The organism is Mediterraneibacter sp. NSJ-151 (genome assembly GCF_022487435.1).
In the GTDB taxonomy this organism is placed as follows: domain Bacteria; phylum Bacillota; class Clostridia; order Lachnospirales; family Lachnospiraceae; genus Schaedlerella; species Schaedlerella hominis.
Map to the genome: position 1 here is coordinate 1 of NZ_JAKVPP010000009.1, position 57,671 is coordinate 57,671.

Consider the following 57,671-nt stretch of genomic DNA (forward strand, 5'->3'; position numbering starts at 1 on the left):
CGGGGTTTAGTGGCTTTTTGCAAGCAAAAAAGCCACTAAACCCCGTCCCCAACTGGCTCTCCCGTCCCCAACCGGCTCTCGGCTCTAAATTACCATTCCAATCACATGTATGATCCATGCAGCAACCCAGGCAATTACACACTGCCAGATTACAACGCCGACTGCCCATCTGCTGCCAAGTTCTCTTTTAACAGAAGCAATTGCGGCTACACATGGTGTATACAACAGACTGAATACAAGGATGGAGGCAGCAGTTGCTGACGATAATACTGTGCTAATACTTCCTCCGAACAATACACCTAATGTTGATACAACACTTTCTTTGGCCATAAATCCGCTGATTAATGCAGTACAAATGCGCCAATCTCCCATGCCGAGCGGTTTGAATAATGGTACAAGCCATCCAGCGATAATCGCCAGCATACTGTCTGCAGAATCATTTACAAGATTCAAGTGAACGTTAAAGCTTTGCAGGAACCATACAACAATTGTTGCCAACAAGATTACAGTAAATGCGCGCTGTAGGAAATCTTTTGCTTTTTCCCATAATAATTGCATTACATTTTTTGCTCCTGGTAAGCGGTAATTTGGCAGCTCCATTACAAACGGAACCGGTTCTCCTTTAAATAATGTTCCATTGTATAAAAGTGCTATCAGGATTCCGACTACAATGCCTAACAGATATAAGCCGGCCATGATAAATCCCCCTTTTCCAGGGAAAAATACGCTTACAAAAAAGGAATAAATTGGCAATTTTGCAGTACAGCTCATGAAAGGGGTCAGCAAAATCGTCATTTTACGATCACGCTCACTTGTTAATGTACGAGTTGCCATAACTGCCGGAACTGTACAGCCAAAGCCGATAAGCATTGGTACAATGCTTCGTCCAGAAAGTCCGATTTTACGCAATAATTTGTCCATTACAAATGCAACACGTGCTATATAGCCACTGTCTTCCATTAAAGAAAGGAAGAAGAACAAGGTTACAATGATCGGAAGGAAACTTAGTACGCTTCCAACACCTGTAAAGATTCCATTGATTACAAGGCTGTGGATTGCATTATTGACATGGCCTGCAGTTAATGCTGCATCTACAAGAGCTGAAATTTTGTTAATACCAAGCTCCAATATCCCTTGCAGCCATGCACCGATTACGTTAAATGTCAAGTAAAATACAAGTACCATGATTCCGATAAAACAAGGAATCGCTGTATATTTTCCAGTTAGGATACGGTCAATTTTTTCACTTCGGATACGTTCCTTGCTTTCTTTAGGTTTTATAACAGTCTGTTCGCACAAACGCTCAATAAAGTCAAATCGCATATCAGCAATCGCTGCACATCTGTCTACTTCACGCTCAGTTTCCATTTGTTGAACGATATGTTCCAACATTTCAGTTTCATTCTGGTCTAATTTTAACTTTTCCAAAATCAGTGGATCGCCCTCGATTGCTTTTGTTGCCGCAAAACGTACAGGAATATTTGCGGCTTCGGCATGATCTTCAATCAAATGAATGACTGCATGAATACATCGATGCACAGAGCCATCATGGTCTGTCTTATCACAAAAATCCTGCCTGAGCGGATGCTCCTGATATTTTGCAATATGAATCGCATGCATTATCAACTCATTTACACCTTCATTTTTAGCGGCTGAAATAGGAACTACAGGGACACCTAATAAGGCTTCCATTCCATTGACATCGATCGCACCTTGATTTCCGATTACTTCATCCATCATATTTAATGCGACAACCATAGGAATGTCCATTTCAAGCAACTGCATTGTTAGATATAAATTTCGTTCAATATTTGTGGCATCCAAAATATTAATAATTGCCTTCGGTTTTTCATCCAATACAAAATTACGGGAAACAATTTCTTCACTGCTGTATGGGGACATGGAATAAATTCCAGGTAAATCGGTAACTTCTGTATTTGGATATCCTTTTATTGAACCGGACTTTCGATCTACTGTTACCCCTGGGAAGTTTCCTACATGCTGGTTAGAACCGGTCAGTTGATTAAACAGTGTTGTCTTTCCACAATTCTGATTTCCAACTAATGCATAAGTCAGCATTGTGCCGTCGGGCAATGGATTTTCATCTTCTTTGGAATGGTATTTTCCTTCTTCGCCAAGTCCGGGGTGTGCTGAATCTTTAACACTTTCAATTCGTTTATGCTTCTGACTTCTTTCTTTGATTTCTTCAATTTCTATTTGAGCCGCCTCTGCAAGTCGAAGTGTCAGCTCATAGCCATGAATCTGAAGTTCCATCGGGTCTCCCATCGGAGCCAGCTTTACTACGGTTACTTCAGCTCCAGGAATCATTCCCATATCGAGGAAATGCTGACGAAGCGCACCCTCGCCGCCGACATTTTTAATGACTGCGCTCTTACCAATTTCTAGTTCTTTTAATGTCATGTCTTATGTTCATCCTTTTATTTTAGTTAGTTGTTGTTAACTTTTTCTCAATTATATCATCTTTTTTTTAAAAGTGAACTGATTTTTGATAATTTTTCTCATTTATATTCTTATATTTTATTTTTTACTTATTAGAACGACCTTGTTTTAAATCATATTTATGGTAAAATTTTTTATAAATAAAAATTTTACAGGAGGCATAAAGATGTCTTTTATCAGCGTGTTTGATGTTATGGGGCCAAATATGATCGGACCTTCCAGTTCACATACAGCAGGTGCTGCACGTATTGCATTTCTTGCTCAAAAAATGATAACAGGTCCCTTAAAGCGTATTGAATTTATCCTTTATGGATCATTTGCAAAAACTTATCAAGGACATGGTACGGATCGTGCACTTCTCGGAGGGATTATGGGATTTTCTACAGATGATATGCGTATCCGCAATTCGTTTGAAATAGCAACAGAAAAAGGGTTGGAATATGTATTTACACCTAACGAAGAAGAAACCGATATTTACCCAAATACAGTGGATATCATTATGTTGAATCAGGCAGGTCAGCAAATGACAATCCGAGGCGAATCACTCGGCGGCGGGAAAGTCCGCATTTCCCAAATTAATCAAGTCGATGTAGATTTCACAGGTGAGTACAGTGCAGCTATTGTTATCCAGAAGGATGTTCCGGGAGTAGTTGCTTATATTACAAAATGTCTCAGTGACAGACAGGTGAATATTGCTTTTATGAGACTTTTCCGTGAGTCTAAAGGTCATACCGCATATACGATTGTGGAATCAGACGGTATACTTCCGGAAGATATTGCAGATACGATCCGGCAGAATAAACATGTACAAGACGTTATGGTTGTACAGATGTAATATAAATCAAGGAGAATAAAAGTATGGACTTTAAAAATGCAAAAGAGCTTCTTAGATTATGCGAAGAACAAAATTTACCAATCTCCGAGATTATGCGTCAAAGAGAAATTCAGGTTGGAGAACGTGATGCTGCGGAAACAGATAAAAAAATGGCTCGTGTCCTTGAGATTATGAAGGAGGCAGCATGTTCTCCTATACAACACCCAATCAGATCAATGGGAGGTCTTATCGGAGGAGAATCAAAAAAACTCTCAGAACACTTTGCAAGTGGGAGAGGCCTTTGTGGAGAACTATTGGAAAAAGCGATGATCTATGCCATGGCAACATTAGAGACAAATGCGTCTATGGGCCTGATCGTTGCATCCCCTACTGCCGGATCCGCAGGTATTGTTCCGGGACTTCTTCTGGCATTTCAAAAAGTATATGAAATATCAGACGAAGCAATTCGTCAGGTTTTGTTTAATGCAGGTGCCGTCGGTTATCTTGCCATGCGAAATGCAACGGTTGCAGGTGCTGTCGGCGGCTGTCAGGCAGAGGTCGGGATCGCATCAGCTATGGCTGCTTCAGCAGCAGTTGAATTAATGGATGGGACACCAAAACAATGTCTGGACGCAGCATCTACTGTTCTTATGAATATGTTAGGTCTGGTCTGTGATCCTGTCGGAGGACTTGTAGAATATCCGTGCCAGAATCGTAATGCAGCAGGAGTTGCCAATGCACTTATTGCTACAGAAATGACCCTTGCAGGTGTACCACAGCTCATTCCCTTCGATGAGATGCTCGAGGCAATGTATAAGGTTGGGAAACGGCTCCCGGCAGAACTAAGGGAAACGGCTTTGGGTGGTTGTGCTGCAACACCATCAGCATGCGAAGCATGTCATTTATGCCATTAATTATTCAAATACAAGGAGGAATTAACATGAAAACAATAACTTTGAACAACACAAACTTAAGCATTCCTGAAATAGGCATGGGATGTATGCGAATTGTAGAATTAGAAAATGCAGATGCAGTGAAAGGCTGGGTAGATACTGCATTAGAACATGGGATAAACTTTTTTGATCATGCAGATATTTATGGGAAAGGAAGATGTGAAGAATTATTTGGACAGGTACTGACATCATCGTTGAGAGAAAAAATAATCCTTCAGTCAAAATGTTCTATCCGACCGGGAATAGCATTTGATTTTTCGAAAGAACATATTTTAAATTCCGTAGATGGCATTTTAAAACGTTTAAATACGGAGTATCTTGATATCTTATTATTACATCGTCCGGATGCTTTGATGGAACCAGAAGAAGTTGCAGATGCATTTCGTATATTAAAAGAAAGTGGAAAAGTACGTCATTTCGGAGTGAGCAATCAGACACCAATGCAGATGGAGCTTCTTAGTAAATATTGTGATGAGCCGTTACTTATCAACCAGCTGCAGCTTAGTATCGCACACTGTCCGATGATTAATTCCGGGATCAATGCAAATATGTATAATGATAGTGGAATCAATCGTGATGGAGGAGTTTTAGAATATTGCCGTTTAAAAGATATTACGATCCAGGCCTGGTCTCCGTTCCAATATGGTATGTTTGAAGGAATCTTTTTAGAAAATGAAAAATTTGCAGAATTAAACAAGGTAATTGATAATCTTGCAGAGAAGTATAATGTGACAAACAGTGCAATCGCTGTTGCATGGATATTGCGTCATCCGGCAGGAATCCAGACAATTGTCGGGACTACAAACAAAGACAGAATCGCACAGATCAGTAAAGCTTCAGAGATACGTCTGACAAGAGAAGAGTGGTATGCATTGTACATGGCAGCAGGAAATAAATTGCCGTAAATCTAAAAGAGAGAATTTTGCGCGTTCATGATTGAAAAATATAGTAAAATCCTATGACTTATGTTAGACTTTCGTTATAAGAATTTACATTATAAAAAATAGAAAAAAGAAATAACAGGAAGGCGGAGTAAAGAGATGAAATGTCCATATTGTGGTCATCCGGATACAAAGGTAATAGATTCCAGACCTGCAGAAGAGAATAATGCAATTCGAAGAAGGAGAGCCTGCGATGTCTGTGGAAAAAGATTTACAACTTATGAGAAAGTAGAGACGATTCCATTAATTGTAATCAAAAAAGATAATAACCGTGAACAGTATAATCGTACTAAAATTGAAAATGGTATACTTCATGCATGCTATAAACGTCCGGTGCCGGCAGAACGAATTAAAGAGACGGTAGATACAATCGAACTGGCAATCTTCAAACGAGAAGAAAAAGAAATACCAAGTCAGGAGATTGGTGAGATCGTAATGGAAAAATTAAAAGATCTCGATCCGGTTGCATATGTAAGATTCGCATCTGTGTATCGTCAGTTTAAAGATGTTAATACATTTATGGATGAGCTTAAGACGTTCTTAGAGTAATTCAATTGAGACGGACACATCAGGAAGGAGCAGTGATATTATGGGTGAAGTAAGAAAACATATTGTATTTCAAGGCAGGGTACAAGGTGTTGGATTTCGATATACCGCAAAGTATATGGCCCAGTCTCTTGGCTTAGTCGGATGGGTACAGAATGAATGGGACGGAACTGTTACAATGGAAGTACAGGGACGAGAAAATCTTATCAATAAATTGCTGGTCGGATTAAATCATGGGCGCTATATTGAAATCGAATGGATGGATGCGAAAGAGATTCCATTGGAAAAAGAATCTGGTTTTCGTGTGAGGTAGAAAGATATGCGTCAAAATGAAGCATTAGAGAAAAAAACACTTGGTCAAAAAACAGAAGACAGGCTGATGAAATATATCTTGGATCGTCCAATTCAAATCGGTGAGAAGATTCCGAATGAGTATGCACTTACAGAGTTGTTTGATGTAGGGCGAAGCACGATCAGAGAAGCCGTGAAAGGGCTGGTGTCAAGAGGGGTTTTGGAAGTCCGGCGAGGAGACGGAACTTATGTGATCAGTACCAGTTATATGGAAAATGATGTGCTGGGATTTGGCAGAATCCGAGATAAATATCAGCTTGCTTTGGATTTGCTTGAGGTTCGATTGATGATTGAACCAGAGGTTGTGACATGGGCATGCAAAAGAGCAACAGAGGAGCAGATTGATAAGGCAGAACAACTCTGTGACGAGATAGAAAAACTTTATAACCAGGGTGTGGATCATATTTATAAAGATATTGAATTTCATTGTTTTCTTGCCAAGTTAAGTGGAAATGTAGTAGTAGAACGATTATTGCCGGTTATAAATACAGCAGTAGTGACATTTGCAAACATCACATATCGTAGTTTGAAAAATGAAACACTCACAACACACAGGGCAATTGTGAAAGCATTGCGTACAAGAGATGCAGTAGGAGCAAGATGTGCAATGATCATGCATCTTACTTATAACAGACAGGTGATTATAGAATTGTTAGAAGAACGAAACAAAAATACATCTGATGTTTAAAAGAAAAGAAAAACGTATTATAAAGATTAATGGTGAAAATATACAAAAATAGTGCTGTTATTATTGTGAACAGCATTATTTTTTTGCACTTTTTGTGAAAAATAAAGTATATACATCATATGTATTGAAAGAAAAACAAGGGTTGTTATAATGAAGTCAAGTTCAGATAAGACGTCAGATTTGAAAAGCTGAAAAGGATATTTACAGAAGAAATTGATTGATGAAAATTAGAGGAGGAAGATGAAATGAGCGAATTTGTAGCATCACCGGAACGTTTGATCATAGGAGCGTTGCTTGGATTTGCAGTATTATTGTTTTTAATTATTAAAGTGAAGATTCAGCCATTTATAGCAATTATGTCATCAGCATTGATTATTGGACTGGCGGTTGGAATGCCATTTAACATGATAACAGATACGATTGCTGAGGGCGTGGGGACAACACTTCAGACAATAGCTATTTTGATTGGTTTAGGGTCCATGTTTGGAGCCATTTTACAGGTATCAGGCGGTGTAGAGGTTATTGCAGATACCTTGCTTAAAGTATTTGGTGAGAAAAAAGCACCGTGGGCACTTGGAATCACAGGATTAATTGTAGGAATGCCAGTGTTTTTTGAATCAGGATTATTGATTTTAATCCCTGTTGCATTTGGAATTGCAAGAAAAACAAAAAAATCGGTGTTCTGTTACTCAATTCCATTATTGGCAGGTCTGGCAATCGGACATGCATTTGTACCACCGACACCGGGACCTGTTCTTGTAGCGGAAATGTTAAATGTAGAACTTAGTTATGTAATCATGCTTGGAATTATTATTGGGATTCCTGCAATGATTTTAGCCGGACCAGTCTTTGGTAAATTTGCCGGAAATAAATTCCATTGTGAAGTACCGACATCTTATCTTGAAAACGAAAAAGAAGCACATGAGAAAGAAAATGGAAAAAGACCAAACTTCTTCTTGATTGTCAGTATTATTTTGTTACCACTGTTTTTGATTATTTTAAATACATTATCATCTGTGATTCCATTTATGAAACCGGTACAGCCTGTACTTGAGTTCTTAGGAACACCGGTAATCGCATTACTCTTATCTACAATTTGCGCAATGCTGTTTTTAGGATTACCTGGAGGATTCGGAATCACAGAAATTACAACAGTAATGACAAATTCATTACATTCTTGCGGAAATATCATTTTGTTAATTTCAGGTGGCGGAATGTTGAGATTTATTCTTCAGAATTCCGGCATTGGAGAAGTATTTGGAAATTTCGTAGGTTCTTTGCCATTACCAATGGTGTTGGTAGCATTCCTTGTAGCAGCGGTTGTAAGAATTTCTGTCGGTTCAGCAACAGTTTCAATGACGATGGCAGCAGGAATTATCGCATCTATGCCTATGGTAGCAAATTTAACACAGCTTCAGCTTGCTACACTTACAATCGCTATCGCAGCAGGAGGAACAGCGTTCAGTCATGTAAACGATTCTGGATTTTGGCTTTCAAAGTCATTATTTGAGGTAGATGAAAAAACAAATTTAAAAACTTGGACAGTAATGGAAACAATTGTTGGATTAGTTGGAATCGTAGGAGCTACAATTGTATGGTTTATTGTTTCATAGAAATCTTGTCGAAAAATTGTAACAGTTGATAATAGGAAAAATGGGTAGCAGAACAGAAATACCCAGGATAGGAGAATATATCATGGAATTAAAGAGTCAGGAAATGCGTAAATTAGCACCAGAGTTAGATCCTCTTCGTATTGGTACAGGTTGGAAAAAAGAGGATTTAGATAAAGTACAGGTAATGGTAGAAAGCACATATGGAGACAGCCATCCTGGAAGTGGTCATTTAAATATTTTAGTAGAAGAAGTAAGAGCGGGTGTTGCTGAAGAAGGTGGATTTGGAGCAAGATATTTCTGTACAGATATTTGTGATGGGGAAAGTCAGGGAACTGACGGAATCAATTATAGTCTGGCAAGCCGAGAGATGATTGCAAATATGATCGAGATCCATGCAAATGCAACACCATTTGATGCAGGTGTATATCTTTCAAGCTGTGATAAAGGAGTACCGGGAAATCTGATGGGCCTTGCACGCGTGAACATTCCGTCTGTTGTTGTTTTGGGAGGAACAATGAACGCAGGACCAGAGATGCTTACATTAGAGCAGCTTGGAATGTACAGTGCAAAATATGAACGTGGAGAGATTGATCAGGAAAAACTGGACTGGGCGAAATGTAATGCATGTCCAAGCTGCGGTGCATGTTCATTTATCGGAACTGCATCTACAATGCAGATTATGGCTGAGGCACTTGGACTGGCTTTGCCGGGAAGCGCATTGATGCCTGCAACCAGTCCGGATCTGCTTGCATTTGCAAGAGAGGCAGGACGTCAGGCTGTGAGACTGGCAACAATGGAACATATGCTTCCATCTGATATTGTGACGATGGATAGTTTTGAAAATGCAATTCTGGTTCACGCAGCAATTTCAGGAAGTACAAACTGCTTGTTGCATATTCCGGCAATCGCACATGAATTTGGAATTGAAATCACAGGAGATACATTTGACAGATTACATAGAAATGCAAGATATCTGTTAGATATCCGTCCGGCAGGAAAATGGCCGGCAGAGTGCTTCTATTATGCCGGTGGTGTGCCTGCAATCATGGAAGAAATCAAAGAACATCTGCATCTGGACGTTATGACTGTAACAGGCAAAACACTTGGAGAAAACCTTGAGAAATTAAAGAAGAATGGCTTTTACGAAAAATGTGATAAATGGTTGCAGGAATTTAACAAGCGTTACAATGTAAATGTAACAAAAGAGGACATTATCCGACCATATGATAAAGCAATCGGAACAGATGGAAGTATCGCCGTTCTTCGAGGAAACCTTGCACCGGAAGGCGCTGTAATTAAACACACAGCATGTCCAAAAGAAATGTTTAAATCCGTGCTTAGAGCAAGACCATTTGACAGCGAAGAAGAATGTCTGGATGCAGTATTAAAACACAAAGTACAAAAAGGAGACGCTGTATTTATCCGATATGAAGGACCAAAAGGAAGCGGAATGCCGGAAATGTTCTACACATCAGAAGCAATCAGCAGTGATGCAGAGCTTGGAAGAAGCATTGCATTGATTACAGATGGTAGATTTTCAGGTGCTTCTACAGGACCAGTAATCGGACATTGTAGTCCGGAAGCGGTTGAAGGCGGTCCGATTGCGCTTGTTGAAGAAGGCGACCTGATTGAAATTGATGTGATGGAGAGAAAACTTAACATTATCGGCGTCGCAGGGGAAAGAAAGACGATGGAAGAAATTGATGAGATTCTGAAAGAACGTCGCAAGAACTGGAAACCGAAAGAAATGAAATATAAAACAGGCGTCTTAAGAATGTTCAGCCAGCATGCAACAAGCCCTATGAAAGGTGCATACCTTGATTTTTAAATAAGAATTGTTTCTGAAGAAGATACTTTTGTGGATAAAAGAAAGGAAACGAATGAAATAGGTGGAGTCTATGAAAAAAATAAAAAAACATCGATTTATTACGATGGGGGAAATCTTACTTAGATTGACTCCCCCTGATTATGAGGAAATAAGACAGGCAAGCAGTTTTGATGTCAGATACGGAGGGAGTGAGGCGAATGTTGCCTTATCCCTCGCAAATTTAGGTGCTGATGCATCTTTCTTTACAATCGTTCCGGACAACAGTCTGGGTAAAAGTGCAATTCAAATGTTGAAAATGAATAATGTAAATTGTGAATCTGTGATTTATTCAACAGTAGAGGAAACACCGACGCATCGACTGGGAACATATTATTTGGAAGCCGGATATGGAATTCGTCCAAGTAAAGTCATTTATGACAGAAAAAACAGTGCAATCACAGAGTATGATTTTGGAAAAATTGATTTTGAAAACTTATTAGATGGTTACACTTGGTTTCATTTAAGTGGAATTACGCCTGCACTTGGAGAAAAATGTCAGGGCATCATTTTAAAATGCATGGAAATTGCAAAAGAAAAAGATATGGTAGTCAGCTTTGATGGAAACTTTAGAAGTACACTTTGGAGTTGGGAAGAGGCAAGAGCATTTTGTACGAAATGTCTTCCATATATAGATGTTTTGTTTGGGATTGAGCCATATCATTTATGGAAAGATGTGAATAACCATGAGCTGGGAGATGAAAAAGATGGATTATCTTTGCAGCCGAATCTGGAAGAACAAGATGAGGTGTTTCAGAAATTCTGTCAGCAGTATCCAAATTTAAAATGTATTGCAAGACATGTAAGATACGCGCATAGTTGCAGTGAAAACAGTCTGAAAGCATATTTATGGTTAGCTGGAAAGACTTACGAAAGCAATCAATTGCGTTTTCAGATTTTAGACCGTGTCGGCGGTGGGGATGCCTTTGTAAGTGGAATCATATATGCACTTATGAATGGATATTCGCCGGAAGATACAGCAAATTTTGGTGTCGCAGCAAGTGCTATAAAACATACAATCCATGGTGATGGTAATATTACAGATGATGTTTCGTTAATTAAACATGTGATGCAGATGAATTTCGATATTAAAAGATAATGTGAGAAAGGAAAAGTGAGAAATGAAAGAGTTATATGAGCAGTTTCATAAATTGGGTGTTGTGCCGGTAGTTGTGATAGATGAGGTAAAAGATGCAGCTCCACTTGCAAAAGCACTGGTAGAAGGCGGACTTCCTTGTGCAGAAGTTACGTTCCGTACAGAGGCGGCAGCAGAGTCCATTAAAGTAATGACACAGGCTTATCCGGAAATGTTAGTCGGAGCCGGTACAGTATTGACTACAGAACAGGTAGATGAAGCAGTAGCAGCTGGTGCAAAATTTATTGTAAGTCCAGGCTTTGATCCAGAAGTTGTAGATTACTGTCTTGCGAAAAACATCCCTATCCTTCCGGGATGTGTAACTCCGTCAGAAGTTGCGCAGGCAGTAAAACGTGGTTTAAAAGTTGTGAAATTCTTCCCGGCAGAACAAGCCGGCGGACTTGCTATGATCAAAGCAATGGCAGCTCCATATCATCAGTTAAAATTTATGCCGACAGGTGGAATCAATCCAAATAATTTAAAAGAATATCTTGCATTTGATAAGATACTCTGCTGTGGCGGAAGCTGGATGGTAAAAGGAGAACTTGTAAAATCAGGTAACTTTGAGAAAATCAAAGAGCTTACAAGAGAAGCGAAGGAGTTGGCCGGAGTTTATATTTAGTTCATTAGATAGCTATACGTTCCTTACAAAAAATTGATATAAGAATTTTTGCTCAGATTCCATGAGCTGGAGACACATAAGAGCGTAAATTTTTGCTAAAAGCAAATGAATTTGAACTCAAACTTGCTGCTACGCAGCTTCAAACATGTTTGTTCAAATTCATTAACACAAAAATTTACGCTCTTATGTGTCTCCAATGCTCACTCCATATTCGCTCGAATTTCTTATATCAATTTTTTGTAGACAATATATTGGCTCAAGTTGTGAAGTAAATAGCAACTTAAAGGATATTGGGAGGAGGAGTGCATAGTCTTTTTCTTGCTTGGGGCTGTCGTGAAATAAATAGCAACTTACTTCTTAATCGCCTGCTCCACCTGCTCAACTGGCATCTTCAAAAGAGAGGCAATTTTTTCGACATCCTTGATAGTATCATATAAATTTTTAATAATCTGTGTTGTAATTTGCTCGGTTACTTGCTCGGTTACTTGCTCGGTTACTTGCTCGGTCACTTGTTCAGTTACTTGCTTAGTTACTCGTTCTTCCTGTTCTTTAAATTCATCGGCCATCAATTCTCTTAATGCTTCGCACATACTTTCCTTTACCTCCTTTACTGCATTCCAATTAGCTCTTGTTATTACATTCATTGCAGCTTGATATAATTTTGAAGATTTATTCTTTTCATATTCTTTTAAAAGCGTTGTGATTTCTTCAGGTTTACTTACATCATTACGTAAACTTTGGAGCCAGCGGTTTTCATTTGGATTTAATTCTTTGGTTACTAACAATTGAATGGGAAATGGATCGCCTGTTATATAGTAGATGCCGGGTTCTATGCGAACTGTATCTAATTTACGAAAGTCTTTTAAATGTTGAATCATCTTTCTGGGATAATGGTTGCAAATAAATGTGATTGTTAATTCCTCAGGCGGAATTTTATACACTTCTTCTGTATCAGATTGGTAAAAGCAGCAATAACCATATACTTTGTAAAAATCATTGATAGTCAAATAATCATCCGGACTTTTGTATTCAACAATGTTATAGCGCCTGAAAATCCTTCCAATATTCTTATGGATAACTTCGTTTCCTGTTACTTTAATAATTAGCTCATCCATTTGCATTGGCTTTTTTGACAGTAGATGTTCGGAATCAAAAGTCAGTTTTTCTGCTTCATCTTTAAATTCAATTTGAATAGATGCATGAAATGCAGGGTGCCATTGGATGATATCTTTCGTACTTCCTTTCATTTAAGTCTCCTTTCATTATAGAGTTTTCAATTAACTAATGCAATGACAAAGAGACAATAAAAATAATTTGAAATTTTAGCAAGATTACTTTTTGTACTTCGTGTGACTGGCAACGATTAAGATGTCATTATAACATTAGTTTTTCAAATCGGATTATGTTTCGGAAATTGAAACCCGAGATGAGAGCCTATTGGCTTAGAAATATCCAGAGAAAAGAAATTCTCTGAAGATGTGCATTTACTATACCATGAATGAAAAGGAGTGTAAAGAAGAAATATAAAATTTGACAAACCATTTGCAGAATGCGTATAGTAGATATATTGAGATGTGAAATTATAAGAAAAATTACAATTAAAAGGAGTAAAAATCAAATGATACGATTCAACAATGACTACAATCAGGGAGCGCATCCTGCAATTTTATCAGCGCTTCAACGGACAAATGAGATTTCCTATGCCGGTTATGGTGAAGATGAGTGGTGTGAAGCGGCAAGAAAAGAAATCCGTAAATATCTAGGAGAAACAGACAATGAAATTTATTTCATGATTGGCGGAACACAGGTAAATTATACTGTTATTACAGCAGCACTTCGTCCGTACCAGAGTGTGATCAGTGCAGATTGCGGACATATAAATAACCATGAGGCAGGTTCGATTGAGCATACAGGACACAAAGTGCTTATTGTTCCGGCTGAAAATGGAAAATTAACAGCAAAATCAATCGCAGATGAGGCGGCAAAATACTATGAGCATGGAGAGGCTGAATATTTGACTCAGCCGAAGATGGTATTTCTTTCATCCCCATCAGAGTTTGGAACTACATATAAGAAAGAAGAATTGATGGAAATCCGTAAAGTGTGCGATAAATACGGAATGTATATGTATGTTGACGGAGCAAGAATGGGATATTGGCTTACTTCTGATGAATGTGATGTGACACTTGCCGATTTGGCCGATTTGGCAGACTTGTTTTACATAGGAGGAACAAAATGTGGTGCTTTGTTAGGAGAGGCACTTGTAATTATAAATCCTAAATTGAGAGATCACTTTAAGACATATATGAAGCAAAGCGGTGGAGTTTTAGCAAAAGGATGGCTTTTAGGTCTTCAGTTTTATGAATTATTTAAAGATGGTTTATATTTTGAAATTACAAAGAAGGCAAATAAATTTGCAATGATGATGAAAGCGGCTTTTGAAAAGGCTGGAATGTCATTTTATATTGAGAGTGGTACAAATCAGCAGTTTGCGATTTTGACAAAGGCACAGGCGGAGAAGCTGGCTGAAAAATTTGTGTTTGAATTCAGTCATAATGTGGATGAAGAACATGTGTGTGTGCGTTTCTGCACAAGCTGGAGTACGACAGAGGAGGATATAAAAACATTAGTAGATGAGTTAAATACAATGATTTAGCTTTATCTCAGTCGAGAAGACTCCTACCTCTTTCAGGTGGTGAGTAACAGCAAATTTGTTTCAGTGGGAGTCCAATCTCCGACTGAGATAAACGCTCCGCGAGGATGCGCAGTGATTCTGTAAAGAATGTGTCAGCTTACGCTGACCAGAATCACGCGCCAAGTCTCGCGGCTGCTCGACTTAAATCTTATCATTCGGAAAATTTTGTGTTATACTTTTTAAAGAAATTATGTTTGGGGTGTCCCAGCATCTTTTACGAATTAAGAAATGGAGAAAAGATTATGTCATTAGAGAAAAATTTAGCATATATTGGAGAGCAGCTAAAATCACTTACAGCAATTGCCAGTCCGACAGGATTTACAAAAAAAGCAACAGAATATCTTTGCGAACAGTTTCAGAAGATGGGGTATGAGCCAGAATTATCTAATAAAGGAAATATAAATGTAGTACTTGGAGGCGAAGGAAGTCCTCTGGTTTTGACAGCACACTTAGATACGCTTGGAGCAATGGTTCGTTCAATCAAGGAGAACGGTCGTCTCCGTCCAACTACACTTGGAGGACATCAGTGGAACACAGCAGACGGTGAAAACTGTATGGTATTTACGCGTGATGGGAAAATGTACACAGGTGTTGTTTTAAATACAGAACCATCAGCACATGTTGCAGATGAAAATATCGAAAGAAAAGAAGAAAACATGGAAATTCTTCTGGATGAAAATGTAAATGATAAAGCAGGGGTGAAAGCTCTTGGAATCCAGGTTGGGGATATTATTGCAATGGATCCACGTACAGTTATTACAGAAAGTGGTTATATTAAAAGCCGTTTCCTGGATGATAAGCTTTCCGTGGCAATACTTCTTGGAATTGCACGTGCAATAAAAGAAGAGGGGTGGAAATTAAACCGCAAGGTTTCATTGCTTTTTACAGTATATGAAGAAGTAGGACATGGCGGAAGCTTTATTCCGGCTGACACAGAAGAGATGATTTCTGTAGATATGGGATGTGTTGGGGCAGACCTTGAATGTACAGAGCGTATGGTATCAATCTGTGCAAAAGATTCACGTGGTCCTTATAACTACGATCTGGTCACTACATTATCAGAAATTGCAAAAGAAGAAGGACTGGATTATGCAATCGATGTTTATCCACACTATGGTTCAGATGTAGAGGCTGCACTTGCAGGAGGATATGATATCCGTCATGGTCTTATCGGACCGGGGGTATATGCTTCGCATAATTATGAGCGTTCTCATATGGATGGAGTTATGAATTCCTACAAGTTGCTTGAAAAATATTTGACGAGATAGAGGGAGTGCTATTTAGTTTACTGGGGGGATACATTCCTCACAAAAAATTGATATAAGAATTCTTGCTCAGATTCCATGAGCGGGAGACACATAAGAGCGTAAATTTTTGCTAAAAGCAAATGAATTTGAACTCAAACTTGCTGCTGCGCAGCTTCAAACACGTTCATTCAAATTCATTAACGCAAGAATTTACGCTCTAAGTGTCACCAACGCTCATTTCATATTCGCTCGAATTTCTTATATCAATTTTTTTGTAAGTCATGTATCGGCTCAGTTCATGAAGTAAAAAGAATGCAAAGGGTATTTAGAAAAGGTGTCTGCGCTAAAGAATTTTCGGGGATTGAAGATGCAAAATTTTGATGGGGAGTATCCGCAAGTTTTAGAAAAAGCAAGATGTAGATGCAATTGTACATGACAGGCAGGATTAAAAGTATCTGCAAGTTCGAAGAAAAGCAAGTTGCAGATGTATTGATTCCCAAAAGAGCATCTGCAACAATGAATATCAAGGCAGTGCAGATACATCAGTTGTCAAAAAAGCATCTGCGACAGTAAATAAACTCAGGATGTAGATACATCAGATCCCAGAAAAGTAAATCCTTCATCATTCCACCTATTTCAATCACGGTACACCTCCAAGCAAGAAAAGACTATGCAATCCAGCGAATTGGAGTCGGGCTTGCCCGATGAAGCTGAGCAGGAGTGCATAGTCTTTTTCTTGCTTAGAGGCCGTCGTGAATTAAATAGCAATTAAGCAAGAATTTCCTCTGCCAGTTTTTCCATTGCTTCAACATCAGCATCTTTCATAGTAGATTTAATTGTAACAGTCTGCTCGCAGATAGCTACATTTTTAAATGTCTCAACAATACCTTTCATTGTTTTGGCAGCAGATGGTGCCCAAGAACCGTTCTCAATGATTCCGACCTTACGATTCTGATATGTTTTGTGTGACAGGCGATTTAAGAAGTCTTCCATAGGAGGGAAAACACCTGCATCATAAGATGAAGCAGCAAGAATCAGCTTGTCATAACGGAATGCATCTTCAATTGCTTCAGCCATATCGTCTCTTGTTAAATCAGTAAAAGCAACTTTTTTAGCACCTTTTGCTTTTAAAATCTCAACCATTTTTTCAGCAGCTTTTTTTGTATTGCCATGGATAGAAGCACATGCTACAAGTACTCCGTCATCTTCAGCTTTATAACTGCTCCATGTATTATATTTATCCAGATAGTAACCGAGATCTTCTTTAAGAATTGGTCCATGCAATGGACAGATTGTCTCGATATCAAGTGTTGCAGCTTTTTTAAGTAAAGTCTGAACAGGTGCTCCGTATTTTCCAACGATATTAAAGTAATATCTTCTTGCCTCACATGTCCAGTCTTCATCAGTTGAAAGAGCACCAAATTTACCAAATGCATCAGCAGAGAAGAGAACTTTCTCAGTAGCTTCATATCCTACCATAACTTCAGGCCAGTGAACCATTGGTGCCATAAAGAACTGTAATTTGTGAGCACCTAGTTCTAATGTCTCACCTTCTTTTACAACAACACAGCGCTCATCTAATTTTGCAATGTCAAAGAACTGAGGAAGCATAGCTTTAGCTTTGGCACTGAGAACCAGTTTAGCTGCTGGATATTTTTCAGTAAACAACTGAATATTGGCAGAGTGGTCAGGCTCCAGATGAGAAATTACAAGATAATCTGGTGTGCGTCCAGCAAGCTCTCTATCGAGATTTTCAAACCATTCTGTTGTTTTTCTTGCATCGACAGTATCCATAACTGCAATTTTATCATCAAGGATGATATAAGAATTATAAGAAACGCCATTTGGGATGATGTACTGACTTTCAAATAAGTCAAGAGTTGTATCATCTACTCCGATATATTTAATAGAATCTGAAATTGTAACATTACTCATGATTGATTTCCTCCTAAAATGAATTCTTAAATACTACATCAGTATAACATATTAGGTAGCAAGGGTAAACCATAAGTAAGAATTGTAAGAATGAGAGTCTAGCTTCATATGCAGATTCGAAAAATCAAGTCGTTCACGATTGAAAATGACCTGAAAATATGATAAAATCGAAGAGAATTTTATCTTAGTCGAGAAGACTCCCACCTTTTAAAGTGGCGAGTAATAGTAAATTTGTCTCAGTGGGAGTCCAATCTCCGACTGAGATAAACGCTCCGCGAGGATGCGTAGTGATTCTGATAGAAATAAAAAATATAATAACGTATGTATAAAACGAGGAGGAAAATAAAAATGGAAGCATATAAGAGCGAATTTATTAATTTTATGGTAGAAAGTGATGTATTAAAATTTGGTGATTTCACATTAAAAAGCGGAAGAAAATCACCATTTTTCATGAATGCGGGAGCATATGTGACAGGTTCACAGTTAAAGAGACTTGGAGAGTATTATGCAAAAGCAATCCATGACAAATATGGAGATGATTTTGATGTATTATTCGGACCTGCTTATAAAGGAATTCCGCTTGGAGTAGTAACAGCAATCGCTTACAGTGAATTATACGGAAAAGAAGTGCGTTATTGTTCTGACCGTAAAGAAGAAAAGAATCATGGCGCAGATAAGGGAAGCTTTCTGGGAAGCAAGCTGAAAGACGGAGACCGTGTTATTATGATCGAAGATGTTACAACATCAGGTAAGTCTATGGAAGAGACTGTACCAAAGGTAAAAGGTGCAGCTGATGTTACAATCGTTGGACTGATTGTGTCTTTGAACCGTATGGAAGTTGGAAAAGGCGGAGAAAAATGTGCGTTAGATGAAATTAAAGACTTATACGGATTTGAGACAGCTGCAATTGTAGATATGGCTGAAGTCGTTGAGTGTTTATATAATAAAGAAGTAAACGGAAAAGTTGTGATCGATGATACAATAAAAGCAGCAATCGACGCATATTATGAACAGTATGGTGTAAAATAATTGTTACTGTTCACTCCCATGTCAATCACTACGCTGATCGGCACGGAGGATGCACGTTTTATGGATATATGTGGATAACTGTTTTGGAGGATTTTCATGGAGAGAATATATAAGACTATGACAACAACAGGAGCAGGAAGTGTTGCTCTTGGTATTGTTGTATTGGTAACAGGGATTGCAACAGGAGTTGTGGCAATCGTGAATGGAGCAAGATTGCTTAAAGACAGAAAACGGATTATATTCTAAGCAAGATTTTATATGGGTGAGTGGAGAGAAGCGGATTGTATAATCCGCTTTTTTCCGAAAAATAATAAAGTAAGGGTGCAGTATTTTGAAAAAAAGAAAGGCAACAAGAATCCGTGCTTTAGGAAAAGTTTTATTTATATTGTATGTTTTATTTCTGATATATTTTTTGCTTTTCTCAGATTGGTATGGAAGGACTGGTATCGCAGATGAATACCAGTATAATTTTCAATTATTTAAAGAGATAAAACGATTTTGGGAGTATCGAAAAGAATTAGGATTTTTTGCAGTATTTACAAATTTATGTGGAAATGTGTTGATATTTGTTCCATATGGTTTTTTTATTGCAGTGGCAAGCAGATTTCGAGGCTTTTTTAAGACAGTTTGTTCAGGATGTCTGCTGAGTCTGGGCGTTGAAGTATTCCAGCTTTTTACAAAAGTCGGCAGCTTCGATGTGGATGATCTGTTTTTGAATACTGTAGGATGTGCGGTGGGATATATTTTGTTTGTGATATGTAATGGAATTAGGAGAAAGCACGATGGGCAGTAATAAAAAACAACAAAAGCGCAAGATGGAAAAAGAATTGAAGAATTATGGAAAATATGGACAAATGCAGATTAAACATTCTCATATGGGGATTGGGTCCTGTGCATACGCACTGGGGGCAACAATTGTAATTTTCGTAGCAATACTGCTTGCTTATTTAAAGCACGGAGAGTCAGCAGGCTATGTAGGAGGAATAGGGATTCTGGCAGTTGGATTATCTATTTTTGGAATACAGGCAGGTTCGAAAGGTCTTAAGGAAAGAGAACGTAAGTACATTACTTGCAGAGTTGGAATTGTATGTAATATTTTAATCTTAATTTTTTTAATTGTGATATTTGTAGGAGGAATACGATAGATGGCAGAGATGATGTGGCAGACAGAAAGAAATGAGATGTGTGCAGAACGCCATGAACTTTCTGTAGAACGTTTAAATCAGATAATGATAGAAGAAGGCATTACCAAGCCATATGTGGCATATTTTCAGGAGATGGCAGCATTTCTTTTAGAATTAGAAGCAGTGAGGATAAAGATTGCGGATGGTTCATGGGATAATCTGGAATTGCAGGAGATGAAGGAACTGAATACACTTTTGTATTCGGACGTATTGCCTGTAAAATATGAGAAAAGTTATGCAAATCCGACCTTTGCAGTACAGGAGTTAGGAGAGACATTCGGACAGTTGCTTAGTATGTTATATGCAGAGCTTAGAAGTGGAATTGCATATGCATTTGAAAACAGAAAAGATTATCTTACAATACTGAATGAACTTCTGATAGAAGTATATACTTGCTTTGAAGAGGAAGTGCCGGAGTTTAAAACAGTAAAAGAAATAATATACTGGTATGCAAGTGATTATTGTGATGTATTTCTTGCTGACCGTATTGAGGAACAGCTTATTCCGGAACTTTCTATTGCAACAGAATGGATTATGGAAGCAGACCTTGATGACGAGAGATATCTCTATCGTTTTGGAGAATATATTACGGAAAATGAGATTGGAACAGCAAGACATTTGGCGAATCTTTCAGATGAAGTGCTTCAAAAGATGGCGGATGTTTACACAGAAGGATATCGCATTGGTTTTATAAATACTGGAAAAGATTTATCTAAGAAGGCAGTGGTAGATCTTCGTTATTGTCTTGGTTTTGAACGTGTAGTTAAAATTGCAATAGAGAATTTTAGAAAAATGGGATTAGAGCCGGCAATATATCGTGCAGCTTCCAGTGTTATCACAAGAAAAGAGCAATTTAAGATTGGCTACTATGGAGCAATCGCAAATCCGCAGTATGATTATGATCATCGTTCAGATCAGGCTTTGTTTATGGATAAGCGTTATGTTGAAAGAAAACTTGATATATTGAAAAACACTTATGAGAAAAATAAGGATCAGGCAGCTTTGATGGGTGGTCCGGCTGTGATGGAGATATTTGGAGAAAAACCATTTTCACCGGATAGTAAACAGGAAAACCTGACATATGATGAGGCACAAAGAGAGCTTACTTTATTATATACAAGTAAGTCAGGCCAGTTGACAAATCAGTATATTAAGGGCGAAGAAAGAAGCTTTACAATTGTTGCATATCCAATTCCGGAGATTGGAGAACAGTACAAAGAAATTTTTGATGAAGTGATCAAGATCAATACATTGGATGCAAACTTATACGAGAAAGTACAGCAGACAATGATCGATGCACTGGATCAGGGAGAAGCTGTGCGTATTCTTGGAAAAGGTGAGAATAAGACAGATTTGACAGTACAATTGTATAAATTAAACAATCCTGAGAAAGAAACTATTTTTGAAAATTGTGTTGCAGATGTCAATATTCCGGTAGGAGAAGTGTTTACTTCGCCGGTTTTGGAAGGAACAAATGGAACTTTGCATGTAAGCAAAGTATTTTTAGAAGGACTTCAGTATTGTAATCTGGAGATACAGTTTAAAGATGGAATGATTGAATCTTATACTTGCAGTAATTTTGAAAACGAAGAAGAAAATAAAAAATATATTTACGATAATATTTTACACAATCATCCAACGCTGCCAATCGGTGAATTTGCAATCGGGACGAATACGACAGCATATGTAGCAGGTAAAAAATATAACATTGAGGACAAGATGCCAATTTTGATCGCAGAGAAAACAGGACCTCATTTCGCAGTGGGAGATACCTGCTATAGTTGGAGTGAAGATATTAAAGTATATAATCCAAACGGAAAAGAAATTGTTGCAAGAGACAATTCCGTATCCATATTAAGAAAGGAAGATATAGAGAAAGCATATTATCAATGTCATACAGATATAACCATACCTTATGAAGAGTTAGAAGAAATTAGTGTATTAACAAAAGATGGGAAAAATATTATACTATTGAAGGACGGAAGGTTTGTATTACCGGGTACGGAAGTACTTAATAAGCCTTTGGACGAGTATGATGGACAATAAAAATAAGTAAAGTTGTCCAAGCAAACAAAAAAATTGTACAAAATGGATACAATACTTTAAATAAGGAAGGTGGATGTAACATGCCAAAAGTAGGAATCGTAATGGGTAGTGACTCGGATCTTAAAGTGATGAGCAAAGCTGCAAAAACATTAGAGAAATTTGGAATTGATTATGAGATGACGATCATCTCTGCACACAGAGAGCCAGATGTATTTTTTGAGTGGGCAAAAGGCGCAGAAGACAGGGGCGTGAAAGTAATCATTGCAGGAGCAGGCATGGCAGCACATCTACCAGGAATGTGCGCAGCATTATTCCCGATGCCGGTTGTCGGAGTACCTCTCTCAGGCAGCAAGCTTGACGGAATGGATGCTGTGTTTTCTATTATGCAGATGCCACCGGGAGTACCGGTTGCGACAGTTGCAATTGATGGTGGAATGAATGCTGCAATCATGGCAGCAAAGATTCTGGCAGTTTCAGATGCAGAATTACTTGAAAAATTAAAAGCATATACAGTTGAGATGAAAGAGGCAGTACAGGCAAAAGCAGCAAGACTGGATGAAGTTGGATACGAAGCATATTAAAAAGGAGAATGGTTATGGATTACAAGAAGGCAGGCGTAGATATCGAAGCAGGTTATAAATCAGTAGAGTTGATGAAAGAGCATGTAAAGAGAACAATGAGAGAAGAAGTTCTCGGCGGACTCGGTGGTTTTTCAGGAGCATTTTCATTGAAAAAGATTAAAGAAATGGAAGATCCTGTTTTATTGTCAGGAACTGACGGATGTGGAACAAAAGTAAAACTTGCCATGATCATGGATAAGCATGATACAATCGGAATTGATGCAGTTGCTATGTGTGTCAATGATATTGCGTGTGCAGGAGGAGAACCATTATTCTTCCTGGATTACATTGCATGTGGAAAAAACTATCCGGAAAAGATTGCAGCAATCGTAAGCGGCGTTGCAGAAGGATGTGTACAGTCAGACGCAGCATTAATCGGTGGAGAGACAGCGGAACATCCAGGACTTATGCCGGAAGATGAGTATGATCTTGCAGGATTTTCTGTAGGTGTCTGTGACCGTAAGGATATGATCACAGGAGAAAATTTAAAAGACGGAGATGTCCTGATTGGTATGGCTTCATCAGGTGTACACAGCAATGGATTTTCACTTGTTCGTAAAGTATTTGATATGACAAAAGAATCACTTGATACATATTATGACGAGCTTGGAAAAACTCTTGGCGAGGCACTTCTTGCTCCAACAAGAATTTATGTACAGGCATTAAAGAGCATTAAAAAAGCAGGTGTAACAGTAAAAGCATGCAGCCACATCACAGGAGGCGGTTTCTATGAAAACATTCCTCGTATGCTGATCGATGGAGTTCATGCAGTAGTTGAGAAAAATAGTTATCCAGTACCTCCGATCTTTGGCTTGATGGCAAAAGAGGGAGAGATTGATGAGCAGATGATGTATAACACATTTAATATGGGACTTGGAATGATCGTAGCTGTAGATCCGGCTGATGTTGATAAGACAATGGAAGCAATCAAAGCTGCAGGAGATCAGCCATATGTAGTTGGCCATATTGAAGCAGGCGAAAAAGGAGTAACATTATGCTAAGAGTATTAGTATGTGTTTCCGGTGGCGGCACTAATCTGCAGGCAATTATAGATGGAGTGGAAGCAGGAACAATTACAAATACAGAAATTGTAGGCGTGATCAGCAATAATAAAAATGCATTTGCACTTGAACGTGCTAAAAAGCATGGAATTTCGGCAGAATGTATTTCGCCGAAAGATTATGAAAGCAGAGATATATTTAATAAACAATTTTTGGAGCGTGTAAATGCATACAAACCGGATTTGATCGTGCTTGCAGGTTTTCTTGTGGTAATCCCACCAGAGATGATCGCAGAATACCGCAATCGTATGATTAATATTCACCCATCTTTGATCCCGGCATTTTGCGGAACAGGATATTATGGATTGAAAGTACATGAGGCTGCATTGAAACGAGGAGTGAAGGTGGTTGGTGCGACAGTTCATTTTGTAGATGAGGGAACAGATACAGGTCCGATTATTTTACAAAAAGCGGTTGAAGTGCAAAACGGCGATACTCCGGAGATATTGCAGAAGCGTGTGATGGAACAGGCGGAATGGAAGATTATGCCAGAGGCAATTGACCTTATTGCAAATGGAAAAGTCACAGTAGAAGATGGAAGAACTGTGATTTGTGATTAGGAGGAAACAATGAAAGTATTAATAGTAGGAAGCGGCGGAAGAGAACATGCAATTGCTATGAGCGCTGCAAAGAGCTCAAAAGTAGATAAAATGTATTGTGCACCGGGAAATGCAGGTATTGCAGAATATGCAGAGTGCGTTGCAATCGGTGCGATGGAATTTGATAAATTAGTTGCATTTGCAAAAGAAAAAGAAATCGATCTGGTAATCGTCGGAATGGATGATCCATTGGTTGGAGGTCTTGTAGACGAGTTAGAAGCAGCTGGAATTCGTACATTCGGACCTCGTAAGAATGCAGCAATTTTGGAAGGATCAAAAGCATTTTCAAAAGATCTTATGAAGAAATATGATATCCCTACAGCAGGATATGAAAATTTTACAGATCCAGAAGCTGCAATTGCTTATCTGGAAACAGCAAAATTTCCAATCGTATTGAAAGCAGATGGGCTTGCACTTGGTAAAGGTGTTTTGATCTGTCAGAATCTTGAAGAGGCAAAAGAAGGCGTGAAGACCATTATGCTGGACAAAAAATTTGGTACAGCGGGAAATGAGATGGTTATCGAGGAATTTATGACAGGTCGTGAAGTATCTGTACTTTCATTTGTCGATGGTAAAACAATTAAGACAATGACTTCAGCACAGGATCACAAACGTGCCGGAGACGGAGATACAGGATTAAATACAGGTGGAATGGGAACATTCTCGCCAAGTCCGTTCTATACAAAAGAGGTAGAAGAATTCTGTAATAAATATATTTATCAGAAGACAGTAGATGCGATGGCGGCAGAAGGAAGAGAATTTAAAGGAATTATTTTCTTTGGATTGATGCTGACAGAGGACGGTCCAAAGGTGCTGGAATATAATGCACGTTTTGGAGACCCGGAAGCACAGGTTGTACTGCCAAGAATGAAAAATGATTTGATTGAAGTGGCAGAAGCTTGTATTGATGGAACTTTAGATCAGGTAGATCTACAGTTTGAAGATAATGCTGCTGTCTGTGTAGTGCTTGCATCAGAAGGCTATCCTGTTTCATATGAAAAAGGATTCCCAATCAGTGGTCTGGATGAATTCAACAAACATGAAGGATATTATTGCTTCCATGCCGGAACAAAATTTGATGGGGATCATATTGTCACAAATGGAGGTCGTGTCCTTGGTGTGACAGCAAAAGGAAAAGATCTCAAAGAGGCAAGAGCAAATGCTTATGCTGCAACAGAATGGGTGCAGTTTAAGAATAAGTATATGCGGCATGATATTGGAAAGGCAATTGATGAGGCGTGATTGCGGTTTAATTCATTAAGTAGCGATAAGCGTTCCTGAGAGAAAATATTGGATATGAATTTCTGCTCAGACTCCGTCAGCGGGAAATACATAAAGGTCAGAATTATTACTAAAAACAGAGCTTAGAAACTAGCAACTCGGGCTGTGCCCTCAAACAGCAAGTTTCTAAGCTCTAACGTAAAATTCTGGCCTTTTAGTATTTCCAATCGCTTCCTTTGTATTCGCAGAAATTCATATCCAATATTTTTTCTCAGTACGTTATCGTATGCTTAATGAATGAAAGAGTAGAACTTTGCTGGGAAAGCGTTGTGGATATAATTTTTGTGGGGAGGTATCTGCAACAGTATATGAACCTAGGATATAGATACATCAGACACCAGAAAAGTAAATCTTCTCATCGTTCCACATCTTTCAATCACGATACATCACAAAGCAAGAAAAAGACTATGCAATCCAGCGAATTGGAGTCGGGCTTGCCCGACGAAGCTGAGCAGGAGTGCATAGTCTTTCTTTTCTTGCTTGGGGCTGTCATGAACTAAATAGTAATTGTGCAATATGATTATTTCAAAAGTATAAACTTTATAAATTTTATATAAAACGCTTCTTGACTCTACCGAGGTAAATCGGTAAAATAAACACTATTAAAAATAGAATTTAGATAGGAAGAAGGAGAGATTATGAATGGAATTATAATGATGGTTATCGCCATCGTTGTATTAGGAGGAGGATATCTTTTCTATGGAAAGTACCTCGAGAAAAAATGGGGAATTGACCCGAATGCGAAAACTCCTGCTTATGAGATGGAAGATGGAGTAGATTATGTGCCAGCAGATACAAATATTGTATTTGGTCATCAATTCGCTTCAATCGCAGGTGCAGGTCCAATCAACGGACCAATTCAGGCAGCAATGTTTGGATGGCTTCCAGTACTTTTATGGGTACTGATCGGTGGTGTATTTTTTGGTGCAGTACAGGATTTTGCATCAATGTATGCATCTGTAAAGAATAAAGGACGTACAATTGGTTTTATTATTGAAGAATACATTGGTAAAACAGGAAAGAAACTGTTCTTATTATTCTGCTGGTTATTCTGTATCCTTGTAGTTGCAGCTTTTGCAGATGTAGTTGCAGGAACATTTAATGGGTTTGTAGCAGACGAAGCAGGCACTATAACTAAAGTTGCAGCAAATGGTGCAGTAGCAACAACATCCATGATTTTTATTTTAGAAGCAGTTGCTCTTGGATTCATTTTGAAATATGGTAAATTGAATAAATGGGTTAATACAGCAATAGCAATTATTATGCTTGTCGCAGCAGTTGCTCTTGGACTGAATTTCCCAATGTATCTGACAAGAGAGACTTGGCATATTTTGATTTTCATTTACATTTTGATTGCCAGCGTTGCCCCTGTAACAATGTTGCTTCAGCCACGTGATTACTTGAACAGTTATTTGTTGATATTCATGATTCTGGCAGCAATTGTAGGTGTATTCGTAGCAAATCCATCATGTAACTTGAAAGCTTTCACAAGCTTCAATGTAGATGGAAGCTATATGTTCCCAATTTTATTTGTAACAATTGCATGTGGAGCTGTATCTGGATTCCATTCACTGGTATCTTCAGGAACTGCTTCAAAACAGATTAAAAATGAGAAAAATATGCTTCCTGTATCTTATGGTGCTATGCTTATGGAAAGTATGCTGGCTGTAATCGCATTGATCGCAGTTGCATCTTTCGCAGATGGAGAGGCAGCAGCACAGGGACTTACAACACAGCCACAGATTTTTGCAGGTGCGATTGCAAACTTCCTTGATGTGATTGGATTACCACATAGTCTGGTATTTACATTGATCAACCTTTCTGTATCAGCTTTTGCACTGACATCTCTTGATTCAGTTGCACGTATCGGAAGACTTTCGTTCCAGGAATTCTTCATCGATGAAGATACAGATATGAAGAATCTTTCACCATTTATGAAAGTGGTAACAAACAAATACTTCTCAACAATTATTACACTGGTACTTGCATATTTGCTTGCAAAAGTTGGTTATGCAGAGATTTGGCCATTGTTTGGTTCTGCAAACCAGTTGTTATCAGTACTTGCATTAATAGCTTGTGCAGTATTTTTGAAAAAGACAAAACGCCAGGGTGCTATGCTTTGGATTCCAATGGTATTCATGATGGCAGTAACATTTACAGCACTTGGAATGACAATCTACAAATTAAGTGGACAGTTCGTTGCAACAGGGCTCAGTTTTGGAAACACATTGCAGTTAATCTTTGCAGTATTGCTCTTATTGCTTGGTGTGATTGTAGCAATCCAGGGTATTAAGAAATTGACAGAGAAATAAATTCGGATTAAAAATGTTAGAAAAATAAAATAGCGATTTATAGAATCGTTCTAGAGGAATAGATAATTGACTTCTTAATTTAACTTATATGATTAAGAAGTTCGATTATCTATTTTTTTATCTCAGTCGAGAAGACTCACTACTTGAAAGAGGTGGGAGTCTTCTCGACTTGAAATAGGAAAGTGCTTTCCTAATATATAAAAACGTATCGGAAGTATAAAAAAATTGTGAACATATGCTTTGCTCAACAAAAATATGATACAATACAAATATATATAAATATGTTCGTATTGTAATATTTTTGAACGATAATACACAGAAAGGAAATAATTGTATGGCAGGTTTTGTGCAGTTAAAAGACATTACAAAAGTATATAAGATGGGCGAAGTGGAGATACGTGCAGTGGATGGTATCTCATTTGAAATTGAAAAGGGAGAATTTGTAGTAATCGTGGGACCAAGTGGAGCCGGTAAGACAACTGTCTTGAATATTCTTGGGGGAATGGATACGGCATCTAGTGGACGGATTTTGGTAGATGGAGCGAATATTACAGGGTATAATGAGCGTCAGCTCACTTCATATCGAAGAGATGATATTGGATTTGTATTTCAGTTTTATAATCTGGTTCCGAATCTGACTGCAAAGGAGAATGTAGAGCTTGCACTTCAGATTTGTAAGGATCCACTGGATGCAAAGCAGGTATTATGCGAAGTTGGTCTGGGAGACAGACTGGATAATTTCCCGGCTCAGCTTTCCGGCGGAGAACAGCAGCGGGTATCAATTGCAAGAGCACTGGCGAAAAATCCAAAATTATTATTATGCGACGAGCCGACGGGAGCTTTGGATTATAATACAGGTAAGGCAATTTTAAAATTACTGCAGGATATGTGCAGAGAGAAAGGAATGACAGTGATCGTTATTACACACAACTCTGCACTGGCGCCAATGGCAGATCGTCTGATCAAAATTAAAAATGGAAAAGTCTCTTCTATGATAACGAATGAGAATCCAGTTTCAATTGATGAGATCGAATGGTAAAACAATAAAAGATGGAGAACAAGGATGAGTAAAAAAGCACTTAGAAAAGATTTTTATATGGAAATCCGAAAAAGTATGGGACGATTTCTGTCAATTTTCTTTATCGTTGCAATCGGAGTTGCATTTTTCTCAGGAATCCGATCTTCGGAGCCGGATATGCGATTGTCAGGGGATGCATATTTTGATGAGAAAAATCTTATGGATCTGCAAATAATCAGTACACTGGGGCTTACTCAGGATGATGTGGATGCCATCTGCCAGGTGAAGGGTATAAAAGACGTAGAAGCCGGATACTCAACGGATGTACTTTGCAAGTCGGGAGACAGCCAGAAGGTTGTGCATATCATGTCACTGCTTCCAACAATGAATCAGGTTACTGTTGAGGAAGGCAGATTGCCAAAGGATACAAACGAATGTGTTCTGGATATTGATTATTATGAAGCAAATGGATACAAAATCGGGGATGAGATTACATTTTCTTCAGGAACAAAAGATGCGATTACCGATTCATTAAAATATGACACATATAAAATTGTTGGAACAGTAAGCAGTCCGACATATGTGTCTTTTGGTCGTGGGAATACGACAATTGGAACAGGAACAATCAATGGATTTGCCTGTGTATTGGAAGAGAGCTTTAATATGGATGCATATTCAGAAATTTATGCAACTGTGGAGGGAGCTAAGAAGTTAACAGCATTTACAAAAGAATATGATAATCGTGTAGATGAAGTTGAGAAGCGAATTGAGAAGATTAAGACAGAAAGAGAAGATGCAAGATATGAAGAAGTGTTAGATGAGGCAGAAACAAGAATGCAGCTGATGATGGCACAGACGTATCAGGTATTTATGAATGGTCAGGATGGATTGAAAAGTCTGGACGATGAGATGAGTCAGATTCCGAAGGCTAAATGGTATATTTATGACAGAGAGCATCTGGTAGAATACAGCGGTTATGGAGAAAATGCAGACCGTATGCGGGCTATCGGAAAGGTATTTCCGGTACTGTTCTTTTTGATGGCAGCACTTATCAGTCTGACAACGATGACACGTATGGTAGAAGAACAGCGGACGTTAATCGGAACGATGAAAGCACTGGGCTATTCGAAAGCTTCCATAGCGGGAAAATATATTGGATATGCATCGCTTGCAACAATCCTTGGATGTGTTTTCGGGGCATTGTTTGGAGAAAAAGTATTTCCGTATATTATTATCAAAGCGTATGGAATTATATATACGCATGTTCCGAATATTGAAGTTCCGTACAATTTGTATTATGCAGGAGTTGCATCAGCTGCAGCCGTATTTTGTGTACTTTTTGCAACAGTTACATCCTGTTATAAAGAGCTGCGAGAACAGGCAGCACAATTGATGCGTCCGCCGGCTCCAAAACAGGGAAAGAGGGTTCTGTTAGAAAGAATCCCATTTATATGGAAGCGTTTAAGTTTTACTTGGAAATCAACGGTCCGGAATCTGGTTCGTTATAAGAAGAGATTCTTTATGACATTGTTTGGAATCGGAGGCTGTATGGCGCTTCTATTGTTTGGATTTGGTCTGCATGATTCGATTGTAAATATCGGAATATTGCAGTACGAGGATCTGCAACTGTTTGATGCCGATCTAATTTTGAATGAAGAAGCGACAGATACCGCAAAGCAAGAGATTACAGACAGTCTGAAAAGTGATGGCCGGATCAAACATATTACACAGGCTTTGCAGCAACAAGTAACAATTAAGAAGGATGATACAGAAAAGGAAGTATATCTTACAGTGTTTGAGCCGGGAGAAGAGAATGATTCGCTGTTTGTCTATCAGAATCGTGTGACAAAAGAGCAATATAAATTGACAGATGACGGTGTGATACTGACAGAAAAAATCGCAGATAAGCTGGGAGTAAAACCAGGTGATTCATTTACAATTGAAAAGTCGGGCGAAGAAGATGTGACAGTGACGGTATCAGCAATATGTGAGAATTATATGCGGCATTATATGTATATGACGTCAGGGCTTTATGAACAGTTGTATGGTAAAGCTGTAAGCTATAATTCCATTTTCTATACAGTCAATGACGGGCAGAGAGAAGTAGCAGAAGAAATCGGTGAGGAAGCACTGAAAAAAGATGGCGCATTAAGTGTCAGCTATACCAGGGATTATGAATCACAGATAGAGGATATGCTGGGAAGTCTGAATATGGTTATTGTGGTTCTTGTGATTTCAGCGGGATTATTGGCATTTGTTGTATTGTATAATCTGAATAATATCAACATTACAGAACGTAAGCGAGAACTTGCAACTTTAAAAGTGCTGGGATTTTATCCAAAAGAAGTTGCAGAATATGTTTATCGTGAGAACATCCTGTTAACAGTGCTGGGTTCTGTTGTCGGGTGTGGACTTGGAAAAATACTACATCGTTTTATCATTGAAACAGTAGAGGTGGATTCAGCAATGTTTGGAAGAAATATTGATCTGAGCAGTTATATATTCGGATTTTTAATCACAATTGGTTTTTCAATGTTTGTAAATGGTGTAATGTATTTTAAGTTGAAAAAGATAGATATGGTAGAATCACTCAAGAGTGTTGAGTAAGTTCAAAGGAGATAGCAATAATGGAAAAAATGAAGATTCTTGTAGTAGATGATGAAAGCAGAATGAGAAAGTTGGTAAAAGATTTCCTGACAAGAGCAGGTTATCAAGTATTAGAAGCAGGAGATGGTATGGAAGCAATGGATTTATTTTACGAAGATAAAGATATTGCCCTAATCATTCTGGACGTTATGATGCCAAAGATGGACGGATGGCAGGTATGCAGGGAAGTCCGCGAGCATTCAAAAGTTCCGATCATTATGTTGACAGCCCGGTCGGAAGAGAGAGATGAGCTTCAAGGATTTGAACTGGGAGTAGACGAATACATTTCAAAGCCATTTAGTCCGAAAATCTTAGTAGCGAGAGTCGGAGCAATCTTAAGAAGAATAAATGGTACAGACATGTCAGACATTCTTGACGCAGGCGGAATTAAGATTGACAAGGCGGCGCACAGTGTTATGATCGATGATAAACCGATAGATTTAAGCTATAAGGAATTTGAGCTTCTAACTTATTTTGTGGAAAATCAGGGGATTGCACTTTCTAGAGAAAAAATATTAAATAATGTTTGGAATTATGATTATTTTGGGGATGCACGTACGATTGACACACATGTTAAGAAGCTGAGAAGTAAGCTTGGTGATAAGGGAGAGTATATTAAAACAATCTGGGGAATGGGATATAAATTCGAGGTAGAAAAATGAAATACTCAATTAAACGTCAGATGTTAGCATTGTTCACAGGAGCAGTAGCACTTGTTATTGTGATGATGTTTATCATCAATTCCAGCTTTATGGAGAGATTTTTTATACAAAATAAAAAAATCGAGATGGTCGAGCTTTACGAAACCTTAGATAAAACAGCAAAGAAGGGTGATATCAATTCGGTTGAGATACAGGAAGAGCTTCAGAGGCAGTGTGAGAGAAAGAATTGTGCAGTACTTGTGATCAATTCAGGTTCAGATATTACATTTAACACAGAGCAGGAAAGAAAAGGGCGTCTGTTTACGCGTTTGATCGGATATATCGTAGGAAAAGATATCGGACATGTCCTGGAAGAAAGGGACTCCTACAAAATATACAAGGTCCAGGATCAGGGACGAGGAGAAGAATATATGGATATGGTTGGACAGTTGGCTGACGAGTCTATTTTTATTATCCGAAGTCCTTATGGAAGTATTTACGATACCGTAAATTCGACGAATAAGTTTCTGATCTGTGGTGGTGGTGTTACGGTATTATGTGGGCTGCTCTTTGTATGGTTTTTTTCACAAAAGATTACAAAGCCAATCATGGAGCTTGCTGAACTGTCACAGCGCATGGCAAATCTGGATTTTAATGCAAAGTATACAAGTGGCGGTGAAAATGAAATCGGAATTCTAGGCGGAAACTTTAACCTGATGTCGAAACGTCTGGAAGAAACAATCACAGAATTGAAGCGGGCAAATAATCAATTACAAAAAGATATTGAACAAAAAGAAAAGATTGAAGATATGAGAAATGAATTTCTTGGAAATGTTTCTCATGAATTAAAAACTCCGATTGCATTGATCCAAGGTTATGCGGAAGGATTGCGGGATGGAATTACAGAAGATCCGGAAAGCATGGAATTCTATTGCGATGTTATTATAGACGAGGCTAACAAGATGAATCAGATGGTAAAAAATCTGTTGACTTTAAATCAACTGGAATTTGGTGATGAAGATTTGGAAATCACACGATTTAATCTTGTAGGGTTGATTCGCGGTGTTCTGGCAAGCTGTGAGATTTTGCTTCAACAGGCAGAAGCAGAAGTCGATTGCGTGACGGAAGAGGAGGTTTACGTTTGGGCAGATGAGTTCAAAACAGAGCAGGTATTTAGAAATTACTTGACAAATGCTATTCATCACGTAGACAATGAGAAGAGAATCGAGATTCGTATCATACCGCAGGGAGATACAGTAAGAGTTACCGTATTTAATAGTGGAAAGCCGATACCGGAGGAAGATATTGCAAAATTATGGGATAAATTCTATAAAGTAGACAAGGCGCATACAAGAGAATATGGTGGAAATGGAATCGGCTTGTCGATTGTGAAAGCAATTATGGAGTCATTCCACCAGCAATATGGTGTAAAGAACTATGATAACGGAGTTGAATTCTGGTTTGAGCTTGATTCGAAAACATCAAAATGTGATAGTAAGGTACAGGGAGAAGAGACATGATAGCGATTATTGATTATGATGCAGGTAATATCAAAAGCGTAGAGAAGGCATTATTGTATCTGGGACAGGAAGTGAAGATCACAAGTGCTCCATCTGAAATTTTAAGCGCAGATAAAGTGATACTTCCGGGAGTCGGTGCATTTGGAGATGCAATGGAGAAGTTGAAAGAACGACATTTGGATGATGTAATTCGTAAAGTCACAGAAAAAGGGACTCCGTTTTTAGGCATTTGTCTTGGACTCCAGCTTTTGTTTGAACGAAGCGATGAAGCCAAGGGTGTGGAAGGACTTGGGATTTTAGAAGGAGAGATTTGCAGAATCCCGGCTTGCGAAGGCTTAAAGATTCCACATATGGGATGGAATTCGCTACATCTTGAACATAATGGTCGTTTATTTAAAAATGTTGATGAACAGGCCTATGTTTATTTCGTTCATTCCTACTATCTGAAAGCGAAAGATGAGAATATTGTTAAGGCATCAACAGAATATGGTGTACACATCCATGCTTCTGTAGAAAAAGGAAATATTTTTGCATGCCAGTTCCATCCGGAAAAGAGCAGTGAGGTTGGATTACAGATACTGAAGAATTTCGTGGAATTGGAGGAAAGATAGATGTTTACAAAAAGAATTATTCCATGTTTGGATGTACATGCAGGCCGAGTTGTAAAAGGTGTTAATTTTGTGGATTTAAAAGATGCCGGAGATCCGGTAGAAATTGCAAAAGCCTACGATCAGGCAGGTGCAGATGAACTTGTGTTTTTGGATATTACGGCATCTTCTGACGGAAGAAATACGGTCGTTGATATGGTGCGTAAAGTTGCAGAGTGCGTATTTATTCCATTTACAGTTGGCGGAGGCATCCGCACAGTAGAGGACTTCAAAGTATTGCTTCGCGAAGGTGCAGATAAGATTTCTATCAACTCTTCTGCAATCAATAACCCACAGCTGATCGCAGATTCAGCAGAGAAGTTTGGAAGTCAGTGTGTTGTTGTGGCTATCGATGCAAAAAAAAGGGCAGACGGAAGTGGATGGAATATTTATAAGAATGGCGGAAGAGTCGATGTTGGAATCGATGCTATAGAGTGGGCAAAGAAAGTGGAAAAGCTTGGAGCAGGAGAAATTCTTTTGACTAGTATGGATTGTGACGGAACAAAAGCTGGGTACGATCTGGAACTGACGAGAGCAATTGCAGACAGTGTTTCTATTCCGGTCATTGCATCCGGAGGAGCGGGAACGCTGGAGCATTTTAAAGAAGCTTTGACAGAAGGCGGGGCTGATGCAGCATTGGCAGCATCATTGTTCCATTATAAAGAATTAGAAATAAAAGAAGTAAAGAACTATTTACAGCATGAAGGTGTATCAGTTCGATTATAGGAAAAAGGAGAAGTCATGTCGGGAATTAATGGAGACTGGTATGAGGCTCTTAAAGAAGAGTTCAAAAAACCTTATTACAAAAAATTATATGATACAGTAAATGCAGAATATCACACAAGAAAAATATTTCCACCTGCACAGGATATTTTCAATGCATTTCACCTGACACCATTAAAAGATGTAAAGGTGGTAATTTTGGGACAAGACCCATATCATAATGATGGACAGGCACATGGGCTTAGTTTTTCAGTACAGAAGGGGGTAGATATTCCACCTTCACTGGTAAATATTTATAAAGAATTACATGATGATCTGGGATGCACAATTCCAAATCATGGTTGTCTGGAAAAATGGGCAAAACAAGGTGTTTTGATGTTGAATACAGTGTTGACGGTTCGTGCACATCAGGCTAATTCACATCGTGGAATTGGCTGGGAAGAATTTACAGATGCGGCAATTATGGCATTAAATAACCAGGACAGACCAATTGTGTTTATTCTTTGGGGTGCGCCGGCACAGAGAAAGGAGAAGATGTTGACAAATCCGCAGCATTTGATTCTGAAAGCACCACATCCAAGCCCATTAGCTGCATATAGAGGATTTTTCGGAAGCAGACCATTTAGTCAGACAAATGAATTTTTGAAAGCACATGGGATTGAACCGATTGACTGGCAGATTGATTAGAAAATACAATAAGAAGAAAGAGACTATGCTGTGAGTTGGTATAGTCTCTTTTTTTAAGAAAAAATTAAAGAAAAAATAAACAAAAAAGAGAACAGATAAAGTATAATAATACGTATGCAGAAGGGAGGGCATTTGGTGAAAAAGGTTATAGAAGTAAAAAATTTATATAAATTGTACCGGGTCGGTGATTCGATAGTCCGAGCATTAAATGGTGTGGATTTTGACATTTACGAAGGTGAATTTTGTGCAATTGTCGGAACATCCGGCTCAGGTAAATCAACATTATTAAATATGCTGGCTGGATTAGAAAAGCCGACAAAAGGTGAAGTGATCATTGCCGGACGGCATATAGAAAAATTAAACGAAGATGGTCTGGTCAGTTTCAGACGTGATCATGTCGGATTTATTTTTCAGTCCTTTCATCTTATCAGTACAATGAATGCGGTGGAAAATGTAGCTTTGCCGCTCAGCTTTCGGGGCGTTCCTAAAAAAGAGAGATTAAAAAAGGCGGATAAGATGTTGGATTTGGTTAATTTGAAAAAACAAAAGAAACATATGCCGAATCAGATGTCCGGAGGACAGCAGCAGAGAGTTGGTGTTGCAAGAGCATTGGTCGTAGACCCGGAAATCATTTTTGCAGATGAGCCGACAGGAAACCTGGATTCACATACTTCGGAAGAAGTTATGGCATTGATGCAGAATGTAGTCCGTAAACAGAAGAAAACACTGGTTATGGTAACGCATGACAATCATCTTGCGACATATGCTGACCGAGTATTTCATATTATAGATGGAAAAATTGTGAAAATAGAAGATAATCGAAACAAAAATGTGAATAACTTAGTCCAGAATGAAAAAGAAAGTGAAAAAATAAAAGCAGAGATAGCAGGAAAACAATCAGGGGAGGATAACAGGTAATGAGACATTGGAAAAAAGCAACAGGGGTGATATTGAGTCTGGCAATGATGACAGCAATGGCACCAATAAGCTTTGCACAGGATAGCAAAGCAGCTTCAAATGTAAATGTGGCAGGAGAAAGTGGAAACGAGAATCCGTCAGCCATATCCAGAAGCTCAAGTGAGACACCAATTCCCAAAATTCGTCTGTCGGTAGGCAAAGGACAGTCTACACCAAATTATAATGCAGAGCAAAAGGTAGAATTAACAGTAAAAATTGTAAATGAAGGAAGCTGTGATGCAAACAATGTGAAAATTTCTCCGGTAATCGATAATGCATCTGATTTCCCTTTCAAAATTGAAAATATGAATGAGGAAAAGACAATTGAACAGATTAAGGCGGGAGAGTCTGCGGAAGCAACATGGAATTTTTCAGTCAGATCTGATGTAGAGACAAAATCTTATAAAACACCATTTCAGATTACATACGATGATGGGACAAATATTTACGAAACAAATAAATACATTTATGTGAATACAACTGCAAAGAAAACTGCTGATACACCAAAAGCTGATCCGACACCGACTCCGGATACAACGCAGAATGTATCCGGCGATGCAGGTCAGGCAATTTATGATGCAGGTGGAATCTCAAACAGTGACCCGATTGCAACAGGAGGTTCAGATAAAAGCCAGAGTGTGCCACGTGTGATCGTGACTGGATTTTCAACGAATCCGGAAAATGTGAATGCCGGAAGCGATTTTAAATTGACAGTACATGTAAAGAACACATCAAAGACAACAGCAGTTTCCAATTTATTGTTTGATATGCAGGCTCCATCGGCCGGAACGGACGCAGCCGCAGAAGCACCTGCATTTCTTCCGTCATCTGGTTCCAGCACAATTTATCTGGAATCTATTCCAGCGGGAGAAACAAGAGATATTTCAATTGATTTGAATGCAAGAGCAGATTTGGTGCAAAAGCCATACAGTATTGCAATGTCCATGAAATACGAGGATGGCAATGCAGCACAGTACGAAGCTTCTTCAAGTCTTGCAATTCCGGTCAAACAGGCTGCAAGATTTGAATTCAGTGATATTGAATTGTCACCGGACAGCATTCAGGTAGGAGAAGAAGCAAATTTAACATGCAATATTTATAATACAGGACGAATCAAGCTTTATAATGTTAAAATCAAATTTTCAGGAGACGGAATCAGCGGGAAAGATGTATTTGTAGGAAATGTTGATTCTGGTGCAACAGGAACAATCGACGGTATGTTAATGGGAGAATCAGAAGTGCCGGCGGGAAGCAAGTGTAAAATGACAATGACATATGAAGATGAATCAGGAAAATCATTTACTGCAGAAAAAGAATTTGAAATGGAAGTTACTCCTGTGATGGATGACGATGATACAACGATGGTAGGAGCGGTGGAGGAAGAAGAAAAAAGCACGCCGATCATCCCAATCGTAGTTGTGGTAATCGTGGCATTAGTAGTGATAGCAGTGCTTGTTGTTCGTAAAAAGAAGAAAAAACAATTGGCTTTGGAAGAGGAGGATTTAGTAGATGAGGTGGATCGATTTACTGAGGATGAGTAGCAGTAATCTCCGACGAAGAAAACTGCGAAGCATTCTTACGATTCTTGGTGTAGTGATCGGAACCGCTTCAATTGTTGTAATGATTTCTCTTGGTCTTGGGATGCAGCAATCCTTGTATCGTGAGATTGAGCAGTCTGGCGGTATGACTGCAGTGACTGTGACAGGAAAAGATGTGGGCAGTCAGATGTATTATTATTCTGACAGTGGATCAGATCAGGAAGCATCAAAATATGTGACAGATGAAACAATAGAAAAGCTGTCAAAATTAGAGCATGTAAAGAGTGCATCGCCGGTTTTATTAATGAACTCAATTATAATGACAGGAAAATATTACGGTAATATTCAGTTGACAGGGATGACTCCGGAAGCATTAAAAGAGCAAAATATAAGTCTTGTAGAAGGAGGTAGATTACCAAAAATAGACGGTTCGGAATTAGAGTTGGTATTTGGAAACCTTGCAACAGAAAATCTAATGGAAAAGGGAACCGACAAAGGATATTGGGAAACAGGGGTGATGCCTGAGGTCGATGTGATGAAAGCGCAGATGTTTCTTATATTAGATTCTGATGCGTATTATAACACACTGTATAATACAGGAGGCACAGCAACATCAACGGAGAATTCTTCTTCTGCAAGTACAGGAGGAACAACTCCTACAAAGGCTCCTAAAAAATATGTAGTACACGCAAGTGGTCGTGTTACAGGCGATGAAAATACATATAATGCACATTCTTACAATGTATATTGTGATATTACAACCTTAAAAAATATGTTGAAAAAAGAATATGCAGGTCGTGCAATACCTGGACAGCCTACTACAAAAAGCGGAAAACCATACAAATTCTTTGCGTACACAAATGCAATGGTTCAGGTAGATGACATTGATAATGTAGATGCTGTAGCATCTGAAATCCAGAATCTTGGCTATAAAGTAACAACAAACGCAGAATATGTAAAAAGCATGCAAAAACAGTTTGCAATGATCCAGGCTGTGCTGGGAGGCATCGGAGCGGTATCCTTATTTGTGGCAGCAATTGGAATCATGAATACAATGATGATGTCAATTTATGAGCGAACAAAAGAAATCGGAGTAATAAAAGTACTCGGATGCAGCTTGAAGAATATAAAGCAAATGTTTTTACTTGAGGCAGCATTTATTGGCTTTATCGGAGGCGTGGTAGGAAATCTGTTGAGTTTTTTGATGTCATTTATTATCAATATACTTACCGGAAACGGAAGTGCAATGGGATTAGATGGAAATATTTCCTATATACCGCCCTGGCTGGTTATTGCTTCCATGGCATTTGCGGTGTTGATAGGAATGGTGGCGGGATATTTTCCGGCACTTAGGGCGATGAAATTAAGTCCGCTGGCGGCGATTAGAAATGAATAAAACATTTGTAAGTACGTGGTAATCGTGAGTTGGATTGCCACGTACTCTTTTATTTATGGTAAAATTTTTCCAAAGGAAATGAAATCATACTAGAATTTATAGAGGCTGCAATATTCAGATTCATGTGAAGAATCCAAATAAACTCCAACATGGAGTGATGAGTATGCAGATTGACGGCAAGACAATTAATGGAAATCTGATTAGGCCGAAAATGGCAGCAGGAAAAGATTCACTGTATGTAGAAATTGAAATAGGAAGGTAATACAAATGATAAGCATTTTTCATGTATCTTACCATACAGGAGGGAGTGAAAGGTAGACAGGAAAGTCTCGATGCCGGTGAGGAGATTGAAGTGAAATATACGATGGGAATGAGTATTTTTGTATCCATTGTAGGTCTTGCCGGAATTGTATTGGGTGGTGATCTGACCGTCAATGCAGCAAAAGAAATCGCAAGAGCATTCGGACTCAGTGAAGCATTGATTGGTCTGACGATTGTTGCGTTGGGAACCTCACTTCCGGAACTTGTGACTTCCATTGTGGCAGCTCAAAAAGGTGAAAGTGACATTGCGCTGGGGAATGTGGTCGGATCCAATATATTCAATATTTTCCTGATATGAGATAAAATTACTATTGAAAAGAATGTTTACGCGTATAGTTCTGTAGCATAAGCAGTCTGATTTCATCGGATAGAAAATCCTGTTTTACTGTTTTCAATGCGATTTAGATGAAAAAACGAAATATGATACATAATCAGAGTGTGAATGCCGAATGGTGATATTGTGATGAAAAAAAGTAGTATTTTATAATCTATGTAAACAATAAAAGAGGAGGGTTCTAAAATATGGAAGAAAGAAAATACCTGAAGTGGTATAACAAAGTGGGATATGGAATCGGTGATGTAGCAGCCAACTGTTCCTACGGACTGGTCACAAGTTTTGTGTTGATTTATCTGACGAATACTGTTGGATTGAATGCGGGAATTGTCGGAACATTGATTATGGCATCAAAATTGCTGGACGGCATTTCTGATATTATTTTCGGAATGATTATTGACCGTACAAAGACCAAAATGGGTAAGGCGAGACCTTGGATGTTTGGGGCACAGTTCGGTGTATCGATTACAATGATTATGTTGTTTGCAATTCCGGATATGGGAGCAAATATGCAGTATGTGTATTTCTTCATCGTCTACACACTGATGAATGTAATTTTCTATACAGCAAGTAATATCGCATATTCATCATTGACATCACTGACAACAAAGAACTCAAACGAACGAGTTCAGCTTGGCTCTATCCGTTTCATTTTTTCGCTGCTTACGAACCTAGTTGTAGCAACTGCTACAGTCGGTCTGGTAGAAGCTTTCGGTGGTGGTGCAAAAGGATGGAAGACAGTTGCGATCATCTTCTCCGTTGCAGCATTGATCATTAATACAATCAGTGTATTCAGCATCAAAGAACTTCCGGAAGAGGAACTGCTTGGCGAAAAGAAGATTCAGGAAAAAGTATCTCTTGCAGCAGGAATCAAAGTGATCGTAAAAAACAAGTATTATCTGATGATTCTTGCAATCTACGTTCTGTATTATGGAATGATGGGTGTGACACAGACGGTTGGAATCTACTATATGACATATGTGTTTGAACAACCGTCACTTCTGGGAACATTTACATTGGCAACACTGCTTCCAATGATCATTGTACTTGCAGTGACACCGGCACTGGTTAAGAAGAAGGGAATGTACAAGATTATCAATCTGGGATATGACGGAGCAATTCTCTTCCGTGGACTGTTTATGGTATTTGCATTTATGGCAAATAAAGCACTCATGCTTATTACATTATTGCTCAATGGATTCTGTACAGGACCACTTGTCGGAAGTTTAAACGCATTGATCTCAGAATCAAGCGACTATACATATCGCACACAGAAACAAAGACTGGACGGAATGATGTTCAGCTGTTCTTCCTTTGGAATTAAAGTGGGTGGCGGAATCGGAACTGCGGCAGCAGGATGGCTTCTGGCAGCCGGTGGATTCGACGGACAGGCAGCTGTTCAGGCAGCAAGTGCAGTGAATATGATCAAAGTATCTTATGCAGTTGTTCCATTTGCAGTAGTTGTTTTCATGAAACTGCTTGTGAAAGCATTGAAGGTTGAAGAAGCAAACAAAAACTGGGATGCAGAACATAAATAAAGTCAAAAAACGGCTTGCCAGAAATGGCAGGTCGTTTACTATAAGTTCATCGAGAACGTATGACTATTTAAAAATTTCAATATTAGGAAGGGGAAAGAATATGGCTACACAGTTAAAGGATGAAGTTTCAATTGAACAGATTCTAAACGAAATGAGTGTAGAGGAGAAAGCACGTATGATCACCGGTGGATCACCGTTTCATTCAGAAAAGATGGAGAAATACGGGATTCCAGCCATGTATATGCTGGATAGCTGTAATGGTCTGAATGCAAGAGAGTATGTAGCAGAAAAGGCATATTTTAAGACTGCAGAGGCAGCGGAACAGGCAGGGGAGCCTCTTGACCGTGAGCAGAACGGATTCATGGGAGGACTTCTGCTTGCATTTGCTACATTACAGAAGGAGATGGCAGCAAAGAAAGCTTCCGGTGCGCCGGAAGAACCGTTGAAATTCGGTAATTATCCACCGGGAATCTCATATGGATCTACATGGAATCCAGAGGTCGTAAAAAAATGCAGTATGGCGATGGCAAAGGAAATGGGAAGCTATGGAATTGATATGGTGCTTGGTCCGAATATCAACATTCACAGAGACCCGCTTTGCGGAAGAATGGCAGAGAGTATTTCCGAGGATCCGTATCTTGTGTCAAAGATCGCAGTTGCTCAGGTAGATGGTATACAGGAAGAAGGACTGATTGCCTGCGCGAAGCATTTTGCAGCAAATAATCAGGAAAAGGACCGTTTGGGAGTGGAAGAACATGTGCCGGAGCGTGCACTTCGAGAAATCTATCTGCCGGCGTTCAAAGCATGTGTTGATGCAGGGGTTGGTTCACTGATGTCTGCTTATAACAAGCTGAACGGCAAGCCAAGTGCGATGAATGACGATCTGCTGACAAATATCCTCAGAGATGAGTGGGGATTTGAAGGCTTTGTTGTCTCAGACTGGGGCGCATCTTATGATCAGGTCATGGCGGCTGCGGCAGGTACAGATTTGACTATGCCAGGACCACGTAGTACGAAATGTATCGAAGCGGCAGTGGAAGACGGACGACTTCCGGTGGAAAAACTGGACAACTGTGTGCGGAATTTCCTGCGTATTCTTGTGAAGTCTACAGCTATGACCGGAAACCATCCGAAGTTAAACATGGACGAAACGATTCAGGCAGCGGAAGAGGCAGCAAGAGAAGCAATGATTCTTCTGAAAAATGATGGTGTACTGCCAATTCCGGTAGATATGGATGTTGTATTTTACGGAAAACGAAGCAAAGCATTCGTATTCTGTCCGGAAGGCTCCAGCAAGGTTATGACAAGCCTTTCTACCAACCCGTATGACCGTGCAGTTGAGCTTCTTGGTTCGGAGCATGTTTCTTTTGAAGAGGTGAAAGCAGATACAAAATACTGGATTGTTGTTGTCGGGGCAAACGGACATGAAGGATCTGATCGTGATACACTGTCCATGGACGAAGACGAACAGCTGGCAATGGAAAAAGCCATTCGGGAAGCAAAAGCGGCGAATGGAAAAGTCATCGTAATTATTAATGCAACCGGACCAATTGATCTGACTTGCTACGAAAAGGACGTGGATGCAATTTTATGTCCGTTCTTTGCAGGCATGCAGGGAGGTAAAGCAGCTGCAGACGCATTGTTTGGATTGTACAATCCATCCGGTAAACTGCCGCTTACATGGCCGAGACGTTATTGTGATGCACCGGCATATAAAAATTATCCCGGTGAAAACAAAGAGGTATGGTATGGCGAAGGCATGTATGTCGGTTACCGCTGGTACGACGCAAGACAGATTCCGGTTGCATACCCATTCGGATATGGTCTGAGCTATACAACATTCGAGATTTCCGGACTTGAGGTGCCGGAGTCAGTCAATGTAGATAAGGAAGACTTTACAGTCGGCGTAAAGGTAAAGAATACCGGTAAGGTTGCCGGAAGTGAAGTCGTGCAGTTATATGTACATGATCGTGTATCAAAGATCGACAAGCCATACAAACAGCTCAAGGGATTCCAAAAGGTATATTTGCAGCCGGGAGAGGAAAAAGATGTTACTTTTGTATTGCAGAAAGACAGCTTTGCAGGCTATAGTCTGGAATTGAAGCAGTGGATTACAGAGCCGGGAGAGTTTGATCTCCTTGTCGGTACATCCTCCGAAGACCTTCCGCTTACTGCATGTGTCAAAGTGCGTTGTAAAAATCCATACGGTTATTCTGACCTCACTGCAATCGGGGCCATTGCAAAAGATCCGAGAGCATTGAATGCCGTGAATCAGATCATTGGAGGCGACCTCGCAGATATCGCACATGTAGCAATTGAATTTGGACCGGATACACCGTTTGGAAATGTGTGGAACGGAAATGCAATGCAGAAATTCTTTACAGATAATGGCATTACAAAAGAGCAGAGTGATGAGATGCGTGCTCAGCTTCAGGAAGAGTTTGACAAAATAGAAATTTGAAAAAGGGGTCAGATTCCTATGAACTACAGTTTCCTGTTTACTTATGTTTTACAGTGCTGTACTGGTGGGGAGCACATCAGCCAGAGTATAGTGTATGAAAAGAGACAAGGACCGGTGAATCTTGTTAAGATACAGTAAAGATAACGTAAGAAAAAAGAGAAGGATTGGAACGATAGGTTTCTCGGAACAGGAAATGGTGGTTCGGCAGGAGTGATTGCAGAAGGCGCAATGTTAAACGGAGTGTGCAGAGGATTTTCCAAAGACCTTGGAACACGGAATGGAATGAACAGGTAGGGACCGTTATAAAAGATATAGATTTGAATATGGAACCGACGACATATTTTGCCCATTAGCTGCAAAATAAAATGAAAAATACATTGTAAACGAGAACACAGCTCCTACGGTAACGGCATATGGAATGCACGATAAGTTCCAGCTTTATGAGGAATCAGTCAGGTTAGATAAAAAATTGACGGAATATAATGTTCCACATGAGTATAATGAGTAAGTAAAAGTGAGATTCACTGTATACTTTTCCTGTATTTTTTTGCCGGTAGTCCGACTTCCCTTTTAAATACCCGGCAGAAATAGTTATAATCTGCAAACCCGACGAGGTCGGAAATTCTAGTGATTGGCTTGTCAGTTTCTTTTAACAGTGTCTTCGCCTTTTCGATACGCAGATGGCGGATGTGTTCTGCAATGCCACATCCATAGTAATGCGTGGCAGACTGGCAGAGTTTTGTCTTACTGATACCAAAAGCAGAAGATAGTGCGTCAATGGATAAGTCTTCGGACAGATTTGCCAGCAGGTATGCATCCATATTGCGGATGAAGTTATTGCGTTGAACCGTGATTGTATTCTTTAAAATTGCATAGAAAGCACATGCTTCCATGATTTTTGCAGCAGCCTGAATCTGTTCACGTGTTTTCAGGGGGATGTCTTCCGTATATCGGAGGATGTCCTCTGTTACGTTTGGGGAAAGAGAAAAGTACTGGGCTAACATAGAAGCAAGCATTTCCACATTTTGTTCATCAGAGATCTGTCCGAACATCATATAACCGATCACTGTATTGTTCTCAATTAGTGGGGCGGTAGCTTCAATTAATCCGGCATGACAGTGGAAGATGACCAGGCGGTTCGTTTCCTTGCATTTCTGAAATGAAGTGTGGTCACTCTGACTACAGAGAGCCAGTGTGTGTTCCTGAGATTTCATCTGACTGCAAAAGGCACAGTTATGTTCCGGATAAGAGAGCAGCTCGTTGTAGTCAAGATCAAACAATACAATCCGAATTCCGGTCAGAACGTAAAAGTCTTTCATTAGTTCGTGAAGTTCCATTTCATTATATTCCAAGTTCATCGGTAAAAATCTCCCTATTTCACATCATTTTGTGATTTTCATTGTAACATAAAAATGTAAAAAAATATATGATAACGGAAAAATTTACAGTTTTTAAAACGCATTTTACTATATTTTTCCTTTTGTTTTGTATATGCTGATGTCAGTACATGAAGTTAAGTAATTTGAAGTTGGTACAGCAAAAATCAATGTATCAGTGTGCAATGAAAGTGAGGAAAATTATGTTAGTCAACTTGAAGGAAATCTTACAGATGGCAGAAGAAAAAAATATTGCAGTCGGATCATTTAATACGCCAAATCTGGAGAGTCTGATTGCAATTATCAGTGCGGCAGAAGAGTTGGATGTGCCGGTGATCATCCAGTTTGCCCAGTGTCATGAACCGTGGATTCCGGTATCAGTAATTGGACAGATTATGGTTGAACATGCGAAGAAGGCGAGTGTTCCGGTATGTGTGCATCTTGACCACGGTGAGACATTGGAATATCTACAGCAGGCATTGGAAATCGGATTTACAGGAATCATGTATGATGGCTCTGTATTAAGCTATGAAGAGAATCTTGCAAATACAAAAAGAGCAGTGGAAATGGCTGCAAAATGTAACTGCAGCGTAGAGGCAGAGTTAGGTTCTATGGGAAAACGTGAGTCAGGAGCCGGTGACGGAAGCGGGGAAGAGGACGACACAAAGATTTACACAGATCCTGTTCAGGCAAAACAGTTTGTAGAAGAGACAAAGATTGACGCTCTCGCATGTTCGTTCGGAACAACACACGGTATCTATCTTGCAAAACCACAGTTAGATTTCGATGTTGTAAAAAATGTAAGAGCGCAGACAGGAAACATTCCGGTTGTTATGCATGGGGGTTCCGGTGTGAGTAAAGAAGATTTCCATACAGGAATCAAAGCCGGAGTTCGCAAAGTAAACTACTTTACATATATGGATAAATCAGGTGGAAATGCTGCGGCAGAGTATGTGAATAGCTTAAAGGAAAATGAACCGAAATTTTACTCATCAGTTGTACTGGCAGCAACAGAAGCAATGAAAGAAAATGTAAAAGAAGCAATGAGAACATTTGCTTTGTTAGATGAATAGAAACATCTGAAAAAATAAGAAAAGGAGATTGAAAACATGACAAAGAAAAAGATGACATTTGCATTAGCATTTTGCAACAGAGGATTCATGCCGGGAGAACTTATCTACGGTGCAAGAGAAGATATGATCAAAGCAGTCACAGATGCAGGATATGATTATATTGCAATGGATGCAGATCTGACACGTTACGGCGGAATCGAGACAAGAGATGAAGGTATGCTGTATGCGAAATGGCTCAAAGAACATGATGGAGAATACGATGGAGTCATTTTCTCTATGCCGATTTTCGCTGATGAGAACGGTGCAATTACAGCTCTACAGGATGCAGGAGTTCCGATTCTGATGCAGGCATATCCGGATGAGATTGGTAAAATGGATTTCGCACACAGAAGGGATGCCTTCTGTGGTAAATTCTCAGTTACAGATGTATTTACACAGTATCAGGTTCCATTTACGGTATTAAAACCACACGTGGTACATCCATTGTCAGAGAAGTTTGCGGAGAACTTAAGAGACTTTGCAGCAATCTGCCGTGTCGTAAATGGTATGAAGCGATTCACAATCGGATGCATCGGTGCAAGAACAACAGCGTTTAAAACAACTAGATTTGATGAAGTTGGATTACAGAAAAATGGAATTACTGTCGAGTCGTTTGACTTATCTGAATTAATCTTCAAAGTCAATGCGAAGGCAGACGATGATGCAGCTGTGCTTGCAAAGATGGAAACTTTGATGAACTATTCTGATTTTACAAAGGTTCCACAGGAAAAGAAAGTGATGCTTGCAAAAGTGTCGGTAGTCATTGATGAGTATGTAGAAGAGTACCACTTGGATTCGCTCGCAATCCGTTGCTGGAATGAGATGGAACAGATTCTAAGAATTTGCCCATGTGTACTCTTGTCTGAGTTAAATGACAGAGGTATCGTGACAAGCTGCGAAATCGATTTGACATCTGCTGTATCAATGCGTGCAATGGCACTTGCAAGTGAAGAGCCTACAGCAGTTCTTGACTGGAACAACAACTATGGTGATGAGGAAAACAAAGTAATCCTGTTCCACTGCGGTTCTACAGCACAGAGCCTGATGACACAGAAAGGAACAGTTACATCTCATAAGATGTTCGACAAAGGTGATCCGGGAAGTGGATGGGGAACGAATGAAGGAAGAATTCGTCCGATGAAAACAACAATTTCTAACTGTCTGACTGTAGATGGTAAGATTAAGATTTATGCGAGTGAAGCAGAATTCACAGCTGATCCGATCGAGGAAGCATACTTCGGATGTGCAGGTGTATGCGAGATGCCGAATATGGAAGATAAAATGATTCGCCTGGCAAGAGGCGGTTTCAAACATCACACATGCATCGGTGTTGGTCACATGAAAGATGTATTAAAAGAGGCATTCACTACATATCTTGGATATGACTGGGTGGATATTGACAAAGAATAAAAAGTGTTGTAAACACCTTACTTCAAAAATAATTTGTAAGGAAGTGAAATGATATGTATATCGGAGGACTTGACATCGGAACAACAGGCTGTAAACTGACAGTTTTTGATGAAAACGGAAAACAAGTGCATAAGTCCTACAGTGATTATCCGGTAAAACGCATGGCGAGTGCTCACGAAGTAGATGCCAATGCGATTCTTGCAGGAGTATGGAAGGTAATCACGGATACGACAAAGCAGTACAAAGATATCGCAGGAATCGGGATTACAAGCTTCGGAGAAACATGCGTGATGACAGACGCAGACGGAATGCCATTGCATGCAGCAATGCTCTACACAGATCCGAGAGGAAAAGAGCAATGCATGCAGCTCTGCAATAAAATGAGTGAGGACAGAATCGCTGAGATATCTGGCATGAAACCTCATGAAATGTATAGCCTGCCAAAGCTGATGTGGCTGAAGGAAAATGAGCCGGAATTATATGTTAAAGCTGAGCATGTGTTCCTCATGGAAGATTTCGTTGTTTATCATCTGACCGGACAGACGAAGATCGATTATTCCCTCGCGACAAGAACGATGGGATTTGATATCCGGAAGATGGAGTGGAGCAAAGAAATCTTTGAAACAGCGGGGATTGATGTGAATCTGATGTCAGAGACTGTTCCGACAGGAACCGTTGCAGGAACGGTGACAAAAGAGATCGCAGAAAAGACAGGGCTTACCACAGAGACCAAGATTGTGTGTATCAGTCATGACCAGATTGCGGCGGCAGTCGGAGCAGGCGTATTTGACTCTGACACAGCTGTTGACGGAGCCGGAACGGTCGAATGTATCACCCCAATCTATGATGAGATACCGGACATGCAGGTTATGACAAAGGGAAATTATGCGGTTGTACCATATGTTATACCCGGGAAATATGTATGCTATGCATTTTCCTACACCGGAGGTGCTTTGATGCAGTGGTGTACGGAAACAATTGCAAAGAAGGAAAAGGAAGAGGCAAAAGCAGAAGGAATCTCTGTCAATGAATTGCTGGAGAGACAGTCTGTGAGTCCGACAGGACTGCTGGTGCTTCCACATTTCGCAGGAGCGGCAACTCCATACATGGATACCGGTTCGAAAGGGGCAGTCTTAGGACTGACGACTGCCACAACTGCGGCAGATATTTACCGGGGCTGCATGGAAGGGGTTGTCTATGAGATGGTGCTGAATCTACAGTGGCTGAAAGAGTCAGGAATACATTTCCATAGACTCAATGCGACTGGAGGTGGAGCTCATTCCAAAGAGTGGATGCAAATGAAGGCGGATATGCTGGATATGGAAATTACATCGCTTGAGACTGTTGATGCAGGAACTGTGGGAAGTGCAATGCTGACAGGAATTGCCGTAGGAATCTTTGATGATTTAAAGCAGGCGGCACAGGTAATGGTGCATGAAGTATCCACTTATAAACCAAGAAAAGAAATGCACGAAAAGTATATGGAAATCTATGAGCGGTACGAACAGGTTTATCGTGCAGTTCGAGGGTTAATGTAAATGTGATGATAACAGTTCAGGCAGAGAAGATGCAATGCTGCAGTGAACGGTCATAATAAAAGAACGAGAGGACGTGAACATGAGTAGCGTTCCAGAAAAACTTCTTACACACAAATATCTATTGGAAAAAATCAATGATGCTATGGAAATGAATATTAGCATGCTCACATTAATTCAAAAGAGGAGACTTGAGATATGAATCAATATATTGGACATTATTCGCAATGTTATGGAATAGAAGAGCATCGTCTGGTTGGTGGCAAAGGTGATGGGATGCGCCTACTGGTTATTAATAACGGAAGCGGACTGGAAGCGACTATTTCTTTGGATAGAAATGCTGATATTTCCAGACTTCGTTATAAAGGAATGAATATGAGTTATTTCTCGCCATGTGGATATGTGGCTCCGGCTTATTATGAATCAAAGGGAGCAGACTGGTTAAAATCTTTTACAGCCGGTTTTCTTACCACATGTGGATTACAGGCAGTGGGAAGTCCGTGTACAGATGAAGGGGAAGAGCTTCCGTTGCATGGTTCCATTGCAAACACACCGACAGAGTATAGCTTTTGGTATGAAGAGGATGGATGCCTGATCGTGAAGGCAAGAACATCTGATGAAACGATCTTTGGAAGAAAATTGTGCCTTTGCAGAACGTATACATTCCCAATCGGAAAGAATGAGTTTACATTTTCGGATACGATTAAGAATACAGGAGACAAAAAAGAACCGTTTGAAATTCTGTATCATATGAACATGGGCTATCCGCTTTTGGATGAGGATAGTGTAGTGAAAATTGAGTCGGAAGAAGTGACACCAAGAAACAAGCATGCGGCAGAAGATATCAAGAATTGGATGAATATGGAAAAACCGACACCAGGGTATGAGGAGCGCTGCTATTATCACAAAATGCAGGAAAGAGGATATGCATCCATTTATCAGCCGAAGAAAAACATTGGACTTGCTATGGAATATGATGCGAAAGAATTAGACGGCTTCGTGGAGTGGAAGATGATGGGAGTTCGTGATTATGTATTAGGTCTAGAATGTGGCAATTGTTATCCAGACGGACGCGATGTCATGCGTAAGACCGGGATGTTAAAGTTCTTGAAATCAGGTGAAACGAAGCAATATCAGGTAAAGATAAAATGCTTTGAGAAATAGAAGAAAGAAAAGTGAAACTATCATTATATGGTTTCACTTTTCTTATGTAATGACAATATTATATGATTGAAAAGCAAGATGCAATGTTCATTCACATACAAAAAATTATTATAATAGAATACATAAACGTTATAGAATAGGTAGCAGAACAGAAATGAGGAATAGAGTTATGAAATTTTTGATTGTAATAGTTGTAGCAGCTATATCTGGTGCGATTTGTGGTAAGATTTTTTTGGACAATATCATATGATAAAAAGGAAGTGGAAAATAGCGATGTATATTATCGTATTTATCGTAACATTTTTAGTGAGTGCATTTATTAGAATTCAATTTTTAGGTGGTGCACCTGCAAAACTGCTTGCTGTAGATTGGGATGAATCTATGGGAACCATTTATTCGGATTTAAATTATGAGAATGAGCATAATCACAAGTATGATTTGTACATTCCTTCGGGATTGAATAAAAGTGAAGAACAGTTTCTGATTGTCTACATTCATGGTGGTAGCTTTAATTCAGGTAAAAAAGAAGATGGTGATGGTTGGTGTAAGTACTTTGCAACGAAAGGTTATATTACCGCAACGATTGATTATACACTGCAAACTCACGGTGAAGAGGCAACAATTCAATTGATTAATTGTGAAATTGAACAAGCGACAGCAGCCATGAAAGACAAGCTAAAAGAACTAGGATATCAGGTGAATGCAATGGCAACAAGTGGTGTGTCAGCCGGTGGAACATTAGCAATGAATCTGGCGTATAATGGTCGTTCTGCTATTCCTGTAAAATTTGTATTCCAAATGTCGGGACCGACGTATTTTGATCCAAAAGATTGGGGATTACTTATGAAGGTGGATCATCTGAAAACAAAAGAAGAATTTGTTGAAATGATGACAGGTTACAAGGGGGACATTACGACAGAAGAGTGTAAAGATGCAATTAATCAAATTTCACCAGCATCACTCGAAGGAAAGAATCCGGTGCCAACATTGATTGGTTATGGTTTGATTGATCACTGTGTGCCTCAAAATCAGAAACACCTGCTTATGGATGAATTTGAAAAATATGATGTGCCATATGAATACATAGCGTTTCCAAAATCAAATCATGGCATGTATAACGATTTAGATAAAACACAAGAATTTATGGATAAGACTTTAAAATATTGCGAATATTATTTAAAAAAATAGGTGCGGAAAAAAGAGGAAAGAGAGCGATTGTCTCTCTTTTTTTATGTAAAAAGAAAATAGATATGGAACTGAAATAATTAAAATGTAAATGACGAAATATGATACACGCGAAAAGAAGTATGACGAACGATGATATTGTTCGGTGCACAGTTTGGTGTATCTATTACAATGATTCTTGCTAAACTTGAATTATCATAATTGTTCCCGATATTCCCGTGGTGTCACTCCAAAATAATTTTTAAATAGTTTATAGAAGTGTGTTCGATTATTGAACTGAAGTTCAGAGGCTATATCGGACACACTTTTTTTCGTGTTTTTTAACATGTCTGCTGCTGTCTTCATTGTGAAATTCATGCTGTAATCAAACAGACTCTGACCGGTCTGTTTTTTTACAATTTTACCCAGATAAGTGCCATCATAATTCAGAAGATGAGCAAGTTCACTGTTGCTAATGCGACCGTGGTATTCATCCAGAAGTAGTTCAATACGTGCAAAGAGCAATGATTCCATATTCTTCTTTGCAGTTACATGGATTGCCTGATAGTACTGCTCGTCACATAGAATATCAATCAACTGAAAAAATAAATCCTGCAGATGATACGTTGCTCCATAATAAGGATAAAGTAGTGTGGAAATCATCTGCTCAAAAATATCGTGGACAAGGATTTTCTGTTCTTTTGCAGAAATGCGTGGAACAAAATCGATAAAATCTTTTGTGTTGCGATGTTGCTCCTGCGTATTCTGTTCTAAAAAATGAAAAATCAAGTTATCGAAACGCTGTTGTTCCTGTGGAAATAGCATTGGATTCCCATAATTTGTTAGCATCTTAATAAAATTGGAGGATACAGAGAAAAAAATACATATAAAATCAGTGGACGTCTCCTCTGTATGTAATGTGTCACGGTTCATCAGACAACAGCTGCCGGGCGTGTAGAGGTATCGTCTACCTTCTACAATCTGATACATATTGCCTCTAAGGACGTAAGTGAATTCAAAAGAGTTGTGTTGATGCATGCTGTTTTTGCTGCGTCCCTTGATTCCGTGAAGCGGTATGTTGAACTGAGATTCCGGTGTAAATACAGATAGTGCACTTGTATCTAAAGCATCTGGATGAATTGACATCAGTGTAATCATAAATGGTACATTCACCTCCTGATGAAATGAGAATGAGTCCTTGTTTTCACGAAAAGAGACAAGATTTTCGAGCATTTGATTTCCTTTTTTGACAGTGGAATCGATGAATATAGACATCATGAACCTCCTTGGTTTCTTTTGCTGATATTATAACATATTTCGTCTGAACAAGAAATATGAAATCACGAAATATGATACAAAAGAATATTTCAAAGACGAACAGAGATATTGTTCCCAAGGATACAAAAAAGTAAAATAAAGGAAAGATGTAAGTGCAACGTGAAGGAGGATGTAGAACGATGTTGAAGCAAAGAATCAATCGAGACTGGATGTTTCAAAAAGAAGGTGCAGATGCGTGGGAGAAGATTACATTGCCGCATGACGCGATGATTATGGAAAAGAGAGATGCTGCATCTCCAAATGGGAATGCAGGAGGATTTTTCCCTGGTGGAACTTATCTCTATCAGAAAAATATCATGGGTGCGGAATGTTATCGTGACAAATGTGTGATGATTGAATTTGAAGGCATATATATGAATTCAAAAGTATATCTGAATGATACAGAGGTAGGTGGCCGTGTATACGGGTACTCAAATTTCTATGTAGACATCACAGAACAGTTGAAAATTGGAGAAAAAAACACATTGAAAGTTGTGGTTGACAATTCAAAAGCACCGAACTCGCGCTGGTATTCAGGAAGTGGAATCTACCGCAGTGTCAATCTCTGGAGTGGAGAAAAAAGCCATATTCTTCCAGAAGGTGTGCAAGTGACAACAGTCAGCACTGCACCAGCTTTGATTGACGTAAAGACAAATACAGTGAATGCCGAAAATATGTGCATCAGATATGAAATTTTAGAGAATGACAAGGTGGTCGCAACCGGAGAAGGTGATACAGTTAGAATCGAAATCCCGAATGGAAAACTGTGGACGGCAGAAGAGCCTAATCTCTATACAATCCGTACAATCTTAGAGAAAGATGGAAAAATGATAGACTGTTCGACAGAACGATTCGGAATCCGAAATCTTGCATGGAGTGCAGAGGATGGATTGCAGGTCAACGGTAAAACAATAAAACTGCGTGGCGGTTGTGTTCATCATGATCACGGTATTCTTGGTGCATGTGCATATGATGAAGCGGAATATCGCAGAGTGAAAAAGTTAAAAGAATTAGGTTACAACGCAATCCGCTATTCGCACAATCCTGCAGGCAAAAACTTTCTGGATGCATGCGATGAACTTGGAATGTATGTTCTGGATGAAAGCTTTGACCAGTGGAAAATCCCACAGTCTACCTACGATTATGCATGCTATTTTGATAGTGAGTGGCAGCAAGATGTGAAGGCACTGGTATCCAAAGATTACAACCATCCATGTGTCATTATGTACTGTATCGGTAATGAAATCACAGATACCGGATTACCATTTGGAGCAACCATTTCAAAGATGTTAAGTAATGCATTTCATGCGATGGATCAGACACGTCCGATCACTATTGCAATCAATAGCATGCTGTCAGTTCTCGCGGCAAAGCAGGCGGAGAAGAAAGCTGCTGAAGAAAAAGCTGCAAAAGAACGAGCAGCCAAAGGAGAAACAGAAGTAAAAAAAGAGAAAATGGCAGGAAGTGCAGAAGTCAATGACATTATTACATTGCTTCCTAAAATTATGGCATCCATTACACCGGAAAGCTTAGAAGCATTGATTGGCGAGTGCATCAGTCATGTGGATATAGTCGGATATAATTACGGACAGAATCTGTACGAAGGAACCCATAAACTTGCACCTGAGAGAGTAATTCTCAGTTCTGAAACATTTCCGAGCAGAATGGACAGCAACTGGGATATGGTCATGGCGCATGATTATGTAATTGGTGATTTTATGTGGACTGCATGGGATTATCTGGGAGAAGCTGGCGTGGGAGTTCCTGTTTATGGAACAACACAGGCACCGTTTTCGAAAGAATATCCATGTCTGTCAGCAGGATGTGGATCGGTGGATTTGACAGGATTCCCGGAAAGTCAGGCATACTATTCAGCTGTGTTGTGGGGAGCATATCAGAAACCATATATCGGTGTTCGACCTGTTAATCATAGTGGTGAAGAGTATACACTGGGACGCTGGAGACTAACAGACAGCATTCATTGTTGGAACTGGCCGGGACAGGAAGGAAAAGAAGCTGAGATTGAAATCTATAGTGTTGGTGAAGCAGTAGAATTATACAAAAATGGTGAACTGGTCGGTAAGGAGACATTAACATCATGTCGCTGCATGTTCAAGACAGCTTATGAGCCTGGAGTGCTCGAGGCGATTAGTTTTGACCGTGACGGAAACGAACTTGCAAGAGAAACCCTGGCAACTGCAGGCAATGACACAAAACTTCAGATTCTTCCGGAAAAGACGAAAATCAAAGCGGATGGAGAAGATATTGTCTATATTCCAATTCATCTCATTGATAAAGATGGAATATTAAAAATGACAACAGAGAAGAAGATAAATGTGACGGTAGAGGGTGAAGGAAAGCTTCTCGCAGTTGGAAGTGGAAATCCGGAGACGGAAGAATATTTCCATGAAGGTGCTTACACTTCTTATCATGGAAGAGTATTGGCAGTGGTACAGAGTACAGAAAAAAGTGGAACTATCAAAGTGACAGCAAGCAGCGATGGTCTGGAATCCGTTGCAGTGGAGATTCAAGTAACAGGCGAATAGAAACAAGTTGTAGTGCATAAAAAAGAGAGAATTCTCTCTCTTTTTTATGCCAATATTCATGTGAATAAAAGGAATAAAAAATTATTCGTAATCTTCAATCTTCCAAGATTCCTTCCAGTCGATATAAGGTCGCTCTCCATTGAACAAGATTGGAAGCCATACATAATCTGCAACGGAAGTGTTTTTATCCAGAATGCACTTCAGAAGAGTATCATCTACCTCAATCTGTTCTGTGGCGTTCGGATTGAATCGATTTTCAAAGATTTTGCTGTACTTATTATAGTCCAAAGCCATGTGCTTCGGCATCCAACGGTCAGCCACGGCAATATACAGATCTTTCTTACCTTCTACTTTAAAAATAGAGGAAATCTGGGAATGATAAGAGGTATCACTGTTGTCCGCCGGATGTAGATTTCCAAGTACCCGATATGGACCGTGCCAGGTATCTGCGACTGCAATTTCCGAAGGGTTCGGCAGATATCCGGTAGTGCCGGATGTTGCAAGATAATGCTTTCCGTTTCTGTAAAAATGAGCGGTTGCTTCCCTTACATAAGGTGGATATGGGTGTGGAAAATGTGTACTGTAATACCCGGTTACATCTGTGTAATCTGCTGTTAAATCTGCACAAATGGTCTCACTATGTACACGTTCAAAATAATAATAAGCCTTCCCGTCATCTGCAACGACTAAATCAAAATCGCCGGCATTCATGTTCAGTGGTCTTAAGTTTTCTCTGACCTTCTCATATGGTCCGAGAATGTGTTCAGCTGTGAGAACAGTCACAGTCTGCGAACCATCCTTGTGCATGATTTTCAGCCAGCATACGAATTTCTGTGTCTCTTTGTTATAGATAATATGAGGACGGTCCATCTGTGAAGAAGGATGCAGAGATGAGCGCAAATCATCTGGCGCAGGCGGAATGATAATGCCCTTATCCTCCCAATTATATAAATCTGTCGATGCGTAACAGCGAACACCCCAATGCCAGATGTTATTATCACCTGTTGTTTTTTCTTTGTTTTCTCCATACCAGTAATAAACACCGTCTAAGTAAAAAACAGAACCTCCATGGGCCTGAATTCGTTTTCCCTCTTGGTCAAGCCATATCTGACCGGGATGAAAAGAATCGTACATAAATAATAAACCTCCTATAATTTTTTTAGCATTTTAGCAAGCCTAGATTTTGAAAGAAACATTCTATTTTGATAAAATATCATAGTATCTTGTGAAAATGTATTATTTGTGTAAATGTCAGGTGTGTAGTAGCAAGATTATATGATAAAAGGGCAATATAAGAGGATTTACCCAAACAGAGGATATTTTACAATAAAGAAAATAAATCTATAAGAAATTGAAAGCAAAGGGGAAGAGCAAGATGTTTAAGAAACGCGATATGGCACCGGATGCAAAATTGACAGGGCTGGACTATTTAGGTTATTTTTTTGGAGCAGGAACGAATATACTGAACCTAATTGTGTCAGCATTCCTTTTGATCTACTATTCGAATGTTTTGTATTTGGGGTTGACGGAAGTTGGAACAGTTATGGCTGTTTCGAAAGTATTCGATGGTGTGTCAGACTTGATTATGGGACGCATCATTGACAAAACGAAGAGCAAATATGGT

48 protein-coding genes and 1 pseudogene (1 of these 49 running past the window's edge) are annotated in these 57,671 nt (G+C 39.2%); 43 read left to right on the forward strand and 6 right to left on the reverse strand.

Features of this window, described 5'->3' with window-relative positions; genetic code table 11:
* Nucleotides 1-84: 84 nt before the first annotated feature.
* The gene (feoB, locus tag LQE94_RS10215; protein WP_240577635.1) at nucleotides 85-2,421 is read right to left on the reverse strand and encodes a ferrous iron transport protein B; all 2,337 of its coding nucleotides are present in this window, start codon (nucleotides 2,419-2,421) and stop codon (nucleotides 85-87) included.
* Between the two features lie 205 nt (nucleotides 2,422-2,626).
* On the opposite strand from feoB, the gene sdaAB reads away from it, so the two are divergent.
* The 10 genes from sdaAB to LQE94_RS10265 all read left to right on the forward strand — a co-directional run bounded on the left by sdaAB (nucleotide 2,627) and on the right by LQE94_RS10265 (nucleotide 11,987).
* Nucleotides 2,627-3,295, forward strand: a complete 669-nt coding sequence (gene sdaAB, locus LQE94_RS10220; RefSeq protein WP_022075149.1) for an L-serine ammonia-lyase, iron-sulfur-dependent subunit beta — start codon at nucleotides 2,627-2,629, stop codon at nucleotides 3,293-3,295.
* A 23-nt stretch (nucleotides 3,296-3,318) separates the two neighbouring features.
* A complete protein-coding gene (sdaAA, locus tag LQE94_RS10225) occupies nucleotides 3,319-4,188 on the forward strand; it encodes an L-serine ammonia-lyase, iron-sulfur-dependent, subunit alpha (protein ID WP_240577636.1) in 870 nt (289 codons plus the stop codon).
* 26 nt (nucleotides 4,189-4,214) lie between these two features.
* Nucleotides 4,215-5,132 carry an aldo/keto reductase gene (locus LQE94_RS10230; protein ID WP_240577637.1) on the forward strand — a complete coding sequence of 306 codons (918 nt, stop codon included), beginning with the start codon at nucleotides 4,215-4,217 and terminating at the stop codon, nucleotides 5,130-5,132.
* Between the two features lie 135 nt (nucleotides 5,133-5,267).
* Nucleotides 5,268-5,717: a transcriptional regulator NrdR gene (gene nrdR / locus LQE94_RS10235; protein WP_022075152.1), complete on the forward strand. Its 450-nt coding sequence runs from the start codon at nucleotides 5,268-5,270 to the stop codon at nucleotides 5,715-5,717.
* 40 nt (nucleotides 5,718-5,757) lie between these two features.
* Nucleotides 5,758-6,027 carry an acylphosphatase gene (locus LQE94_RS10240; protein WP_022075153.1) on the forward strand — a complete coding sequence of 90 codons (270 nt, stop codon included), beginning with the start codon at nucleotides 5,758-5,760 and terminating at the stop codon, nucleotides 6,025-6,027.
* A 6-nt stretch (nucleotides 6,028-6,033) separates the two neighbouring features.
* On the forward strand, nucleotides 6,034-6,753 hold the full coding sequence (locus LQE94_RS10245; RefSeq protein WP_240577638.1) for a FadR/GntR family transcriptional regulator: 720 nt from the start codon (nucleotides 6,034-6,036) through the stop codon (nucleotides 6,751-6,753).
* A gap of 245 nt (nucleotides 6,754-6,998) precedes the next feature.
* Nucleotides 6,999-8,366 carry a GntP family permease gene (locus LQE94_RS10250; RefSeq protein WP_240577639.1) on the forward strand — a complete coding sequence of 456 codons (1,368 nt, stop codon included), beginning with the start codon at nucleotides 6,999-7,001 and terminating at the stop codon, nucleotides 8,364-8,366.
* Between the two features lie 82 nt (nucleotides 8,367-8,448).
* The gene (gene ilvD, locus LQE94_RS10255; protein ID WP_118737982.1) at nucleotides 8,449-10,194 is read left to right on the forward strand and encodes a dihydroxy-acid dehydratase; all 1,746 of its coding nucleotides are present in this window, start codon (nucleotides 8,449-8,451) and stop codon (nucleotides 10,192-10,194) included.
* A gap of 70 nt (nucleotides 10,195-10,264) precedes the next feature.
* Nucleotides 10,265-11,329: a sugar kinase gene (locus tag LQE94_RS10260; RefSeq protein WP_240577640.1), complete on the forward strand. Its 1,065-nt coding sequence runs from the start codon at nucleotides 10,265-10,267 to the stop codon at nucleotides 11,327-11,329.
* Nucleotides 11,330-11,351: 22 nt separating this feature from the next.
* Complete coding sequence (locus tag LQE94_RS10265; RefSeq protein ID WP_240577641.1) at nucleotides 11,352-11,987, forward strand: bifunctional 4-hydroxy-2-oxoglutarate aldolase/2-dehydro-3-deoxy-phosphogluconate aldolase; 636 nt, start codon at nucleotides 11,352-11,354, stop codon at nucleotides 11,985-11,987.
* 350 nt (nucleotides 11,988-12,337) lie between these two features.
* On the opposite strand, the gene LQE94_RS10270 is transcribed toward LQE94_RS10265, so the two are convergent.
* On the reverse strand, nucleotides 12,338-13,234 hold the full coding sequence (locus LQE94_RS10270) for a protein phosphatase CheZ (RefSeq protein WP_240577642.1): 897 nt from the start codon (nucleotides 13,232-13,234) through the stop codon (nucleotides 12,338-12,340).
* Between the two features lie 371 nt (nucleotides 13,235-13,605).
* Here LQE94_RS10270 and LQE94_RS10275 point away from each other — a divergent pair, with 371 nt between their 5' ends.
* From LQE94_RS10275 to LQE94_RS10285, 3 genes are all read left to right on the forward strand, one after another.
* A complete protein-coding gene (locus tag LQE94_RS10275; protein WP_240577643.1) occupies nucleotides 13,606-14,643 on the forward strand; it encodes a threonine aldolase family protein in 1,038 nt (345 codons plus the stop codon).
* A 281-nt stretch (nucleotides 14,644-14,924) separates the two neighbouring features.
* Nucleotides 14,925-15,950 (forward strand): M42 family metallopeptidase, encoded by a 1,026-nt coding sequence (locus LQE94_RS10280; protein ID WP_022075161.1) that lies wholly within the window; start codon nucleotides 14,925-14,927, stop codon nucleotides 15,948-15,950.
* A gap of 399 nt (nucleotides 15,951-16,349) precedes the next feature.
* Entirely contained in the window at nucleotides 16,350-16,502 is a 153-nt protein-coding gene (locus LQE94_RS10285) for a hypothetical protein (RefSeq protein WP_240577644.1), read from the forward strand.
* Between the two features lie 195 nt (nucleotides 16,503-16,697).
* Here LQE94_RS10285 and LQE94_RS10290 read toward each other — a convergent pair whose 3' ends face one another.
* On the reverse strand, nucleotides 16,698-17,864 hold the full coding sequence (locus LQE94_RS10290) for an FprA family A-type flavoprotein (protein WP_240577645.1): 1,167 nt from the start codon (nucleotides 17,862-17,864) through the stop codon (nucleotides 16,698-16,700).
* Nucleotides 17,865-18,212: 348 nt separating this feature from the next.
* On the opposite strand from LQE94_RS10290, the gene pyrE reads away from it, so the two are divergent.
* From pyrE to LQE94_RS10405, 23 genes and pseudogenes are all read left to right on the forward strand, one after another.
* A complete protein-coding gene (gene pyrE / locus LQE94_RS10295) occupies nucleotides 18,213-18,893 on the forward strand; it encodes an orotate phosphoribosyltransferase (RefSeq protein ID WP_240577646.1) in 681 nt (226 codons plus the stop codon).
* A gap of 96 nt (nucleotides 18,894-18,989) precedes the next feature.
* Complete coding sequence (locus LQE94_RS10300; RefSeq protein ID WP_022076266.1) at nucleotides 18,990-19,139, forward strand: hypothetical protein; 150 nt, start codon at nucleotides 18,990-18,992, stop codon at nucleotides 19,137-19,139.
* A gap of 85 nt (nucleotides 19,140-19,224) precedes the next feature.
* Nucleotides 19,225-19,686: a VanZ family protein gene (locus LQE94_RS10305; protein WP_022076265.1), complete on the forward strand. Its 462-nt coding sequence runs from the start codon at nucleotides 19,225-19,227 to the stop codon at nucleotides 19,684-19,686.
* Nucleotides 19,676-20,038: a hypothetical protein gene (locus tag LQE94_RS10310; RefSeq protein WP_240577647.1), complete on the forward strand. Its 363-nt coding sequence runs from the start codon at nucleotides 19,676-19,678 to the stop codon at nucleotides 20,036-20,038. The genes LQE94_RS10305 and LQE94_RS10310 overlap by 11 nt, the downstream gene beginning before the upstream one ends.
* Complete coding sequence (locus LQE94_RS10315) at nucleotides 20,039-22,123, forward strand: aminopeptidase (protein ID WP_240577648.1); 2,085 nt, start codon at nucleotides 20,039-20,041, stop codon at nucleotides 22,121-22,123.
* 80 nt (nucleotides 22,124-22,203) lie between these two features.
* Nucleotides 22,204-22,704 carry a 5-(carboxyamino)imidazole ribonucleotide mutase gene (gene purE, locus LQE94_RS10320; RefSeq protein WP_022076262.1) on the forward strand — a complete coding sequence of 167 codons (501 nt, stop codon included), beginning with the start codon at nucleotides 22,204-22,206 and terminating at the stop codon, nucleotides 22,702-22,704.
* Between the two features lie 14 nt (nucleotides 22,705-22,718).
* Nucleotides 22,719-23,744 (forward strand): phosphoribosylformylglycinamidine cyclo-ligase, encoded by a 1,026-nt coding sequence (gene purM, locus LQE94_RS10325; RefSeq protein ID WP_117991829.1) that lies wholly within the window; start codon nucleotides 22,719-22,721, stop codon nucleotides 23,742-23,744.
* Nucleotides 23,738-24,364 carry a phosphoribosylglycinamide formyltransferase gene (gene purN, locus LQE94_RS10330; RefSeq protein ID WP_022076260.1) on the forward strand — a complete coding sequence of 209 codons (627 nt, stop codon included), beginning with the start codon at nucleotides 23,738-23,740 and terminating at the stop codon, nucleotides 24,362-24,364. Before purM ends, purN begins: the two co-directional genes overlap by 7 nt.
* Before the next feature lie 9 nt (nucleotides 24,365-24,373).
* Complete coding sequence (gene purD, locus LQE94_RS10335) at nucleotides 24,374-25,645, forward strand: phosphoribosylamine--glycine ligase (RefSeq protein ID WP_022076259.1); 1,272 nt, start codon at nucleotides 24,374-24,376, stop codon at nucleotides 25,643-25,645.
* Between the two features lie 677 nt (nucleotides 25,646-26,322).
* Nucleotides 26,323-27,996, forward strand: a complete 1,674-nt coding sequence (locus tag LQE94_RS10340; RefSeq protein WP_240577649.1) for a carbon starvation CstA family protein — start codon at nucleotides 26,323-26,325, stop codon at nucleotides 27,994-27,996.
* Between the two features lie 334 nt (nucleotides 27,997-28,330).
* Nucleotides 28,331-29,035 (forward strand): ABC transporter ATP-binding protein, encoded by a 705-nt coding sequence (locus tag LQE94_RS10345; RefSeq protein ID WP_022076257.1) that lies wholly within the window; start codon nucleotides 28,331-28,333, stop codon nucleotides 29,033-29,035.
* 24 nt (nucleotides 29,036-29,059) lie between these two features.
* A complete protein-coding gene (locus tag LQE94_RS10350) occupies nucleotides 29,060-31,621 on the forward strand; it encodes an ABC transporter permease (RefSeq protein WP_240577650.1) in 2,562 nt (853 codons plus the stop codon).
* 20 nt (nucleotides 31,622-31,641) lie between these two features.
* Complete coding sequence (locus LQE94_RS10355) at nucleotides 31,642-32,322, forward strand: response regulator transcription factor (RefSeq protein ID WP_022076255.1); 681 nt, start codon at nucleotides 31,642-31,644, stop codon at nucleotides 32,320-32,322.
* Nucleotides 32,319-33,821 (forward strand): sensor histidine kinase, encoded by a 1,503-nt coding sequence (locus tag LQE94_RS10360; RefSeq protein ID WP_240577651.1) that lies wholly within the window; start codon nucleotides 32,319-32,321, stop codon nucleotides 33,819-33,821. The genes LQE94_RS10355 and LQE94_RS10360 overlap by 4 nt, the downstream gene beginning before the upstream one ends.
* Nucleotides 33,818-34,432, forward strand: coding sequence for an imidazole glycerol phosphate synthase subunit HisH (hisH, locus tag LQE94_RS10365; protein WP_117990466.1), 615 nt, complete (start codon nucleotides 33,818-33,820; stop codon nucleotides 34,430-34,432). Before LQE94_RS10360 ends, hisH begins: the two co-directional genes overlap by 4 nt.
* Nucleotides 34,433-35,194, forward strand: coding sequence for an imidazole glycerol phosphate synthase subunit HisF (gene hisF / locus LQE94_RS10370; RefSeq protein ID WP_240577652.1), 762 nt, complete (start codon nucleotides 34,433-34,435; stop codon nucleotides 35,192-35,194).
* 15 nt (nucleotides 35,195-35,209) lie between these two features.
* The gene (locus tag LQE94_RS10375) at nucleotides 35,210-35,878 is read left to right on the forward strand and encodes a uracil-DNA glycosylase (protein WP_022076251.1); all 669 of its coding nucleotides are present in this window, start codon (nucleotides 35,210-35,212) and stop codon (nucleotides 35,876-35,878) included.
* 135 nt (nucleotides 35,879-36,013) lie between these two features.
* On the forward strand, nucleotides 36,014-36,796 hold the full coding sequence (locus tag LQE94_RS10380; RefSeq protein ID WP_240577653.1) for an ABC transporter ATP-binding protein: 783 nt from the start codon (nucleotides 36,014-36,016) through the stop codon (nucleotides 36,794-36,796).
* Nucleotides 36,796-38,376: a COG1361 S-layer family protein gene (locus LQE94_RS10385; RefSeq protein WP_240577654.1), complete on the forward strand. Its 1,581-nt coding sequence runs from the start codon at nucleotides 36,796-36,798 to the stop codon at nucleotides 38,374-38,376. Before LQE94_RS10380 ends, LQE94_RS10385 begins: the two co-directional genes overlap by 1 nt.
* Nucleotides 38,345-39,769, forward strand: a complete 1,425-nt coding sequence (locus LQE94_RS10390) for an ABC transporter permease (protein ID WP_240577655.1) — start codon at nucleotides 38,345-38,347, stop codon at nucleotides 39,767-39,769. The genes LQE94_RS10385 and LQE94_RS10390 overlap by 32 nt, the downstream gene beginning before the upstream one ends.
* A 367-nt stretch (nucleotides 39,770-40,136) precedes the next feature.
* Nucleotides 40,137-40,385: pseudogene (locus tag LQE94_RS10395) on the forward strand (sodium:calcium antiporter); the annotation flags it as partial.
* 227 nt (nucleotides 40,386-40,612) lie between these two features.
* Nucleotides 40,613-41,962 carry an MFS transporter gene (locus LQE94_RS10400; RefSeq protein ID WP_117990446.1) on the forward strand — a complete coding sequence of 450 codons (1,350 nt, stop codon included), beginning with the start codon at nucleotides 40,613-40,615 and terminating at the stop codon, nucleotides 41,960-41,962.
* 100 nt (nucleotides 41,963-42,062) lie between these two features.
* Nucleotides 42,063-44,423 carry a glycoside hydrolase family 3 N-terminal domain-containing protein gene (locus tag LQE94_RS10405; RefSeq protein WP_240577657.1) on the forward strand — a complete coding sequence of 787 codons (2,361 nt, stop codon included), beginning with the start codon at nucleotides 42,063-42,065 and terminating at the stop codon, nucleotides 44,421-44,423.
* A 521-nt stretch (nucleotides 44,424-44,944) separates the two neighbouring features.
* On the opposite strand, the gene LQE94_RS10410 is transcribed toward LQE94_RS10405, so the two are convergent.
* Nucleotides 44,945-45,781: a PocR ligand-binding domain-containing protein gene (locus LQE94_RS10410; RefSeq protein WP_117990441.1), complete on the reverse strand. Its 837-nt coding sequence runs from the start codon at nucleotides 45,779-45,781 to the stop codon at nucleotides 44,945-44,947.
* A gap of 221 nt (nucleotides 45,782-46,002) precedes the next feature.
* Between LQE94_RS10410 and LQE94_RS10415 the strand changes: the two genes are divergently transcribed.
* The 5 genes from LQE94_RS10415 (at nucleotide 46,003) to LQE94_RS10435 (ending at nucleotide 52,208) form a co-directional block, all read left to right on the forward strand.
* Nucleotides 46,003-46,872, forward strand: a complete 870-nt coding sequence (locus LQE94_RS10415) for a class II fructose-bisphosphate aldolase (RefSeq protein ID WP_240577658.1) — start codon at nucleotides 46,003-46,005, stop codon at nucleotides 46,870-46,872.
* Between the two features lie 36 nt (nucleotides 46,873-46,908).
* Complete coding sequence (locus tag LQE94_RS10420; protein WP_240577659.1) at nucleotides 46,909-48,321, forward strand: L-fucose/L-arabinose isomerase family protein; 1,413 nt, start codon at nucleotides 46,909-46,911, stop codon at nucleotides 48,319-48,321.
* Nucleotides 48,322-48,374: 53 nt separating this feature from the next.
* Nucleotides 48,375-49,859: an FGGY-family carbohydrate kinase gene (locus LQE94_RS10425; RefSeq protein WP_117990433.1), complete on the forward strand. Its 1,485-nt coding sequence runs from the start codon at nucleotides 48,375-48,377 to the stop codon at nucleotides 49,857-49,859.
* A 195-nt stretch (nucleotides 49,860-50,054) separates the two neighbouring features.
* Nucleotides 50,055-51,020, forward strand: coding sequence for an aldose 1-epimerase family protein (locus tag LQE94_RS10430; RefSeq protein ID WP_117990432.1), 966 nt, complete (start codon nucleotides 50,055-50,057; stop codon nucleotides 51,018-51,020).
* A gap of 273 nt (nucleotides 51,021-51,293) precedes the next feature.
* Nucleotides 51,294-52,208 carry an alpha/beta hydrolase gene (locus LQE94_RS10435; protein ID WP_186865273.1) on the forward strand — a complete coding sequence of 305 codons (915 nt, stop codon included), beginning with the start codon at nucleotides 51,294-51,296 and terminating at the stop codon, nucleotides 52,206-52,208.
* 192 nt (nucleotides 52,209-52,400) lie between these two features.
* Here LQE94_RS10435 and LQE94_RS10440 read toward each other — a convergent pair whose 3' ends face one another.
* Nucleotides 52,401-53,342, reverse strand: a complete 942-nt coding sequence (locus LQE94_RS10440) for a helix-turn-helix domain-containing protein (RefSeq protein ID WP_186865272.1) — start codon at nucleotides 53,340-53,342, stop codon at nucleotides 52,401-52,403.
* 299 nt (nucleotides 53,343-53,641) lie between these two features.
* Between LQE94_RS10440 and LQE94_RS10445 the strand changes: the two genes are divergently transcribed.
* The gene (locus tag LQE94_RS10445; protein ID WP_117990429.1) at nucleotides 53,642-56,047 is read left to right on the forward strand and encodes a glycoside hydrolase family 2 TIM barrel-domain containing protein; all 2,406 of its coding nucleotides are present in this window, start codon (nucleotides 53,642-53,644) and stop codon (nucleotides 56,045-56,047) included.
* 81 nt (nucleotides 56,048-56,128) lie between these two features.
* Here LQE94_RS10445 and LQE94_RS10450 read toward each other — a convergent pair whose 3' ends face one another.
* The gene (locus tag LQE94_RS10450; RefSeq protein ID WP_118724222.1) at nucleotides 56,129-57,181 is read right to left on the reverse strand and encodes a family 43 glycosylhydrolase; all 1,053 of its coding nucleotides are present in this window, start codon (nucleotides 57,179-57,181) and stop codon (nucleotides 56,129-56,131) included.
* Between the two features lie 241 nt (nucleotides 57,182-57,422).
* Between LQE94_RS10450 and LQE94_RS10455 the strand changes: the two genes are divergently transcribed.
* Nucleotides 57,423-57,671 carry the 5' end (the start) of an MFS transporter gene (locus LQE94_RS10455; RefSeq protein WP_118724221.1) on the forward strand. The gene runs 1,281 nt beyond the window's last position, so only the first 249 of its 1,530 coding nucleotides appear in the window; the start codon lies at nucleotides 57,423-57,425; its stop codon lies beyond the right edge, outside the window.

What these genes read in the sequence shown, in the direction of transcription:
- feoB (WP_240577635.1), bottom strand. Translation starts at nt 2,421, where the DNA reads ATGACATTAAAAGAACTAGAAATTGGTAAGAGCGCAGTCATTAAAAAT.
- sdaAB (WP_022075149.1), top strand. Translation starts at nt 2,627, where the DNA reads ATGTCTTTTATCAGCGTGTTTGATGTTATGGGGCCAAATATGATCGGA.
- sdaAA (WP_240577636.1), top strand. Translation starts at nt 3,319, where the DNA reads ATGGACTTTAAAAATGCAAAAGAGCTTCTTAGATTATGCGAAGAACAA.
- LQE94_RS10230 (WP_240577637.1), top strand. Translation starts at nt 4,215, where the DNA reads ATGAAAACAATAACTTTGAACAACACAAACTTAAGCATTCCTGAAATA.
- nrdR (WP_022075152.1), top strand. Translation starts at nt 5,268, where the DNA reads ATGAAATGTCCATATTGTGGTCATCCGGATACAAAGGTAATAGATTCC.
- LQE94_RS10240 (WP_022075153.1), top strand. Translation starts at nt 5,758, where the DNA reads ATGGGTGAAGTAAGAAAACATATTGTATTTCAAGGCAGGGTACAAGGT.
- LQE94_RS10245 (WP_240577638.1), top strand. Translation starts at nt 6,034, where the DNA reads ATGCGTCAAAATGAAGCATTAGAGAAAAAAACACTTGGTCAAAAAACA.
- LQE94_RS10250 (WP_240577639.1), top strand. Translation starts at nt 6,999, where the DNA reads ATGAGCGAATTTGTAGCATCACCGGAACGTTTGATCATAGGAGCGTTG.
- ilvD (WP_118737982.1), top strand. Translation starts at nt 8,449, where the DNA reads ATGGAATTAAAGAGTCAGGAAATGCGTAAATTAGCACCAGAGTTAGAT.
- LQE94_RS10260 (WP_240577640.1), top strand. Translation starts at nt 10,265, where the DNA reads ATGAAAAAAATAAAAAAACATCGATTTATTACGATGGGGGAAATCTTA.
- LQE94_RS10265 (WP_240577641.1), top strand. Translation starts at nt 11,352, where the DNA reads ATGAAAGAGTTATATGAGCAGTTTCATAAATTGGGTGTTGTGCCGGTA.
- LQE94_RS10270 (WP_240577642.1), bottom strand. Translation starts at nt 13,234, where the DNA reads ATGAAAGGAAGTACGAAAGATATCATCCAATGGCACCCTGCATTTCAT.
- LQE94_RS10275 (WP_240577643.1), top strand. Translation starts at nt 13,606, where the DNA reads ATGATACGATTCAACAATGACTACAATCAGGGAGCGCATCCTGCAATT.
- LQE94_RS10280 (WP_022075161.1), top strand. Translation starts at nt 14,925, where the DNA reads ATGTCATTAGAGAAAAATTTAGCATATATTGGAGAGCAGCTAAAATCA.
- LQE94_RS10285 (WP_240577644.1), top strand. Translation starts at nt 16,350, where the DNA reads ATGCAATTGTACATGACAGGCAGGATTAAAAGTATCTGCAAGTTCGAA.
- LQE94_RS10290 (WP_240577645.1), bottom strand. Translation starts at nt 17,864, where the DNA reads ATGAGTAATGTTACAATTTCAGATTCTATTAAATATATCGGAGTAGAT.
- pyrE (WP_240577646.1), top strand. Translation starts at nt 18,213, where the DNA reads ATGGAAGCATATAAGAGCGAATTTATTAATTTTATGGTAGAAAGTGAT.
- LQE94_RS10300 (WP_022076266.1), top strand. Translation starts at nt 18,990, where the DNA reads ATGGAGAGAATATATAAGACTATGACAACAACAGGAGCAGGAAGTGTT.
- LQE94_RS10310 (WP_240577647.1), top strand. Translation starts at nt 19,676, where the DNA reads ATGGGCAGTAATAAAAAACAACAAAAGCGCAAGATGGAAAAAGAATTG.
- LQE94_RS10315 (WP_240577648.1), top strand. Translation starts at nt 20,039, where the DNA reads ATGGCAGAGATGATGTGGCAGACAGAAAGAAATGAGATGTGTGCAGAA.
- purE (WP_022076262.1), top strand. Translation starts at nt 22,204, where the DNA reads ATGCCAAAAGTAGGAATCGTAATGGGTAGTGACTCGGATCTTAAAGTG.
- purM (WP_117991829.1), top strand. Translation starts at nt 22,719, where the DNA reads ATGGATTACAAGAAGGCAGGCGTAGATATCGAAGCAGGTTATAAATCA.
- purN (WP_022076260.1), top strand. Translation starts at nt 23,738, where the DNA reads ATGCTAAGAGTATTAGTATGTGTTTCCGGTGGCGGCACTAATCTGCAG.
- purD (WP_022076259.1), top strand. Translation starts at nt 24,374, where the DNA reads ATGAAAGTATTAATAGTAGGAAGCGGCGGAAGAGAACATGCAATTGCT.
- LQE94_RS10340 (WP_240577649.1), top strand. Translation starts at nt 26,323, where the DNA reads ATGAATGGAATTATAATGATGGTTATCGCCATCGTTGTATTAGGAGGA.
- LQE94_RS10345 (WP_022076257.1), top strand. Translation starts at nt 28,331, where the DNA reads ATGGCAGGTTTTGTGCAGTTAAAAGACATTACAAAAGTATATAAGATG.
- LQE94_RS10350 (WP_240577650.1), top strand. Translation starts at nt 29,060, where the DNA reads ATGAGTAAAAAAGCACTTAGAAAAGATTTTTATATGGAAATCCGAAAA.
- LQE94_RS10355 (WP_022076255.1), top strand. Translation starts at nt 31,642, where the DNA reads ATGGAAAAAATGAAGATTCTTGTAGTAGATGATGAAAGCAGAATGAGA.
- LQE94_RS10360 (WP_240577651.1), top strand. Translation starts at nt 32,319, where the DNA reads ATGAAATACTCAATTAAACGTCAGATGTTAGCATTGTTCACAGGAGCA.
- hisH (WP_117990466.1), top strand. Translation starts at nt 33,818, where the DNA reads ATGATAGCGATTATTGATTATGATGCAGGTAATATCAAAAGCGTAGAG.
- hisF (WP_240577652.1), top strand. Translation starts at nt 34,433, where the DNA reads ATGTTTACAAAAAGAATTATTCCATGTTTGGATGTACATGCAGGCCGA.
- LQE94_RS10375 (WP_022076251.1), top strand. Translation starts at nt 35,210, where the DNA reads ATGTCGGGAATTAATGGAGACTGGTATGAGGCTCTTAAAGAAGAGTTC.
- LQE94_RS10385 (WP_240577654.1), top strand. Translation starts at nt 36,796, where the DNA reads ATGAGACATTGGAAAAAAGCAACAGGGGTGATATTGAGTCTGGCAATG.
- LQE94_RS10390 (WP_240577655.1), top strand. Translation starts at nt 38,345, where the DNA reads ATGAGGTGGATCGATTTACTGAGGATGAGTAGCAGTAATCTCCGACGA.
- LQE94_RS10400 (WP_117990446.1), top strand. Translation starts at nt 40,613, where the DNA reads ATGGAAGAAAGAAAATACCTGAAGTGGTATAACAAAGTGGGATATGGA.
- LQE94_RS10405 (WP_240577657.1), top strand. Translation starts at nt 42,063, where the DNA reads ATGGCTACACAGTTAAAGGATGAAGTTTCAATTGAACAGATTCTAAAC.
- LQE94_RS10410 (WP_117990441.1), bottom strand. Translation starts at nt 45,781, where the DNA reads ATGAACTTGGAATATAATGAAATGGAACTTCACGAACTAATGAAAGAC.
- LQE94_RS10415 (WP_240577658.1), top strand. Translation starts at nt 46,003, where the DNA reads ATGTTAGTCAACTTGAAGGAAATCTTACAGATGGCAGAAGAAAAAAAT.
- LQE94_RS10420 (WP_240577659.1), top strand. Translation starts at nt 46,909, where the DNA reads ATGACAAAGAAAAAGATGACATTTGCATTAGCATTTTGCAACAGAGGA.
- LQE94_RS10425 (WP_117990433.1), top strand. Translation starts at nt 48,375, where the DNA reads ATGTATATCGGAGGACTTGACATCGGAACAACAGGCTGTAAACTGACA.
- LQE94_RS10430 (WP_117990432.1), top strand. Translation starts at nt 50,055, where the DNA reads ATGAATCAATATATTGGACATTATTCGCAATGTTATGGAATAGAAGAG.
- LQE94_RS10435 (WP_186865273.1), top strand. Translation starts at nt 51,294, where the DNA reads ATGTATATTATCGTATTTATCGTAACATTTTTAGTGAGTGCATTTATT.
- LQE94_RS10440 (WP_186865272.1), bottom strand. Translation starts at nt 53,342, where the DNA reads ATGATTACACTGATGTCAATTCATCCAGATGCTTTAGATACAAGTGCA.
- LQE94_RS10445 (WP_117990429.1), top strand. Translation starts at nt 53,642, where the DNA reads ATGTTGAAGCAAAGAATCAATCGAGACTGGATGTTTCAAAAAGAAGGT.
- LQE94_RS10450 (WP_118724222.1), bottom strand. Translation starts at nt 57,181, where the DNA reads ATGTACGATTCTTTTCATCCCGGTCAGATATGGCTTGACCAAGAGGGA.